The sequence below is a fragment of the Bacteroides sp. K03 genome (assembly GCF_019734355.1).
GTDB lineage: Bacteria > Bacteroidota > Bacteroidia > Bacteroidales > Bacteroidaceae > Bacteroides > Bacteroides nordii.
On sequence record NZ_JAASHC010000002.1, the window covers coordinates 115,344 to 173,014 of the forward strand.

Annotated in this window: 47 protein-coding genes and 1 tRNA gene (2 of these 48 cut by a window edge); 19 read left to right on the forward strand and 29 right to left on the reverse strand. The window is 40.1% G+C overall.

Annotated elements, in window-relative coordinates; genetic code table 11:
• The 5 genes from HCG69_RS01585 to HCG69_RS01605 form a co-directional block, all read right to left on the reverse strand.
• Positions 1-853 carry the start of a T9SS type A sorting domain-containing protein gene (locus tag HCG69_RS01585; RefSeq protein WP_221648580.1) on the reverse strand. 1,013 nt of this gene lie to the left of the window's left edge, so the window shows 853 of its 1,866 coding nt (coding positions 1-853); the start codon lies at positions 851-853; its stop codon lies beyond the left edge, outside the window.
• Positions 854-933: 80 nt separating this feature from the next.
• Positions 934-3,111 carry a GH92 family glycosyl hydrolase gene (locus HCG69_RS01590; protein ID WP_221648581.1) on the reverse strand — a complete coding sequence of 726 codons (2,178 nt, stop codon included), beginning with the start codon at positions 3,109-3,111 and terminating at the stop codon, positions 934-936.
• Between the two features lie 324 nt (positions 3,112-3,435).
• Positions 3,436-5,856 carry a hypothetical protein gene (locus tag HCG69_RS01595; protein WP_370634101.1) on the reverse strand — a complete coding sequence of 807 codons (2,421 nt, stop codon included), beginning with the start codon at positions 5,854-5,856 and terminating at the stop codon, positions 3,436-3,438.
• Between the two features lie 547 nt (positions 5,857-6,403).
• Positions 6,404-7,300 (reverse strand): LysR substrate-binding domain-containing protein, encoded by an 897-nt coding sequence (locus tag HCG69_RS01600; RefSeq protein ID WP_221648583.1) that lies wholly within the window; start codon positions 7,298-7,300, stop codon positions 6,404-6,406.
• A gap of 43 nt (positions 7,301-7,343) precedes the next feature.
• Positions 7,344-7,922 carry a DUF6621 family protein gene (locus tag HCG69_RS01605; RefSeq protein ID WP_221648584.1) on the reverse strand — a complete coding sequence of 193 codons (579 nt, stop codon included), beginning with the start codon at positions 7,920-7,922 and terminating at the stop codon, positions 7,344-7,346.
• Between the two features lie 423 nt (positions 7,923-8,345).
• On the opposite strand from HCG69_RS01605, the gene clpB reads away from it, so the two are divergent.
• On the forward strand, positions 8,346-10,934 hold the full coding sequence (clpB, locus tag HCG69_RS01610) for an ATP-dependent chaperone ClpB (RefSeq protein ID WP_221648585.1): 2,589 nt from the start codon (positions 8,346-8,348) through the stop codon (positions 10,932-10,934).
• Between the two features lie 71 nt (positions 10,935-11,005).
• Here the strand turns inward: clpB and HCG69_RS01615 are convergent, their stop codons facing one another.
• The 6 genes from HCG69_RS01615 to nusB all read right to left on the reverse strand — a co-directional run bounded on the left by HCG69_RS01615 (position 11,006) and on the right by nusB (position 15,202).
• Positions 11,006-11,245 carry a hypothetical protein gene (locus tag HCG69_RS01615; protein ID WP_221648586.1) on the reverse strand — a complete coding sequence of 80 codons (240 nt, stop codon included), beginning with the start codon at positions 11,243-11,245 and terminating at the stop codon, positions 11,006-11,008.
• Between the two features lie 491 nt (positions 11,246-11,736).
• On the reverse strand, positions 11,737-12,171 hold the full coding sequence (locus HCG69_RS01620; protein WP_221648587.1) for a DUF5606 domain-containing protein: 435 nt from the start codon (positions 12,169-12,171) through the stop codon (positions 11,737-11,739).
• 104 nt (positions 12,172-12,275) lie between these two features.
• Entirely contained in the window at positions 12,276-12,884 is a 609-nt protein-coding gene (gene coaE, locus HCG69_RS01625; RefSeq protein ID WP_221648588.1) for a dephospho-CoA kinase, read from the reverse strand.
• Positions 12,874-13,887, reverse strand: coding sequence for a CdaR family protein (locus HCG69_RS01630; protein WP_221648589.1), 1,014 nt, complete (start codon positions 13,885-13,887; stop codon positions 12,874-12,876). Before HCG69_RS01630 ends, coaE begins: the two co-directional genes overlap by 11 nt.
• Positions 13,888-13,909: 22 nt before the next feature.
• Positions 13,910-14,233, reverse strand: coding sequence for a preprotein translocase subunit YajC (yajC, locus tag HCG69_RS01635; protein ID WP_221648590.1), 324 nt, complete (start codon positions 14,231-14,233; stop codon positions 13,910-13,912).
• Between the two features lie 42 nt (positions 14,234-14,275).
• A complete protein-coding gene (nusB, locus tag HCG69_RS01640) occupies positions 14,276-15,202 on the reverse strand; it encodes a transcription antitermination factor NusB (RefSeq protein WP_221648591.1) in 927 nt (308 codons plus the stop codon).
• Between the two features lie 168 nt (positions 15,203-15,370).
• Here nusB and HCG69_RS01645 point away from each other — a divergent pair, with 168 nt between their 5' ends.
• The 4 genes from HCG69_RS01645 to HCG69_RS01660 all read left to right on the forward strand — a co-directional run bounded on the left by HCG69_RS01645 (position 15,371) and on the right by HCG69_RS01660 (position 17,648).
• Positions 15,371-15,733 (forward strand): DUF3276 family protein, encoded by a 363-nt coding sequence (locus HCG69_RS01645; RefSeq protein WP_221648592.1) that lies wholly within the window; start codon positions 15,371-15,373, stop codon positions 15,731-15,733.
• A gap of 135 nt (positions 15,734-15,868) precedes the next feature.
• Positions 15,869-16,459, forward strand: coding sequence for a 50S ribosomal protein L25/general stress protein Ctc (locus HCG69_RS01650; protein ID WP_221648593.1), 591 nt, complete (start codon positions 15,869-15,871; stop codon positions 16,457-16,459).
• A gap of 101 nt (positions 16,460-16,560) precedes the next feature.
• Positions 16,561-17,124, forward strand: a complete 564-nt coding sequence (gene pth / locus HCG69_RS01655; protein WP_221648594.1) for an aminoacyl-tRNA hydrolase — start codon at positions 16,561-16,563, stop codon at positions 17,122-17,124.
• 95 nt (positions 17,125-17,219) lie between these two features.
• A complete protein-coding gene (locus tag HCG69_RS01660; protein WP_221648595.1) occupies positions 17,220-17,648 on the forward strand; it encodes an RNA-binding S4 domain-containing protein in 429 nt (142 codons plus the stop codon).
• 82 nt (positions 17,649-17,730) lie between these two features.
• Here HCG69_RS01660 and HCG69_RS01665 read toward each other — a convergent pair whose 3' ends face one another.
• The 7 genes from HCG69_RS01665 to HCG69_RS01695 all read right to left on the reverse strand — a co-directional run bounded on the left by HCG69_RS01665 (position 17,731) and on the right by HCG69_RS01695 (position 28,681).
• The gene (locus HCG69_RS01665; RefSeq protein WP_221648596.1) at positions 17,731-18,156 is read right to left on the reverse strand and encodes an HIT family protein; all 426 of its coding nucleotides are present in this window, start codon (positions 18,154-18,156) and stop codon (positions 17,731-17,733) included.
• A 153-nt stretch (positions 18,157-18,309) separates the two neighbouring features.
• The gene (locus HCG69_RS01670; protein WP_221648597.1) at positions 18,310-20,562 is read right to left on the reverse strand and encodes a cation:proton antiporter; all 2,253 of its coding nucleotides are present in this window, start codon (positions 20,560-20,562) and stop codon (positions 18,310-18,312) included.
• 139 nt (positions 20,563-20,701) lie between these two features.
• Complete coding sequence (gene gcvT, locus HCG69_RS01675) at positions 20,702-21,787, reverse strand: glycine cleavage system aminomethyltransferase GcvT (protein WP_221648598.1); 1,086 nt, start codon at positions 21,785-21,787, stop codon at positions 20,702-20,704.
• A gap of 49 nt (positions 21,788-21,836) precedes the next feature.
• Positions 21,837-23,063, reverse strand: coding sequence for a peptidase T (pepT, locus tag HCG69_RS01680; RefSeq protein WP_221648599.1), 1,227 nt, complete (start codon positions 23,061-23,063; stop codon positions 21,837-21,839).
• A gap of 136 nt (positions 23,064-23,199) precedes the next feature.
• Positions 23,200-24,606 carry an amidophosphoribosyltransferase gene (locus HCG69_RS01685; RefSeq protein ID WP_002562019.1) on the reverse strand — a complete coding sequence of 469 codons (1,407 nt, stop codon included), beginning with the start codon at positions 24,604-24,606 and terminating at the stop codon, positions 23,200-23,202.
• 185 nt (positions 24,607-24,791) lie between these two features.
• Positions 24,792-26,948 carry a glycoside hydrolase family 97 protein gene (locus HCG69_RS01690; RefSeq protein WP_221648600.1) on the reverse strand — a complete coding sequence of 719 codons (2,157 nt, stop codon included), beginning with the start codon at positions 26,946-26,948 and terminating at the stop codon, positions 24,792-24,794.
• A gap of 167 nt (positions 26,949-27,115) precedes the next feature.
• Positions 27,116-28,681, reverse strand: a complete 1,566-nt coding sequence (locus HCG69_RS01695) for a DUF6377 domain-containing protein (RefSeq protein WP_221648601.1) — start codon at positions 28,679-28,681, stop codon at positions 27,116-27,118.
• A 156-nt stretch (positions 28,682-28,837) separates the two neighbouring features.
• On the opposite strand from HCG69_RS01695, the gene crcB reads away from it, so the two are divergent.
• The 3 genes from crcB (at position 28,838) to eno (ending at position 32,035) form a co-directional block, all read left to right on the forward strand.
• Complete coding sequence (gene crcB, locus HCG69_RS01700) at positions 28,838-29,221, forward strand: fluoride efflux transporter CrcB (RefSeq protein WP_221648602.1); 384 nt, start codon at positions 28,838-28,840, stop codon at positions 29,219-29,221.
• A gap of 52 nt (positions 29,222-29,273) precedes the next feature.
• Positions 29,274-29,942, forward strand: coding sequence for a pentapeptide repeat-containing protein (locus HCG69_RS01705; RefSeq protein ID WP_221648603.1), 669 nt, complete (start codon positions 29,274-29,276; stop codon positions 29,940-29,942).
• Between the two features lie 812 nt (positions 29,943-30,754).
• A complete protein-coding gene (gene eno / locus HCG69_RS01710; RefSeq protein ID WP_195449890.1) occupies positions 30,755-32,035 on the forward strand; it encodes a phosphopyruvate hydratase in 1,281 nt (426 codons plus the stop codon).
• An 83-nt stretch (positions 32,036-32,118) separates the two neighbouring features.
• On the opposite strand, the gene bglX is transcribed toward eno, so the two are convergent.
• The 7 genes from bglX to HCG69_RS01745 all read right to left on the reverse strand — a co-directional run bounded on the left by bglX (position 32,119) and on the right by HCG69_RS01745 (position 44,723).
• The gene (bglX, locus tag HCG69_RS01715) at positions 32,119-34,368 is read right to left on the reverse strand and encodes a beta-glucosidase BglX (protein ID WP_221648604.1); all 2,250 of its coding nucleotides are present in this window, start codon (positions 34,366-34,368) and stop codon (positions 32,119-32,121) included.
• Between the two features lie 2 nt (positions 34,369-34,370).
• Positions 34,371-35,657 (reverse strand): hypothetical protein, encoded by a 1,287-nt coding sequence (locus tag HCG69_RS01720; RefSeq protein ID WP_221648605.1) that lies wholly within the window; start codon positions 35,655-35,657, stop codon positions 34,371-34,373.
• A gap of 79 nt (positions 35,658-35,736) precedes the next feature.
• Entirely contained in the window at positions 35,737-36,579 is an 843-nt protein-coding gene (locus HCG69_RS01725) for a family 16 glycosylhydrolase (protein WP_221648606.1), read from the reverse strand.
• Between the two features lie 3 nt (positions 36,580-36,582).
• A complete protein-coding gene (locus HCG69_RS01730; protein ID WP_221648607.1) occupies positions 36,583-38,259 on the reverse strand; it encodes a RagB/SusD family nutrient uptake outer membrane protein in 1,677 nt (558 codons plus the stop codon).
• 20 nt (positions 38,260-38,279) lie between these two features.
• The gene (locus HCG69_RS01735) at positions 38,280-41,411 is read right to left on the reverse strand and encodes a TonB-dependent receptor (RefSeq protein ID WP_221648608.1); all 3,132 of its coding nucleotides are present in this window, start codon (positions 41,409-41,411) and stop codon (positions 38,280-38,282) included.
• A 217-nt stretch (positions 41,412-41,628) separates the two neighbouring features.
• Positions 41,629-44,520, reverse strand: coding sequence for a triple tyrosine motif-containing protein (locus HCG69_RS01740; protein WP_221648609.1), 2,892 nt, complete (start codon positions 44,518-44,520; stop codon positions 41,629-41,631).
• Between the two features lie 129 nt (positions 44,521-44,649).
• A tRNA-Thr gene (locus HCG69_RS01745) sits at positions 44,650-44,723 on the reverse strand.
• Positions 44,724-45,039: 316 nt separating this feature from the next.
• Here HCG69_RS01745 and HCG69_RS01750 point away from each other — a divergent pair.
• Genes HCG69_RS01750 through HCG69_RS01775 form a run of 6 tightly spaced genes read left to right on the forward strand, consistent with a single transcriptional unit; the run spans position 45,040 to position 49,430 of the window.
• On the forward strand, positions 45,040-45,567 hold the full coding sequence (locus HCG69_RS01750; protein ID WP_221648610.1) for a DUF4199 domain-containing protein: 528 nt from the start codon (positions 45,040-45,042) through the stop codon (positions 45,565-45,567).
• Positions 45,568-45,594: 27 nt separating this feature from the next.
• Positions 45,595-46,548 (forward strand): glycosyltransferase family 2 protein, encoded by a 954-nt coding sequence (locus HCG69_RS01755; protein WP_002562033.1) that lies wholly within the window; start codon positions 45,595-45,597, stop codon positions 46,546-46,548.
• Between the two features lie 32 nt (positions 46,549-46,580).
• Entirely contained in the window at positions 46,581-47,087 is a 507-nt protein-coding gene (locus HCG69_RS01760) for a DUF6452 family protein (protein WP_221648611.1), read from the forward strand.
• A complete protein-coding gene (locus tag HCG69_RS01765; protein WP_221648612.1) occupies positions 47,044-47,823 on the forward strand; it encodes a DUF6048 family protein in 780 nt (259 codons plus the stop codon). The genes HCG69_RS01760 and HCG69_RS01765 overlap by 44 nt, the downstream gene beginning before the upstream one ends.
• 5 nt (positions 47,824-47,828) lie before the next feature.
• Positions 47,829-48,410, forward strand: a complete 582-nt coding sequence (locus tag HCG69_RS01770; RefSeq protein WP_221648613.1) for a manganese efflux pump MntP family protein — start codon at positions 47,829-47,831, stop codon at positions 48,408-48,410.
• A gap of 12 nt (positions 48,411-48,422) precedes the next feature.
• On the forward strand, positions 48,423-49,430 hold the full coding sequence (locus HCG69_RS01775; protein WP_221648614.1) for an FAD:protein FMN transferase: 1,008 nt from the start codon (positions 48,423-48,425) through the stop codon (positions 49,428-49,430).
• 246 nt (positions 49,431-49,676) lie between these two features.
• Here HCG69_RS01775 and HCG69_RS01780 read toward each other — a convergent pair whose 3' ends face one another.
• Both HCG69_RS01780 and HCG69_RS01785 read right to left on the reverse strand, forming a co-directional pair.
• Complete coding sequence (locus tag HCG69_RS01780; RefSeq protein ID WP_002562057.1) at positions 49,677-50,048, reverse strand: DMT family protein; 372 nt, start codon at positions 50,046-50,048, stop codon at positions 49,677-49,679.
• 21 nt (positions 50,049-50,069) lie between these two features.
• Positions 50,070-50,816 (reverse strand): ATP-binding protein, encoded by a 747-nt coding sequence (locus tag HCG69_RS01785; RefSeq protein ID WP_221648615.1) that lies wholly within the window; start codon positions 50,814-50,816, stop codon positions 50,070-50,072.
• Positions 50,817-50,952: 136 nt separating this feature from the next.
• Here HCG69_RS01785 and HCG69_RS01790 point away from each other — a divergent pair, with 136 nt between their 5' ends.
• The 5 genes from HCG69_RS01790 (at position 50,953) to HCG69_RS01810 (ending at position 55,406) form a co-directional block, all read left to right on the forward strand.
• Positions 50,953-52,383, forward strand: coding sequence for a tetratricopeptide repeat protein (locus HCG69_RS01790; RefSeq protein WP_221648616.1), 1,431 nt, complete (start codon positions 50,953-50,955; stop codon positions 52,381-52,383).
• A gap of 7 nt (positions 52,384-52,390) precedes the next feature.
• A complete protein-coding gene (locus tag HCG69_RS01795; RefSeq protein WP_002562060.1) occupies positions 52,391-52,861 on the forward strand; it encodes an NfeD family protein in 471 nt (156 codons plus the stop codon).
• Between the two features lie 24 nt (positions 52,862-52,885).
• Entirely contained in the window at positions 52,886-53,887 is a 1,002-nt protein-coding gene (gene floA / locus HCG69_RS01800; protein WP_007484590.1) for a flotillin-like protein FloA, read from the forward strand.
• 113 nt (positions 53,888-54,000) lie between these two features.
• Entirely contained in the window at positions 54,001-54,879 is an 879-nt protein-coding gene (locus HCG69_RS01805) for a nucleoside phosphorylase (protein WP_221648617.1), read from the forward strand.
• Positions 54,879-55,406 (forward strand): 3'-5' exonuclease, encoded by a 528-nt coding sequence (locus tag HCG69_RS01810; RefSeq protein ID WP_221648618.1) that lies wholly within the window; start codon positions 54,879-54,881, stop codon positions 55,404-55,406. Before HCG69_RS01805 ends, HCG69_RS01810 begins: the two co-directional genes overlap by 1 nt.
• On the opposite strand, the gene HCG69_RS01815 is transcribed toward HCG69_RS01810, so the two are convergent.
• Both HCG69_RS01815 and HCG69_RS01820 read right to left on the reverse strand, forming a co-directional pair.
• Positions 55,390-56,040: an NAD(P)-dependent oxidoreductase gene (locus HCG69_RS01815; protein WP_221648619.1), complete on the reverse strand. Its 651-nt coding sequence runs from the start codon at positions 56,038-56,040 to the stop codon at positions 55,390-55,392. The genes HCG69_RS01810 and HCG69_RS01815 overlap by 17 nt on opposite strands.
• Before the next feature lie 86 nt (positions 56,041-56,126).
• On the reverse strand, positions 56,127-57,671 hold the 3' portion of the coding sequence (locus HCG69_RS01820) for an ATP-binding protein (protein ID WP_221648620.1). 339 nt of this gene lie beyond the right edge of the window; 1,545 of the gene's 1,884 nt are visible here — the last part of the coding sequence; its start codon lies off the right edge, out of view — the gene reads right to left on this strand; it ends in the stop codon at positions 56,127-56,129.

A 57,671-nucleotide genomic window follows, 5' to 3' on the forward strand; every position in this document is an offset into this window, starting at 1 on the left:
ATACCGTACAATTCATAAATGTTACATTTGCATTACATTCCTCATTAAGAAATAAACGTACGCCACCTGCTGTAGCATTTCTGGCTGTATTAGTAGCTACGTTAGAATCAAAAAAACACTTGTCAAAAGCAATATCCATCTCCATACCTTCTATGTATAAAGCCCCTCCGGAAGCTCCACTACCATTTTCAACCGTACCGTCTCCCGTTTCATTATTTCTGAATATACAATCTTCAAATCGGGCATAAATAGGATTCTCAGATTCTCTCAGACAAACGGCACCTCCTTGATAAGCTTTACATCCTTCAAAAATTGTATTTTTTACAATCAGTTTACCTTCACTGCAAATAGCGCCTCCACGACAGTTTACTCCAGTAGTAACCACTCCGTTTCTTACAACAACATTATTAAGGTTCAACTCCGAATACGGATCTACGTATATCATACCACCAGATCCGGTTCCCCCGTCCCGATGCAAATTCTTCAGCGTAATATCCTCCAAATTCAATTTCACTCTTTTCAAATCAAAGAAACTTGAAACATTCATTTCTCCATCATTAAACTCATCATCATTCACCCCCATTATTGCAGCTTCAGGAGTACCTCCTTTTATTGTAACTTCTTTGATAGTAGCCTCCTTACTTACGTCAATTACCGGGTCCAAATAGATTTCATCCAATACGACAATTGTACATCCATCTGTCCAATTATCAGCATTTAGTGAATACCAAGGTTGTTCTTTAGTTCCAGGATTGTCATCACTTCCACTCGAACTTACATAAAAAGTTTCTTGGGCTGATAAATTTGACTGCCAGCACAATGCCAATACCAGAGAGTAAAATAAGTTTTTCATAAATTTCAAATTTTAATGTTTAACATAAGCTCTATTACTACATTTATATCAAAGTACTTTAATGTTCAGATTATAACCTATCAGTGCTCGTTGCTCATTACAAACTCTAACGTTCCACCCCGCATAATATCATCATATGAGATTTTATGATCTCTGATTTGCCTTCCATTCAACTTAACCGATTCCACATATTTATTCTCCTTAGACAAATCATGCGCTATCATTGTGAATACTTTTCCATTCTTCAATTTTATTTGTGCCCGAGGAATCTGAGGGGCACCAATTACATATTCAAGACTGACCGGATTCACAGGATAAAATCCTAATGCACTGAATATATACCAGGCTGACATCTGACCACAATCATCATTCCCACATAGCCCATCAGGTTTTGGTAAATAGAAACGATCAAATACTTCACGGACTAATTCAGCTGTACGATCATTCTTCCCAAGTAAAGTATACATATATATTACATGATGACTCGGTTCGTTTCCATGAGCATATTGACCTATCAGGCCTGTTACATCTCCAACAAATCCAGTCTGATCAGCAGATTGTTCAATAACAAAAAGTGAATCCAGCTTCATTATCATCTTATCTGTTCCCCCCATTAACTCGGTCAATCCTGCTATATCTTGTTGTACATGCCATGTATATTGCCAAGCATTCCCTTCAGTATAATCACCACCGGCAGTCCCGGCATGAGATAAATGAAAAACATTGAATGGTGTACGCCATTTGCCGTTGGAATCTTTTCCACGCATCAACCTCGTTTCATTATCAAATAGATTTTTATAACTCGCCGAACGTTTCATAAAAAAATCATAATCATCACTTTTACCCAGTTTCTTGGCCAACTGTGCTGCACAATAATCATCATAAGCTCCCTCCAATGTACGAGAAACAGATTCTTCTTCTACAATGTCAAAAGGAAAATATCCATATCGGTCATAGGCCTCTACATCATATTTAAAATGAGAAACTGTCAAAGATTTCTTGATCAAATGATAAGCCTGTTCCACATCAATTCCTGGAAAGTTTTTCAAACAGGCTTCTACAATAACCGGGACTGCATGATTACCAATCATACAATGTGTCTCTTTTCCCCATAATGTCCAAATCGGTAGATACCCTTGGCATTCGGCATGCAGTAACATAGAATTTACCATATCGGGAAGTAACTCTGGAGTAAGAATGGTATATAGAGGATGAGCAGCCCGATAAGTATCCCATAAGGAAAAAGTAGAATAATATATTCCAAAAGGAGAAAGAGAAACTGAATCTTTCGCATTTTTATATTGTCCGTTTACATCAGCTACATTATTAGGTTGTATCAGTAAATGATACAAAGCCGTATAAAAATTTATTTTCTGTTCATCAGTACCTTCAATTTCAATTCGTGACAAGTAATTCTCCCATTTATTTTCAGCCTCTTTTCGAACCGTATCAAAATCCCAATGTTCCAATTCCAAATTCAGATTTTTTTTAGCTCCCTCAATACTAACCATTGAAAAAGCAACTTTTATCTGTACCTCTCTTTCATCAGCTAAACGAATTATCTTACGAGGAGCCTTATCTTCACGTCCATCTTCCGCATCTTCAAATGTTGCAATCGGTTTATCTAACTTTATTACATAAAAGAGATCGCGTTCAACCCAAGCCTTCACTCGCTGATAACCAGTTATAGTATACATATCCTCTTTCTGTATGTTGGCATCAAGTACTCTGTTATTGTAACTATTTTCACTTCCAACCATTCCATTCTGAAAGTTAATGTATATTGCAGGATTCTCTTTTTCAAACTGATACCGATGCATAGCAACATGCGAAGTAGCTGTTAGCTCTACTTTTACCGAATTATCAATCAGTTCTACAGAATAGTAACCAGGATTAGCCACTTCTGAATCCTTCCGATAAGTACTTTGAAAATCCTTTGTATCCTTCCCTGAAAATGGCATAATCAGTATATCACCCATATCCGGTACTCCTGTCCCATTCAACCGATTTTGAGAGAATCCTGATATCAAGGTATCTTCATAACGATATCCGGCACAGTAATCCCAACCAATACATCCGGTCTGAGGACCAGGTTGTACCATCCCCAAAGGATAAGTCGCCCCCGGAAAGGTATGCCCTGTATAAGTAGTACCTATAAAAGGGTCTACATATCGATTTAACTCAGAAGATATTTGTTTGTTACCAGAACATGAAACAAATAATAATGTAACATATAGAAAAGGAATACGGCTTTTCATGGGTTCAATACTTAAGATAATTCTTTGATTAATAATTTGCTTTCCTTTGTTTTCTACAGAGTACCAAAATCTATAGAACACAGATCAAGTACCAAAAACTTAAGCAAATGTATGTGTATGAACCTAATAAAAGATTAACCAGACCTTAATTGGAGTAATTTATTAAAAACAAAAACATAACCCACTGGAAACATGATTATTAAACCCGCAAAAAAATAAGATTCAATCAAGTTTACACACCTTAATTGAATCTTAATTTATCATTAATGGACTAAAACGCTTTAAAATACAGTCTTTAAAACAGAAGTACAATGGGAATATCTACTATGATATAACTTCGTCATAACTAATTTCAGGATAAGTATTAAGTAAACGCAAATACTCTTGTGCGAATTTATCAAAACACTGTTTGGAAGCACCTTTCTGTCCAAGCAAAAACAAAGCACGGCATTTTATTCTCACAGCTTCCTCATCTATATTATCATGAAGCAATATCACATTAGCAATTTTCACCTGTAAATTCAAATCTGATTCTACCTCCGGCAACAATACTGATTTTAAAAGAACTTCTATCAAAAGAGTCGAATACTCCGATTTGTATCCATCTGCCCATTCTGCATTCAAATTAGGAAGAAGAGTCCCATTCTGAGCAATATCTAAAATGGCATTTAATATATTCGCACTAACCCTCTGTTCTTCTTTAGTCTTTTTTAATAAAAGCATTATATTTTTATAATCACAGACCACTTCATTCCCCATCTCTACAAACCAATAAGACGTCTTATTGACAATACTAATATCACCAACTTTCTCTAATAATAATCTAAGCTTTCGCACATTGACGCTTCTGTTATTCGATGCACTGGCTTTATCCATTTCAAACCAGAATGTTTCATCCAATTTCTCCGAAGTAACCTTCTTTCCGTCTTTTACAGTACTTAATAAAAGATATAAGAGAATCTGTTTAACGATAGGAGTGAAATTATCAGTAATATCTACTCCTTCTTTATCAAAAACCTGAAATCCTCCCAAAAGCTTTACAGTAGAAACCGGAGTTTTTAATTCAACAGTAGGCGATTTTGTTACACTCCCGGAAAATGAAGAGATACTTTTTGCAGGAGGAGTTTCCCTTCGTTTTCTTCTTACGCAAAAGAAAACAACAAAAGATAAACAAATAAGGAATAAAAGGCATATTACAAAAATCAATTGATTACTTTTTTTCTCTGCCAATCCACTCTTCTGAATAACATCCGATACCTTTAATGGAGGATATGACAAAGAATAAATATCCACATTAAAATTATCCGATTGATTTTTCTGCATTAAGACTGCATATAAGATAGATTTCTCCTTGTCCAATATAAGATCACAGAACGATTCCATATCTAAAAAATTATATGGAATAGAATCGGCAATAATAGAAACAGAACCATCTGTAAGGCTCACTTCACATAGACTTAATAAAGTATGAAAACGATTATTATCATAAGCCAGTGCATATGCTTTATCTTTATCAATTATCATTGAGTTTGAAAAAGTTACCGGTACTCTCGGAACGGTCAAATCAAACAACTTTTTGCAAGTTTGATTTCGAGAATCCATTTCATACAAATCATAAAAATTCTTGGGAGATTCTTCCTGTTTTCCGGATATACTGCCATATCCTCCCAAAAGTAAAAATTTGCCCTTCCCCAAATAACCTAAAGCACTCAAATAACGCGGAGAGATATCCTTTGACATATTCTTTATATCCCAAACACCACTGTCTAATGGATGTGTAGACAACCACGCTTTATAAGACTGATAGCCATATCCTCCAAACGTAACCAACTGCCTTTTTTCCATATCAATAAAACGATTATGGTGGTGTGCCGGTGCAAACCTCTGATCTAACTTATCTCCTGACCACTCATTCTTTGCAAAATCATAAAGAATAAAGTCAGGATATAGCAAACTGTAAGAAACCAACCGATCGTTTATACAATCATAGATCATCTGGCTACTCCCCCCTGCACCAAAAGGAGAACCTTTTTGAGTTTTAATTCTTTTGATACGAAAATCATCCATATTAAAGAAAATCATAGAATCAGAAGTAGCAATAAAAAGTCGATTCTGAATAGAATCAAAAGCTATCTGAGCATATCTCTCCGACACAGGAATAGATGTTTCTTTTTGCCATTTTATATATTTATCAATATCCCAACTTCCATTCTCTACTATCGCTTCTTTACTACAGATATCATCATACACCTTTGTACCTGCATATTTATCTAATTTCCAGAAATAGAGTAAATCCCCTTTATCATTCCGAACGGCAACATCTTTTATTGAAATCGGAGGTACATCTGAACTGTAAAACACTTTAGTCCAATTTCTACCAAAATTAATTCTGATATCATCTAATTTATTAAAAGAATAAGGTATCGTCTGGATATTATCATTAATAGAACAAATAATTTTGTCTTGCTTGAAATTAATCTTCATTTTACTCCAGTCTTCCCTATTTTTAGGTAACGATATTTTAAAATCAACATTAGCTAAAGCTTTATCATCATTAATCAATACAAAATTAAGTTTAGAAGCATTTATATTCGATATTATATCAAAACTATTAGTACCAGAAGTAACCCTACATATATAACCATAAGTCTGTACCCCCGGATTAAATTTAATATCAAGCTCTAATGAAAAACCATCCTGAAACGAAAAAGGATCATCCGGAGTTAAATTCAAAGACGTTCTCACATCTTGATTTACAGTATGAGAATAAAAGGTCAAGCCATAATGAATGTTACTTCCATTCACTTTAAAAAACGAGAAACAAAAAAACAGTAATAGATATATTCTTCGCATAACAACAAGCCCTCATCAACGGAATAAAAATGTTAAAATAGTATTTTACAAAAGGTTTAATTATCAATTTTATCATAAAAGGTAAATTACTCATATGGTAATATCCTCTGCAAATATTCACTAAAATTCCAAGAATAAGCAAACAAATAGCCGTAAATCTTATATATAAAAACCAGGAACTATCAATCTTTTCAAGTTTTTATAGCATAAAAAGCGTGGAACTATATCCTGCATTTGTTGGAATGAGACATAACGCCTCTCTTTAATAAGACAGTGAGTTTATCGCTATAATCTCATTGCAAAAATATAAAAACTTGCCAATAAAATTAGGTTATATTGCCAGTTTTTACAGAATAAACCTTTTCTCAGATAGGATATTCAAAACAAACATTCAATATATGATTCGGATGATTTACTCTCATTACGACCAATCCTCTACTCACATTTTTTTACCATAATGCATCGCAAACTGCATAAACACCTGTGACAGCCCTCCCTCTTGTCCCTGCTGATGTACAAAACAGAATTCCCTCAACATCTGCATTCCTTTTATTTCAATTACCCGGAAAGCACCAAAAACTAATTCTTTGGTTATAGAACGAATAGACACAATACCCATGCAATCGGTATTCTCGAGAAAGAGCTTGATGCTTTCTGTACTACCGAGATACATCAGAACATTAAGTGCAGACAATTTTATATTATGTTGTAACAAAGCACGTTCAAAAACATCAAGCGTACCAGAACCGCGTTCACGAAGCACAAGAGGAATGCCTGGCAAGTCTTCGGGAGTTATTTCATCCGGTAGCGAAAGTTTACTTTGAGTATGTACCACAGCTACCAGCTCATCATCTAAAAAAGTCGTATATTTCAGATTTGGTAAACGAAAGATACCCTCAACTAAGCCTAAGTCAATCCGATGTTCTTGTAACGCAGCTTCTATTCCACGAGAATTCCCATTCAGCAAAGACAGATTTACCTGTGGAAATTTACGAATAAAATTTCCAAGTAGAGGTGGAAGTACATATTGGGCAATGGTAGTACTGGCTCCAAGTTTTAATTCACCTCTATAATCACCATGTAGAAGATGCATTTCATATTCCAACCGCTTATAGGCATCAAGAATGCGTTCGCTATGCTCCAGAAGCAATTTCCCAGCTTCTGTGAGAGAAATTTTATTCCCTTGCCGATCGAAAAGCCGTACCTGATAACAGGTTTCCAATTCCTGGATATGTTTTGTTATGGCAGGTTGACTTACAAAAAGCTCCTGAGAGGCTTTAGTAAAACTGAGATTCTTCGCTACACTCTGAAATACTTTCAAACGAAAATCGGACATATAAGTAGTGATTAACGATTAGTAACAGGTGAAAAAAAGACTCCTATAATTCGTCTCCTTTAATTCCCAATGCTTGCATCAATGGGTATGCCAGCATCTCCCACTGATACTCTATAGTCTCTTCCGATTCATTCACCCGGAACTGAATAATCTCTTTTTCTTTTACTTTATTCAAAACAGCAGTCACTTTATTACCATACTCTTCATTGAAAGAAAGCACAATCAGCTTTTTCACATCTGCCGAGTCAAGGACTATCTGCAATAAATCAAGAAACAGCTCTTCACGAGTCACCATCCCTTCGCAGGGTACTCCTGCGAAAGAAAACTCTCCAAACTGATCTGAAAAGGCAACCCCATCAAGCTCTTTTTTCAAATCTGACGGATTACAGAAAGCCAGATTAGAAGAGTCCTGATCGTACACAAATAACAGTTGTACTTTATTATCTCCTTCTTCAATACCGGCATCCAATGCCAGATAGGTAGTTAGCAAGGATAAATCAATTTCCTGTAGCGGACGATTTAACACATTCTCGAAATATCTCTTCAAATCTGACACTATGAAATTCAGAAATGCGGCATCAACGAGTATCACTATCTCAGGAAGTTTTATCTTTTCATCCATAAAAATCTTATTCTTATCTATTTATTTGCGGATAAAGATACAATAAAGCTTTTATACAGATAGCATTAATCTTCTAAAAGTTTTGGTACAAACAGGAATGGTGTAAGGAAAGAGTAGAAATTCAAAGTTGTTTCAAAGCTTTGAGAAAAAATTCTCAAAGCATATGAAACAACACTCTCAACGTATTGAGAAAAGACTCTCAATAGGTTGAAACACTTTTCTCAATACGTTGAAACAAAATGAAACATTAAAGAGGCTGAGAACTTCTCCGTAAACAACATTGCACATAAATATAAGAGCAGGACATTTTGTCAACCTATTATCTAAAATTACTGAAAAAATGGCATAATATGTGCATTGGCAAATCTTTTGCGCCCTTTCAGTGTTATTAGAAACGTGAAAATAAGAAAGGAGACATAAGATATGAACTTTAACAACTTTACCATTAAGTCACAAGAAGCGGTGCAGGAGGCCGTCAATTTGGTCAAAGCCCGAGGGCAACAGGCCATCGAGCCGGTCCATCTACTAACGGGAGTAATGAAGGTAGGTGAGAACGTTACCAACTTCATTTTTCAGAAATTGGGAGTAAACGGACAACAGATTGCACTGGTTGTTGATAAACAAATTGACTCATTGCCAAAAGTTTCCGGTGGAGAACCTTATCTGAGCAGAGAGTCAAATGAAGTACTTCAGAAAGCAACCCAGTATTCCAAAGAAATGGGTGACGAGTTTGTTTCACTGGAACATCTGTTATTGGCTTTATTGACTGTAAAAAGTACCGCCTCTACCATTCTCAAGGATGCAGGTATGGCGGAAAAAGAATTACGAAGCGCTATCAGCGAACTGCGCAAAGGAGAGAAAGTTACTTCACAATCAAGCGAAGATACTTATCAGTCACTCGAAAAATATGCTATCAACCTAAACGAAGCAGCACGTAGCGGTAAACTCGATCCGGTAATCGGACGGGATGAAGAGATACGGCGTGTACTACAGATATTGAGTCGCCGTACAAAAAACAATCCTATCCTGATCGGTGAGCCAGGTACCGGTAAAACGGCTATTGTAGAAGGTTTGGCACATCGTATATTAAGAGGTGACGTACCTGAAAACCTGAGAGACAAACAAGTATACTCTTTGGATATGGGTGCATTGGTAGCAGGAGCCAAATATAAAGGTGAATTTGAGGAACGATTGAAATCAGTGGTCAATGAAGTAATGAAATCCGAAGGAAACATCATTCTATTCATTGATGAAATACACACACTGGTAGGTGCCGGAAAAGGTGAAGGTGCCATGGACGCTGCCAACATTCTAAAACCGGCATTGGCTCGTGGAGAACTGCGTGCTATCGGTGCTACCACTCTTGATGAGTATCAAAAATACTTTGAAAAGGATAAAGCATTGGAACGCCGTTTCCAGATTGTACAAGTGGATGAACCAGATACTCTGAGTACTATTTCTATCCTCCGTGGATTGAAAGAGCGCTACGAAAATCACCATCACGTACGTATTAAAGATGATGCTATCATCGCTGCAGTAGAATTGAGTAGCCGTTATATCACCGATCGTTTTTTACCGGATAAGGCTATCGACCTCATGGATGAGGCAGCAGCCAAGTTACGTATGGAAGTAGATTCTGTTCCGGAAGACTTGGATGAGATTTCACGTAAAATCAAACAATTGGAGATTGAACGTGAAGCCATCAAGCGTGAAAAGGATCAACCCAAATTGGATACAATAGGCAAAGAGATAGCCGAATTGAAGGAACAGGAAAAATCATTCAAAGCGAAATGGCAAAGTGAGAAATCACTGATGGATAAGATTCAGCAAAACAAAGTGGAAATTGAAAATCTGAAGTTTGAAGCTGAAAAAGCTGAACGTGAGGGTGATTACGGAAAAGTAGCCGAGATACGTTATGGAAAGTTACAGGCTTTAGACCAGGAAATAAAAGAGACACAAGAAGAGCTGAAACAAATGCAGGGAGGTTCTGCAATGATTAAAGAGGAAGTAGATGCTGAGGACATTGCTGATGTGGTATCCCGCTGGACAGGAATCCCCGTCAGCAAAATGCTTCAAAGTGAGAAAGACAAACTACTCCATCTTGAGGATGAACTTCACGAGCGGGTTATCGGCCAAGACGAAGCAATTGCTGCCGTAGCCGATGCAGTACGCCGTAGCCGTGCCGGACTGCAAGACCCGAAACGGCCGATTGGCTCATTTATCTTCCTGGGAACTACTGGTGTAGGTAAAACTGAATTGGCTAAAGCACTTGCTGAATTTCTGTTCGATGACGAAACAATGATGACACGTATTGACATGAGTGAATACCAGGAGAAACACAGTGTTTCTCGTTTGGTTGGAGCTCCTCCGGGATACGTAGGATATGATGAAGGCGGACAATTGACAGAAGCCATCCGGCGTAAACCATATTCAGTAGTATTGTTTGATGAAATAGAAAAGGCGCATCCGGATGTATTCAATATCCTGCTGCAGGTATTGGATGACGGACGCTTGACGGACAATAAAGGACGTGTAGTCAATTTCAAAAACACAATCATCATCATGACTTCAAACATGGGAAGCTCCTATATACAGAGTCAAATGGAAAAACTCAATAGCTCCAACAAAGAAGAAGTAGTTGAAGAGACCAAAAAGGAAGTGATAAACATGCTGAAGAAAACAATTCGTCCGGAATTCCTGAACCGTATTGATGAAACAATCATGTTCTTACCATTAACGGAGAAAGAGATCAGGGAAATTGTTTTGCTACAGATTAAAGGTGTTCAAAAGATGCTTGCTGGCAATGGTGTAGAACTGAAACTGACAGATACTGCCATAAACTTTATAGCGCAAGCCGGTTATGATCCGGAGTTTGGTGCACGACCTGTAAAAAGAGCGATCCAACGTTATTTGCTCAATGACCTGTCGAAAAAGTTACTTGCACAAGAAGTAGATCGCAGTAAAGCAATCATCGTTGATGTTGCGGGGGATGGATTATCATTCCGCAACTAAAATAAAAACAGATCCTTATATACAATGCCAGTATGTTACACAATATACTGGCATTTTTTATAGCAAAAAACTTAATAAATAATTCTACGTACTACCACCTCACTGGCAGGATGCAGTATAACAAGTACGTAGGCTCCACGCTTCGGAAGTTCTAATGTCAATGAGGAGGAAATACATAATTCTTTTACCTGCAAATATCCGTTATCATTATACAAATAAACCATTGTATTTATAAGCAGATCACTCAGACACAATACTCCCTTTTCTGTGTCTAACTGAAACTCGAATGCTTTGTTTGACCTTTTATCCATACCCCATTTACATCTATCTTCCAGTCCCCCAAGAAGATATTTATATATAAAAGCGTGGGAACTGTTGCCATTATCGCACTTGAGGCTCTGGACTGCCACTATTCAAATAATGTACAACAACCCACGCCCAATACCATATATTTGCATATACAGCAGAGCATGAGCGCTTGTTTCCATTATTCCTGAATAGTGAAATTGTCCAGATTTCAAGTACAGAATAATATAATAAACGCCTTTGTTCTAAGTAATTACTAAACAGTCCTCCCTCCTGACTTTCCAGGAATCGGTGGATTGCAACAAAGATAAGTAAAAAAGCTCTGAATCTTATAAAGGAAAGCTCAAAAATATTCCTGTAAATATATAGTATAAGCAGAACAGAACGAGTTCCTTTTTGTTTAAAGCATTCCAATAAAAAAAGAAAAAGCGTGATAAACATCCTCAAAAGATATTTATCACGCTTCTTTTATAACTGAAAAAGATATCAGATCATCTTATTCCGCTGTTTCTACAGCCTCCTCTTGTTCTTCTGTGGCATCTTTAAACTCAGTAATTCCATTTGTAACAAGAATGTTATACCATGAAATTAATTTTTTAATATCGGTCACATATACCCTCTCACGATCAAAATCAGGCAACACTTCTGCCAGATAAGCTCGCAATTCCTCCACAGTAGCCTTCTTAGGATCAATAGAAGCAGTTCCCACATTTTCTTTTTCCTTGATTGACTCAAGAACATCACGCAAAGGAACTTCAGCATCATTTGTATACATTGCTATATCTGCCAGAGAAATAATTTTTTCATTTCCGTAAGCCGGGAAACGCTTTTTTTCTGCGCTAACAGATTCAACAATCAGCATATTCTTTCCCTGCGAAATAAGTTTATACAATCCCGGTTTTCCGGAGATAGACAAAATAGTCTTCAACATAGTATATTCTTTTTATTTATTAGTTATTTTTTCGGTGGGCAAAGATAGTGTAAGCCAAAGACAATACAAAATAAGCAAGCCTATTTTTATTGTTAAGACAATACCTATTTTCCCGAAAGAGAAGCAATATTTTCAAATAGCAAAGAAATTAGTTCCAGAACCTGTGGAATTAATGGCACTTCGCCGTCATTAACAATTACAAACTCGGCTTGTTTACGCTTTTCTTCATCACTCATCTGGCTTTGTATACGCTTCATTATAAGTTCACGCGAGGAACAATCACGTTTGATAGCACGCCGTACACGTAGTTCCAATGGGGCATACACCATCACCACCACATCTACTTCAGCAGCAAAACCCGATTCTATTAATATGGCAGATTCCATACCTACTATAGGAGAAAGCGATTGCCTCTCTACCCAGCAACGAAAATCGTCCTTTACCTGCGGATGAATAATTTCATTGATTCGCCTTGTATGATCCGGATGCCCAAAAAGATAAGAAGCCAGAAATGCTTTATTCAGCTCACCGCCTTCAAAAACTTTGTCGCCCAGCAAAGCACAGAGTTCCTTCCGAATGAAGGGATCTGTATTTGTCAATCTTTTAGATTCAATATCGGCTATGTACACAGGAATACCCATCACTTCCAGCAATCGTGAAACAACACTTTTGCCACTACCTATACCACCGGTTATGCCTACTTTAATCGCCATTAGAAGATACTTGTTCTATAAGAAAATCAACCTTTTTAGGTGTTATACGAATATGACTCACCCCATTAGGAATAGATTTGAGTTTTACCGTATACTTATCTGAACCCAACTTTAGTAGCTCTTCATAAGATATATTTATAATAAAGGAGTTTGCTTCAATCTTATAAAAGTTGTGATACCCTACCTGAAAAGTTATCTGTACCTTTGAAGGAAAAGTACGCAAAACCTTATCAGCAGGAAAATTAACTCCATGCAAAGGTACTTCAACTGTCTTTTCCGTATACATATCTACCGGAAAAGTTAAATCTACAGCATTGGGAATAAACTTAGCCCCTTTTACCTCTGCCAGAGCAACATGATGTGTCAATGTATCCGCAATATTGCTCAGGTCAACCTTACGCGTATAGGCAGTAGTTATTGTATCCAGAATAGCAACAGGAGCATAAACCAAAACAGAATCCGGTGAATAGATCGTATCGGATAGATAGTATTGCCGGGCGGCAGTCACTTTACCCTGCATTTTCACCGGAACACGTTTTGATCTACCGGTAGAGTATATGTATTCCAGTGTATCGGGCTTTACAGAAACCAACCGGGTAGATACATTCAGTTGACTCATAATTTTTTTCTCAAACTCTGACGAATAAATCCGCACATGATTATTTCGGGCACTATAGTCATTGAAATTGAGATTCACCGGAAAAAAGCTTTTCCCTAACATATAGTTTAACAAAACGGTTCCCCTGTCTTTTACCTTAATACGCAGTTCAGAAGGAGGCTCCGAGGTAATTACTACATCATTGGGAACTTCTTTCAAACGGACAGGAATAGAAAATTCCGCTTCATAATCATTGTTTAAAGTTTGAAGAAGCCAGAAGCCACTGGCTATAAGGAAAAAAAATAAAAAGATCAGGAATTCCCTACTCTTTTCACTGAGTAAAAAGTTCCTAATCTTTTTAGAAAATCTCAAATAAATATACTTTATATCCCTACGTTCAAACATAGGCTTTATTTATGTTTATAGCTTATTTAGCTGGCTGCTGACTAGCAGCAGAAGCATCAGCAAAAATAGAATTCTTATCTATCTTAATTTTTACATTTGTTGCAATTTCAAGTACAATGTGGTCATCATTAATCTCTTTAATAATGCCATGTATACCTCCGGCAGTGATAACCTTTTGATTCACCTGAAGAGATTTACGGAAATTAGCAATCTCTTTTTGTTTTTTGTTCTGAGGGCGAATCATAAAGAAATACATGATAACAAACATTGCTATCAGCATAATCCACATCAGACTTCCGTCGGGACCAGCAGCAGGAGCTTGCAGTAATACAGTCAATAAATTCATAAATAATCTGTTTTAGTTTTTTAATCTATAATAGCAAAGGTATCAGTTTTTCGCCAACTTACCTTCTTTTTTTAATTGATTAACAATTCCATCCAAAGTTCCATTGATAAAGCTACCACTCTTAGCAGTGCTATAAAGCTTGGCAATCTCTACATACTCATTTAACGAAACACTGACCGGAATGTTCGGAAAACTCAGAATTTCTGCCAAAGCAGTCTGCATAATAATTACATCCATAAATGCAACACGATCCAAATCCCAGTTCTTGGTATTTTCGCTAATGAGATGGCGGTAGTAATCTGCATTCAGAATAGTACGGCGGAAAAGACGACGTGCGAATTCCTGATCTTCATCATCTTTAAATTCCGGAAGTAAAGTCTGATTTGCACCGTTCTTTTCTTCAAAACGTTTAATGGTTTTCAAAACAAATGTATCTACAATCTCTTTGTCATCATTCCAATACAAACTCTGGTCTTCTAACACCTGATCCAAAGAGTCGTTATTAAAAACAAATGCTTTGTAGAGCTTTCTCCATAGTTCACGGTCGACTTCATAAGAACTATCAGCAGAAGCCATATATTCTTTATATATATCTGACTCCACTATTTTATCATAAAGTTCTTTGATAAAATCCTGATCGTTAGCCCATGTTCTTTTTTGATTGGCTATAAACTCTGTCAATTGTTTATTTACTTCAAGTTGCGCTACGAATTTGTTTTCAACAAATTTCATGTTAGGATACAACTCTTCTTTGGTAGGTTTCAGTTTGGCTTTTGCTGTGTCAATACGTTTTTGTGCGTAGTCCGTCAATGCAATCATAAGCATCAACAAATAGTTGTAGAGGTCATAAGCCTTCGAGAGGCTAAAAAACAACTCTTTCTCCGCTGAGTCTAAATTTTTGCTGCCGTTCTGATAGTAAGCATACACTATCTGTATGATTTTTAGACGAATAAGAACTCTGTTAATCATAATCTTTAATAATACTGTTATTAACGAATTGCAAAAGTAGATATTTTTAATGAGTTTCCACAAATAAATCACATTTTTTAATGTTGTATTTCATTCTCTGCCCTTTTTCTTTTGACAGTTGAAAAAAAAGTTCCAATTTTGAAGCCGATTATAAACAGACCTAATGATATGGAAGATTTAAAAAAGAAAATGAGTATAGATATGAATGATAAAGAGATTGTATTCTCAAAGTCCATTAAGGCTGGTAAGCGTATTTATTATCTTGACGTAAAGAAAAACCGTAAAGACGAAATGTTCCTTGCCATCACTGAGAGTAAGAAAGTGATTATGGGCGAAGGTGATGACTCGCAGGTAAGTTTTGAGAAACATAAGATTTTCTTATACAAAGAAGATTTCGATAAGTTCATGACCGGACTGACTCAAGCTATAGAGTACATCAACGACCAGCAGGGACACACTGTGAAAGAGGAAGAGCTTATAGAAGATGTACAGCCAACTGATGAAATAAAAATAGATATTGATTTTGAATAACAATTTCTTTGATATTTCAAAAAGAAAGCGTACTTTTGCACCGCTTTTTTGCAACATTGTGTGGGTATCACACCGTGTGATGGTGAATTAAGCACTCAAATCACTTAATTTAGAGTAACACAAAAAAATTAAAAAATGAAATCAATTGAAGTAAAAGGAACTGCAAGAACTATTGCAGAACGCTCTTCTGATCAAGCCAGAGCATTGAAAGCTATTCGTAAAGACAACGGTGTACCTTGTGTACTTTACGGAGGTGGTGAAAATATCCACTTTACTGTACCTGTAGAAGGTCTGCGTAATTTGGTTTATACTCCGCACATTCATGTAGTAGACCTGATTATTGATGGCAAAAAAGTAAATGCTATCCTGAAAGATATTCAGTTTCACCCAGTAAAAGACAACATTCTGCATGTTGACTTCTATCAGATTGATGAGGCTAAACCTATTGTAATGGAAGTTCCGGTACAGTTGGAAGGTCTTGCAGAAGGTGTTAAGGCCGGTGGTAAGCTGGTTTTGCAGATGCGTAAGCTGAGAGTAAAAGCTCTTTATAACATCATCCCGGAAAAATTGACAGTAAATGTTTCTCACTTAGGTCTTGGTAAGACTGTTAAAGTGGGTGAGCTGAACTATGAAGGTCTCGAATTGTTGAATGCTAAAGAAGCTGTTGTATGTGCAGTTAAATTGACTCGTGCAGCAAGAGGTGCAGCTGCTACTGCAGGAAAATAATCACAGAAATACTTCTATCAGAATATTTCGGAACGCAGATTATCACAGATTTTGGTCTGTGTTAGTCTGCGTTTCTTTTTCATTTCAATACATATTTATTTATGAAATATCTCATTGTAGGATTGGGTAATATTGGTCCCGAATATCATGAAACACGCCATAATATAGGTTTTATGGTAGTAGATGCTCTGGCAAAATTAAATAATACTCCATTCGTCAGTGGACGTTATGGTTCTACTGCTTCTTTCTCGATAAAAGGCCGGCAATTGTTGTTACTTAAACCTTCTACATTTATGAATTTAAGTGGGCTGGCTGTTCGTTACTGGATGCAGGAAGAGAAAATTCCACTGGAAAATGTACTGATTGTAGTAGATGATCTGGCATTACCATTCGGTACCCTTCGCCTGAAAGGAAAGGGAAGTGATGCCGGACACAACGGTCTGAAACATATCGCAGCTACTTTAGGAACACAAGACTATGCACGTCTGCGCTTTGGAATAGGAAATGAATTTCCGCGTGGAGGACAAGTTGATTTTGTACTCGGACATTTTACAAACGAAGATTGGAAGACAATGGATGAGCGTCTGGAAACCGCCGGAGAGATAATTAAAAGTTTTTGCCTGGCAGGAATCAACTTGACAATGAATCAGTTCAACAAAAAATAAGAACAAGTACAATTTACCATTTACAATGTACAAATTTGTAGTATGGTAAAAGGATAAGTTTAAAAATTGTAAATCGTAAAATTGTAAATATCTCTATGCCTGAAGCAAGAATAGATAAATGGATGTGGGCTGTACGTATTTTCAAGACACGTACGATTGCCGCAGAAGCCTGTAAAAAGGGACGAATCAGCATGAATGGTTCATTTGTAAAAGCAGCCCGAATGATTAAGCCTGGAGATGTTATTCAGGTGAAGAAACCTCCTATCACATATTCATTCAAGGTACTGCAAGCCATCGAAAAACGTATTGGTGCCAAATTGGTTCCCGAAGTGATGGAAAATGTAACAACGCCCGACCAATATGAATTATTAGAAATGAGCAAAATCAGTGGATTCATAGATCGTGCCCGCGGCACAGGTCGTCCTACGAAAAAAGACCGCAGAAGTATAGAAGAATTTACTACTCCGGAATTTATGGACGATTTTGACTTTGATTTCGATTTCGAAGAAGAGGGAGTTGAGTGATAAGTGGAATAGTGATAAGTGATTAGTACCATGCGGAATATGGCGCAGTAACTAATCACTTATCACTACTCACTCGCCACTATTACAAGTTTTCTTTCACCGCATCTATCAGTTCCTGATATTCGGCATCTGTCAGATAGACTTTCCCCGGATTCATCTGAAATGTAGCACCATAATCCGGTCCGTCTACATATTTAGGGGCTAAATGAAAATGCAGATGAGAGAGTTTATCAGAATAAGCACCATAATTTATTTTTTCCGGATGGAAAGCTTTATCCATCGCACGGGTCACACGAACCACATCTGCCATAAATGCATTGCGGTCTTCATCACTCAATTCATTCAAATCATTCACATGATCTTTGTATGCCACAAGGCAACGTCCACGATAGGTTTGCTCTTTAAAAAGAAACACGCGTGATACACTTAGCTGTGCAATCTCAATCATCAGATTGTGCAGCGTTTCATTGTTCTGACAGTACAGACATTCTTTAGGATCGCTTTTCATGATATAAAATTCTGTTTTAAATTTATACGAAAGCAAAGATAATGCAAACCGAGCTCAGAATAAAATGAGCTTGTTCGTTTTTTATGCCGAGACGCAGCTTATCTTCGCTTTTTGGCAAAGATAAACATATGATGTTTATCTAATGTCGATTTTTTAATTCTTTTGCCCGACTAATTGGTAAACATCCTCTTTTTCGCCAACTACCCACAACACATCCCCTTCCTCAAACGGAGCATTAACGTCCGGAGTCATCAGCATTTCTTCGCCACGTTCCACTCCAGCTATCAGACAATGATACTTATCACGAATACCCGATTCACGCAAAGTCTTGCCCAGAAAAGCACAATCAGAATCAATCATAAACTGCTTTAAAGTCATCTCACTCTTTTCAAAGACATCACTGTCTACATAAGAACCGCGCGACATATCTTCTCCAAATACATTCAATTGTTCATCCGTACCAATCACCTGAATCTTATCCATCGGAAACAACCGTACACTTCCTCCCGGAATATTAATACGCCGTTTCCCACGAAGAATTGAAACAACATGAACTCCGTATTTCTTCCCCAAATTTAGTTCAAGCAATGTTTTTCCCGACCAAAGAGATTCACCCGGAATTTCAAAATCGGCCAGATGCAAATCACGGGAAAGTAATCGTCCTGCATACTCAGGTTTTTTCTCTCCCATATATTCGGCCCGTACATCCCGGGAACGAAGATTTTGAAAAAACTTCCGCTCAATCAATATAGACCTTTTCTTTAGTTGGCGTGAGAGCACCATCAATACAACAAGCAATATAGCTACACCAATTATCAGCCCTATTGACGATTTAAAGAGCTGGGCAATGATAAACATAACGAATAATACCGCAATCACCATACGTAATACAATCGTTGAAACCAACGGAGCACGATTGGCACGATGAGCCTCCCAAAGAGTAGTAAACTCAGTCGAATGATTCTTCTTCACCATTATAGCACGCAGGAAAGGTGATATACATAAAATAGTAAAAGCAGCTCCCAGTAATGAGCCCCAAAATCCAGGCAGGTTTTCACGGAAGAACGGAACAACAAAACGAAACGACAGAGCTATCACAGAAATACTGACAATGGAATATACCACTACGATTCGAGCCATCGCAAAAAGAAGTTTACGCCATAGGTTTTCATGATTCAACGTTTGTGAACCAGAGGAATAACGAGTCAGGAAATTTCTCCAGGATTCGGGCAAATGCCTATCAACAAAACTGGATGCCGGTTCTGCCAAACGAATCATATAAGGAGTAAGAAAAGTAGTAATCACCGAAACTGCAACCACAATCGGATAAAGAAAATCACTCGTCACATGGAGTGCCACCCCTAATGAGGCAATAATAAAGGCAAACTCTCCAATCTGTGTCAGACTGAACCCACATTGCATGGCCGTCTTCAAAGGCTGACCTGCCAAAACAACTCCAAATGTGCCAAAGAGTGCTTGTCCTACTATGACAGCAAGAGTTATCACCAGGATAGGCAACGCATATTCCCCAATCATTGCAGGATCTACCATCATACCGACAGAAACAAAAAAGATTGCACCAAAAAGGTCTTTAACGGGTTTCACTAACCGATCTATGGACTCTGCTTCTATTGTTTCGGCAAGAATAGAGCCCATAATAAAAGCACCAAAAGCGGCAGAGAATCCGGTATTAGCAGCAATTACCACCATACCAAAACAAAGAGCCAAAGAAACAATCAGCAAAGTCTCTTCACTCATCAGCTTACGGCAACGCTTTAGAAACTCAGGAATAAGGTAAATACCGACTACGAACCAAAGAATCAGGAAGAAAAGAAGCTTACCGATACTTTCAAGCATTTCGGTACCCTCAAAGTTATTGCTCACGGCCATTGTAGAAAGCATCACCATAAGAACAATAGCAAGAATATCTTCCAATATCAGAATACTCAGTACTAATCCGGTGAATTGCTTCTTGCGTAACCCAAGATCATCAAACGCCTTATAGATAATAGTCGTTGAAGACATTGCAATCATACCTCCCAAAAAGATACAATCCATCCGTTGCCACCCAAAGCTCATCCCGACACCGGCTCCCAGCAAAATCATACAAAATATAATGGTACAAGCCGCAATAACGGCAGTCCCTCCTACTTTCACTATCTTCTTAAAACTGAATTCGAGTCCCAATGCGAACAGAAGAAATATTACACCGATATCGGCCCATGTCTTAATATTAGCAGTATCCATCACCGAAGGAGTATAAGGCATGTGAGGACTGGCAAGAAAACCGGCGACAACATACCCCAACACCAATGGCTGTTTTAGTTTTTTAAACAACAGGGTCATAATACCTGCACAAAGCAGTATCAGTGCCAGGTCGGCTATTAATGTGGGTAAGTTTGACATTTTCGTTTACTTCATTTACTTTTATTGCATACAAAAGTAAAGGAAAATCAAACTCAAATTCCGCCTAAGACAAAAAAAAATTATGCCTTAACCTAAAATTTATTAAGTTAAGGCATAAATCAGAAAGAAAAGCTCTTATTTATTTCCGGAACGGTGGTCTTACAACCGAGGCTTTCAATTTACGTCCACGCATATCAATGTAAATTTCTGTTCCCAATTTACTATATTCCGGTTTAACATATCCCATACCAATTCCTATTTTACGAACAGGCGACATCGTCCCCGAAGTAACCACTCCTATCTTTTCACCTTCCGCATTCACTAACTCATAGCCATGACGGGGAATGCCACGATCTATCATCTCGAATCCTACCAGTTTACGTATTGTACCTTCTACTTTCTGTTTTTCAAGCATGAAACGATTGATAAAATCCTTCCCGTCTATAAACTTAGTAATCCAACCTAATCCTGCCTCAATGGGCGAAGTGGTATCATCCAGATCATTACCATAAAGACAAAAGCCCATTTCAAGGCGAAGCGTATCACGTGCTCCCAGTCCAATCGGTTTAATACCAAATTCGGCTCCGGCTTCAAAAACAGCGTTCCATATCTTATCGGCAGCATCCGGATAAAAGTAAAGCTCAAAACCTCCTGCACCGGTATAGCCGGTATTGGATATTATCACATTCTTTTCACCGGCAAATTCTCCTTCCTTAAATGTATAATAAGGTATCTCAGAAAGATTAATATCCGTGAGTTTCTGCAAAGCAAGAATAGCCTTCGGCCCTTGTATGGCAAGCTGCGCCGTACGGTCTGAAGAATTTTCAAGCTCCGCTCCTTCGGTATTATGCGCCACACACCAGTTCCAGTCTTTCTCAATATTAGAAGCATTGACTACCAACAGATACTTCTGGGGATCATACTGATACACCAACAAATCGTCTACAATACCTCCTTCTTCATTAGGGAAGCAAGTATATTGCACCTTACCGGGAGCAAGCGCAGCTACATTATTGGAAGTCACTTTCTGAAGAAAAGCCAGTGCATCAGGACCTTTCACCCAGAATTCACCCATATGAGACACGTCAAACACACCAACAGCATTGCACACCGTAAGATGCTCGTCGATGATACCTGTATATTCAATAGGCATATTATATCCGGCAAACTCATGCATCTTAGCACCCAATGCGATGTGCTTGTCGGTAAATGGAGTGGTTTTCATGATTTATGATTTATGATTTATAATTTATGCGGTTTACTTCCTGACAAGATCAGGCTTCTTTGGCTACGAGTTCTGCTATCTTTACAATAACTTTCATGGCCTTTTCCATGTTCTGGATAGGTACAAACTCAAAACGTCCGTGGAAATTCAGTCCACCTGCAAAGATATTAGGGCAAGGCAATCCTTTGAACGAGAGTTGTGCACCATCCGTACCTCCACGAATCGGCTTCACATTCGGTTTCACACCCACAGCTTCCATAGCCGCAAAAGCAGTATCAATAATATGCATCACAGGTTCTATCTTTTCGCGCATGTTATAATACTGATCGCGGAGTTCAAGTACAGCAGTATCTTCACCGAATTCAGCATTTATTTTTCTCACCAGATGAGCCATTTCACGTTTACGACTTTCAAACCTTGAACGGTCGTGGTCACGGATAATGTAAGAAAGCGTAGTCTGCTCCACATCTCCCTGAATACCGATAAGATGATAAAAACCTTCATATCCTTCTGTATGTTCCGGTGTTTCATGACGTGGTAACATACTGATAAACTGATTGGCAATACGAATCGAGTTGATCATTTTATGTTTAGCATAGCCAGGATGTACATTACGTCCTTTAAACACAATCTTGGCGGCGGCAGCATTGAAATTCTCATATTCCAACTCTCCTACTTCACCACCATCCATCGTGTAAGCCCACTCACAGCCGAATTTCTCTACATCAAACTTGTGTGCACCTTCACCTATCTCTTCATCGGGATTAAAACCAATACGGATTTTTCCATGTTTAATTTCGGGATGTTCTTTAAGATAAGCCACTGCAGAAATAATCTCGGCAATACCTGCTTTATCATCAGCTCCCAACAAGGTTTTTCCATTGGTTACAATTAAGTCTTCTCCTTTATGAGCAAGCAACTCCGGAAATTGTGCCGGACTAAGTATTACTCTGTCTTCTGCATTGAGTACAATATCTGAGCCGTTATAATTTTCTACAATACGAGGTGTTACATCCTTTCCACTCATATCGGGACTTGTATCCATATGGGCTATAAACCCAATAGTGGGTACTTCCTTTTCCGTATTTGCCGGAAGAGTGGCGAAAAGATAGCCATATTCATCCAGTGTAATTTCTTCCAAGCCTAAAGACTCCAGTTCTGATTTCAGATATTTGGCAAAAACCATCTGTCCCGGAGTACTGGGAGTAAGCCGTGTCTCTTCATTTGATTGAGTATCAAAGCTTACATACTTCAAAAAACGTTCTACTAAAGTCATGATATTTACTATTTTATGATTTACTATTTACGATTGATAATACATTTGCCGTAAAGGTAAAAAAAGAGCCGTGAATTGCCAAGCAAATCACAGCTCTTTTTTTTGAATATACTTATTATCAGTTACTAATAGTTATTTAAAAATGGCTACTACCATCAAAACAATGGGTACATACCTGACATTTTGGTAGCCCAATAGCTTCTATTAAAGTTTCCAACGTATTAAACTTCAACGAAGAAAGGCCGAAGCGCTTAGCTATAATATCTACCATCTTTTCGTATTCCGGCGAACCCGTTGTAGCATATTTCTCCAGGTTCTTATTTTCGTCTCCTTCCAGTTCCTTAATAATACGGCGGGTTATCAGTTCCAACGCATTCTTTGAAGCGGTGAAACCCACAAACGGACAAGCATAAATCAGCGGCGGACAGGCAATACGCATGTGAACCTCTTTTGCACCACATTCATAAAGCACTTTTACATTGTCACGCAACTGTGTTCCACGCACAATAGAATCATCGCAAAATAACAAACGTTTACCATCAAGCATAGCACGGTTGGGAATCAATTTCATCTTCGCTACCAGCGATCGCATCTCCTGGTTGCTCGGAGTAAAGCTACGCGGCCATGTCGGAGTATATTTTGAAATAGCACGATGATAGGGAACTCCTTTTCCTTCAGCATAACCCAAAGCCATACCTACCCCCGAATCCGGAATACCACACGCACAATCGACTTCCGAAGTATCCTTCTGTCCCATCTTCATCCCACTGGTGAAACGTACTTCCTCTACATTACGCCCTTCATAGCAAGATGTAGGGAAACCATAGTACACCCACAGAAACGAGCAAATCTGCATACCTTCATCGGGTTTGCGCAACTGTGTCATGCTATCAGCACGCAAGTGTACAATCTCACCAGGACCAAGATATTTTTCTATTTCGTAATCAAGATTAGGAAAACTACTCGACTCACTCGTGGCAGCATATGCCCCCTCTTTCTTACCAATCACAATCGGTGTACGCCCCCATCGGTCACGGGCGGCAATAATACCATCTTCTGTCAATAAAAGCATAGAGCAGGACCCTTTAATGTGTTTGTACACATTCTCGATACCTTCAACAAAAGTTTTTCCCTGAATGATGAGTAGTGCGATAAGTTCAGTTTGATTGGTATTGCTGGAACTAAGTTCCGCGAAGTGCATGTGTTGGGAGAGTAGTTCTTCCTCGAGTTCTTTTAGGTTTACGATTTTTGCGACAGTAACAATGGCGAAGCGTCCGAGATGAGAATTAATAACGATAGGTTGTGCGTCTGTGTCGCTGATAATGCCTATTCCGGCATTTCCTTTAAATTTATCCAGATCGGATTCAAATTTGGTGCGGAAATATGAACTTTCCAGGTTATGAATGGAACGGATAAAACCTTGCTCTTCACTATAGGTTGCAAGACCGCCCCGTTTTGTCCCCAAATGTGAATTATAATCTGTGCCGTAGAATAAATCGGTCACACAGCCCACTCGTGAGACTGTTCCGAAAAAACCTCCCATATAAGATTCTTTTAATTAGTGTTAGTTTAAAAAAAGACAGTGCAAAAGTACAAAAAAGAATCTGACCGGAAAAGAAATAATGTGCCAATTAAACAATGTGCCAATATGCCAATTGGCTGCGCAACGTTGACACGCTGACACGCCGTATGGCAATTGGCACATTGGCATATTAGCAGATTGGCTAATTATTTAAACTTCTTCATCTTTTTATCTGCCGGAGTAGCTTCAATGATACTCATTGCAAAACCACCACTACGGGCCAATTTGGTAGAAATCTTTGTTTTGTTAGTTACCAAACCTTTTTTAATCTGATAAGATGTCGGATTTGATTCGTAATCTGCATCCTTGCCGTCTGCATAAAGAGTAGCTACATATTGTTTTCCCGGTTCCAGAAAATCAAGAGTGAAAGTAGAGGTACGGGCATTTTCATCAGTAATACCACCTACAAACCAGTTATTTGTACCTTTTGCCTTACGGGCTACGGTAATATAATCTCCCGGTTCAGCTTCCAGATATTTGCTGTCGTCCCAATCTACAGCCACATCTTTAATAAATTGGAAAGCATCCATATAGCGCTCATAATTTTCGGGAAGATCAGCTGCCATCTGAAGCGGACTGTACATCGTTAGGTAAAGAGCCAACTGTTTTGCCAGAGTAGTATGTACAAAGCTGTGTTCTCCTGTCAGAAAAGACAATTGAGTATCAAAGATACCCGGTGTGTAATCCATCGGACCACCAATCTGACGAGTAAAAGGAAGCAATGTAGTGTGGAACGGTTTGCTACCGCCAAAAGCTTCGTATTCAGTACCACGGGCAGACTCATTTCCGATAAGATTGGGATAAGTACGACATAGCCCGGTAGGACGAACAGCTTCGTGAGCATTTACACAAATCTTATAGTCGGCGGCTTTCTTCACGGCATAGAGATAGTGATTATTCATCCACTGACCATAATGATGTTCGCCCCGAGGAATGATATTACCTACATAACCACTCTTCACCGCATTATATCCGTTATCAACCATAAACTGATAGGCCTTATCCATATGACGTTCGTAGTTGCGTACAGAAGCAGATGTTTCATGATGCATCATCAGTTTCACGCCTTTACTCTTAGCATAGTCATTCAGCATTTTCACGTCAAAGTCAGGATATGCAGTAACAAAATCGAATACATAATCTTTGGAGTGACCGAACCAGTCTTCCCATCCTTCATTCCATCCTTCAACCAATACTTGGTCAAATCCATGTTCGGCAGCAAAATCAATGTAACGTTTTACATTCTCATTGTTAGCACCATGCTTGCCGTTTGGCTTCGTTTTTGAATAATCGGTTTCACCAAGTTTCACAGACAAAACATCATCCGTATAAGCCCAGCTACTCTTTCCGGTAATCATTTCCCACCACACACCTACATATTTCACCGGTTTAATCCAGGAAACATCTTCATAAGCACAAGGATCATTCAGATTAAGCGTCAATTTAGAAGCAAGAATATCGCGGGCATCATCACTTACTATCACTGTACGCCACGGAGACTTACAAGGAGTTTGCATATATCCCTTATCTCCCACTGCGTCCGGAGTAAGCCATGACTCAAAAACAAGATTCTTGTCATCCAGATTCAGATTCATACAAGAGTAATCCACCAAAGCAGCTTCATGCAGGTTGATGTATAGTCCGTCAGCTGTCTTCATCTGCAAAGAAGTTTGTACTCCGGTTGGTGAAAAAGAGGCCTGCGATGCATTGTCTGTAATAGCTCCATTCATTAAGCCACGGATTTCAGAAAGTTTAGACTCCGTATAATCATATTCCTGTGTGTCATAATCACCCGGAATCCAGAAAGCAGTATGATCACCAGTCATGGCAAACTGTGAATGTTCTTCCTTAATAACAAAGTAATTCAGATTCTTTTGCAATGGAAATTCATAGCGAAAGCCCAAACCATCGTCATACAAGCGAAAACGGATAACGATGTTACGATCCTGCGCTTTCTGATCCAGTGTTACTGCCAATTCATTGTAATGATTGCGAATAGACTTTACTTCACCCCAAACCGGTTCCCAGGTTTCGTCAAAAGTACTTGTCTTGGCATCAGTCAATGTAAACCCATTCATTAGTCCCGGGTCGTTTTTAAGTTCCAACCCCAACTTCGAAGGTTTGATTACTTCCTTATCTTTATAAGAAAGTTCATACACCGGTTCGCCTTGTGCGTTCACCGAAAAATTGAGTTTCAAAAGTCCGTTAGGAGAAGTAATACTTTCGGCCATAGCTGCTGTGCTTATTAATAAAGCGAGCAAGAAAAAAGCCATCTTGATGGTTAGTGTTTTCATGTTAATCATGATATGAATTAATAAATAAAAATCGTATGGCAAAGATAAACAGGAAATATTCAGATACACTCCCCATATAAATGGAATATAAAAGAAATATCTGAAAACGTTTGCATAAGTTTCTTATTATTAATGAGATAATCAGAAGATTAAAAACAGAAAATATAAATGGGTATTCACTCTACCGCTCCTATTTTGAGGATTTCTTCTTCAAATTTGTCCCGGTTAATGGCTTTATTCTTGACTTTATTCCGATAGGTATAGATGGTATTGATTGAATAGTGCAGAAAATTAGCAATCTTGGAACTGTCATCAATCCCCAAACGAATAATGGCAAAAATGCGTAACTCGGTATTCAGCAATTCGCCGGTTTTAAGAACGAAACGTTCTTCGGGCTGTAACAGTTCATTGAACTCTGCCACAAAGTTGGGATACAGATGCAGAAAAGCATTGTCAAAATTAGCATAAAACTCTTTCTGCTCTACTCCTGCAAACTGTGAAGACTTGGTTAGCTTTAATAATTCCTCTGATTGTCCTGCTGTGATCTTCCTGTTCACAGTACTCCGAAAACGATCCAGCTTTTCGATATAAATAGAGCAAAGATTAAGAAAATGGCCGATATATTCCTCTTTGATGTGATTTGCCTGTTTCAGGTTTCGTTGAGTAACGGACAATTTTTTCATTTGTTTATATATTAAGATTACAGAAACAATCAGAAAGGCAGAAAGTATACTGACTACAATCAGAAAAAAGATCAATTGATGGCGCTGCCGTTCTATCTGTTGCTTATAAGCCCCCTCAATCACAGGAAGAACACCTGATATCTCAATGGTACGCAAACGGGCATTACAGAAAATAGCATCCTCAAGCGAACGCTTTATATAACGATATGCGCGGGATACATCTCCCCGTTCATAAAGAACAAAAGCCAGATTGGACAAAGCAGCATTCTCTTTGACTGATGCTTTTATATCCGAAATAGCAGATAACGCCAGATATCTCTCATATGCATCTGTATGTTTTTCATCTTTATACAAATGAGCCAGTGAAAAAGCAGCACGGGCATAGATATTAGAAGTTTCGGGTTGATCATGCAGTAATCCCAACAGCACTTTTTTGGCATGACTAAACTGTTGATTAGCTATAAAACGTTCGGCTTCGTAAAGACGATATTCCGGTAAAGCCGGTGAAAGCACGGCGAGTAAGGAATCCCGGTATACATTTTGTCGCCTGATATAGTCCGTTGCATAGGGGCTGTTATGAGAGTAATTAACAAGAAAAGAATATAGCTGACGCCCACAATTATAAAAAGCAGGAAGTAAACTATCCGGCAACGTAGCACGATTGATACCATACAGCGTTTCCCATGCTTCCTTGTACATCCCGGAAATAGACAATACAGATGTCTGACAAAGACGAACGTCATCAGCCAACGCGATACTGCGTAAAGAATCGGCTATCAACAAGCTATTATCAAAATATTTCATGGCAGAGTCTGAAACAAAGAGTTCATATTCAGTTCCCAGTTCCTTATTGAGGATAAACTGTTGCCGCAACGTAAGAGAAGGATAATGTAAAAGTCGCTTCAAACTATCTATACGTTCTTCTTTCTGTTTCATATATATTTCCTGTTGCCCCATTATCTTACCCAAGCGGACAAGAACGGAATCCACTCCTTTGCCAGCCAATGCTACAAGGGCACAATAGAAGAACGATATCATTACTAAAAAAAATCTTTTCATTATCCGACATTTTTACTTTAGTGTTCAAAAGTACATAAAATCCACTAAAATCTACCACCTTCACTTCTCTAAAACAAGCTGTACCTCAACATTACACAAATAAATTTGTTTCTGCTTCTGATTAATACTATTTTTGCCCCGGTTAGCACAAAAAGAATGAAAGAGATCGTTTATATATTTATCGGAGGTGGCGTAGGAAGTGTGCTTCGCTATCTGGTACAAATCAGCATTAACGAACGGATGTCCGGTATAGGTTTTCCTTTCTCGTGGGGAACTTTTATCGTAAATATTGCCGGTAGTTTTCTGATCGGTTTATTCTACTCAGTATCCGAGCGCTGGAATCTGTCTATGGAAATGAGATTATTTCTCACCACAGGACTGTGCGGAGGATTTACCACTTTTTCCACCTTTTCCAACGACGGATTAAGTCTGCTGAGAGGAGAGTTTTACAGCACATTTCTGCTTTATGCCTTATTGAGTATTGGATTGGGATTAGTAGCGGTAATGGCCGGAGGAGCGGCAGGAAAGCTACTGGGATAAAATCAACAAAAACACATTATAACTAAAGCCACTACAAATACCGTAATATATAATGAAACAACCCCGGAATAATAAACCTCAAATAGTTCGTATCGCTGCTCCCATGATCGAAGAGCAGGAAGAGAGCTTGAAAACTTTAAAAGACTTATTAGAGCAAGAGGAGACGGTATCCAGCCTCTCGTTTAATAAAAATAACGAAGAATTCATTCATACTCCTTATCGGACTATTAAAGAGTGCACATTCAGTGGTCTCACTTTCAGAGATTGTCAACTAAAATCAGCCCAACTCACCGATGTACGTTTTGAGAATTGCGACTTATCCAATATCTCTTTTGCCGAAAGTTCTCTTTACCGGGTAGAATTTATTTCTTGTAAACTGGTAGGGACTAATCTCTCTGAAACCACCCTCAATCATGTCTCATTCCGCGAATGTAACGCAGCTTATATTAATGTTGCCATGAGCAAAATGAACCAAGTTCGCTTTTCCGGTTGTCATTTTAGAAACGGTAGTCTCAACGATTGCCGGTTATCATCTGTAGCTTTTGATAATTGCGATTTGGTGGAGGCAGATTTCTCTCACACTTCGTTACGAAGTATCGATCTTCGTACTTCACGCATCAGTGGAATCGTACTAAACATCAGCGATCTGCGAGGTGTTATCGTTAATTCATTGCAAGCGATGGATTTGCTTCCCATGTTAGGAGTTGTTATTGAAGATTAGGCGTAAGAGATTTATCCTACATCGTATGGAAATGAAGCAGTTCACCACGGAGGACACGGAGAGCACAGAGATATTATTTTCTCTGATGAAACGCGGATGATCGCAGATAAACGCAGATTAAAAGACTATAGCTCTTTATCATACATTTGTTTCTCTTTGCGAAAATCTGCGATCATCTGCGTTTCAATAAAGATTTAAACTCTGTGTCCTCTGCTACCTCTGTGGTGAAATACTGTATGGCTTTGAGCTTAATAGTCTCTGCCGTTGCTCTCTATTTCCTTCTCCGGTATTGATAAAGTTCTATCTTATAGAGGAACGTAAGAAGCCTCGGTGTACAACGTTGTTTTAGATGTACATGTAAAGCAGTACGACATGTGCATGTGGAGCAGTACGACATGTGCATCTCGTACCGTTTTAGATGTACATGTAAAACAAGACTATACACCGGGAAAAGAAACGTTCCTTTCTAAGAAAGGCAAAATACAACACCGGACAACAGCATGCTTCCCGCACAAGGAGACGCATCAGGCAATGGTAGATGAATGGAAATGCAGATGAACACAGCCTTAAATGAACTTGCGCCATGCTTTTATGATACAAGGTCCTTTCGATCAGTATTGATCTACATAAAATTAAACTTTTATTCACCTATCCGGATGAAACAAAACCAATTACTTCTTTGTTAATTAATAAAAGTAAAGTTACTGGCTGATTATGGGGAGCAGCTTTACATTAGAATACCTATTTATAGGGATTCTCTGTTCTCCATGAAGTGAGTATATTTGCAAGTATCTAAAAAATATAGAGAAACAATGAAAATAGAAAAAATTACAGGACGCGAAATCCTCGATTCCAGAGGCAATCCCACAGTAGAAGTAGACGTAGTATTAGAATCAGGTATCATGGGACGTGCATCCGTTCCATCGGGTGCATCAACCGGTGAGCACGAAGCATTGGAACTGCGTGACGGTGACAAAAAACGCTACGGAGGAAAAGGTGTGCTGAAAGCTGTAGAAAACGTGAACAATATTATTGCTCCGCATCTTATTGGCATGTCAGCTCTCGACCAAATGGGTATTGACCACGCAATGCTGGCTCTTGACGGTACGAAAACCAAAGCAAACCTGGGTGCTAACGCCATTCTGGGTGTATCACTTGCCGTAGCCAAAGCAGCAGCTGCATATCTCGACATTCCTCTTTACAGATATATCGGCGGAACTAACACTTATGTACTGCCTGTCCCGATGATGAATATCATCAACGGTGGTTCTCATAGTGATGCCCCGATTGCTTTCCAGGAATTTATGATTCGTCCGGTAGGTGCCAAATCTTTCAAAGAAGGTTTGCGTATGGGTGCCGAAGTATTCCATGCCCTGAAAAAAGTATTGAAAGATCGTGGTCTTAGCACGGCGGTCGGTGATGAAGGTGGCTTTGCTCCTAACCTTGAAGGCACTGAAGATGCTCTGAACTCTATTCTCGCAGCTATTAAAGCTGCCGGATACGAACCGGGTAAGGATGTAATGATCGGTATGGACTGCGCTTCTTCCGAATTCTATCGTGACGGCATTTACGACTATACCAAGTTTGAAGGTGCCAAAGGTAAGAAACGTACCGCTGACGAACAGATAGACTATCTGGAAAAACTAATCAACGAATATCCGATTGACTCTATCGAAGACGGTATGAGTGAAAACGACTGGGAAGGCTGGAAGAAGCTGACCGAACGTATCGGCGACCGTTGTCAGTTGGTAGGTGACGACTTGTTTGTGACCAACGTTGACTTCCTTGCCATGGGTATTGAAAAGGGTTGTGCCAACTCTATCCTGATTAAAGTAAACCAGATTGGTTCGTTGACAGAAACGCTGAATGCTATCGAAATGGCACATCGTCATGGTTATACAACAGTAACCTCTCACCGTTCCGGTGAAACAGAAGATGCTACCATCGCTGATATTGCAGTAGCTACCAACAGCGGACAAATCAAAACCGGTTCACTGAGCCGTTCAGACCGTATGGCAAAATACAACCAGCTTCTTCGTATTGAAGAAGAACTTGGCGATCGTGCCGTATATGGATATAAACTATTGAAATAATTAAAGCTGTTTATAATAGTTAAGAGGGGGATAAGCCGTGATGGCCTGTCCCCCTCTCCTATTTTAACCCTCTGATTGAATAATCAATCGGCTACCTTAAATGAAACTTCATTTCCACTTTGGCTATCCGTTGCTACCCAAAGTCCGAAATCTCCGGGTTCAACCACTTTTTCCATATTTATATTATAGAAAGCCAACTCGCTCACCGGCAGTTCAAATGTCACCGTCTTCTTTTCACCCGGCTTTAAAGTGACGCGGGTAAAGCGCTTCAACTCCTTCACCGGACGGGTTACAGAACCCACCTTATCCCGTACATACAGCTGAGCTACCTCCGTACCTTCGTAATCACCCGTATTTTCCAGATCGAAGGTAACAGTCAGTACATCATTCTTTTTCAGTTCATCAGCAGAAAGTTTCACATCACCATACTTAAATGTAGTATAAGACAGTCCATATCCAAACGGATAGAGCGGATCAAAACCGGCATCCATATAGAAAGAGGTACACCCTAATGAAGTCTGTCCGGCTTCTACCGGAATATCTTTCAACAGGGTTTCGTTGCGCGTAGCCGGCCGGCCGGAATTGTTATGTGAATAATAGGCCGGAATCTGTCCCACCATCTTCGGGAAAGTAACGGGAGTTTTGCCACTCGGCACTTCTTTGCCGAACAAAAGATCAGCAATCGCAGGGCCTCCCATTGTACCCGGATGAAACGAATAAAGTACTGCTGCAGAGAGATCCGCCTCTTTGCCAATCGTCAACGGACGGCCTGCCATTACTACTGTCACTACCGGTTTCCCGGTTTTAGCTAAAGCAGCAATCAATTCGGACTGAGCACCTTGCAGATTCAAATCGGCCAGACAGTGCGCTTCACCGGAAAGGATAGACTCCTCTCCTACAAATGCCAGAACTACATCAGCACGGACAGCCGCTGCAACAGCCTTACTAATACCAGATGTCTTGTTATCCCGGCTGTAAGCCAGTCCCGGTTCAAAAATCACCTGTACTTTATCGCCATACATCTCTTTGATAGCAGCCAACGGCGTTTTCGTATGTGCCTTATCTCCGTCAAAAACCCAAGTTCCCATCTGCTCGTAAGGAGCATCAGCCAAAGGTCCCACAACAGCCACAGTACGTACTGTTTCTTTCAAAGGAAGTACCCGTTTGTCGTTCTTCAACAGAATGGCCGACTCCACAGCAGCACGTTTGGCAGCCGCCAAATGAGCATCGGCATACATCACAGAAGGCTGTTTTTCGTCTACATACGGATGGTCAAATAATCCAAGACGATACTTGATACGCAAAATATTACGGACGGCTTCATTTATGGTTTCTTCTTTCACCTTACCTTCTTTGACCAGTTCGGGCAATTTATTAACAAATGTGTAACTGACCATTTCCATATCCACACCTGCATTCACCGCTTTTAGGGCAGCTTCTTTGTCATCGGCAGCAAAACCGTGAGGGATCATCTCCTTAGCAGAAGCCCAGTCCGTCACTACAATACCGTCAAATCCCCATTCTTTACGAAGTACATCTTTCAGAATAAAGCCATTCCCGGTAGCCGGAATCCCGTCATTATCATTGAACGAAGTCATGAAAGTGGCAGCACCGGCATTGGCAGCAGCTTCAAACGGAGGCAGATATACATTACGTAAACGACGTTCGGGAATAAACGTAGAGTTATAATCAAGTCCGCCTTCGGCAGCACCGTATCCCACAAAATGTTTCGGACAAGCAGCAATGGAGGAAGGGCTGCTCAATGAATCACCCTGAAATCCCTTAACCATAGCAGCACCCATAACAGAAGTCAGATAAGTATCTTCTCCACAACCCTCGGCAATGCGTCCCCAGCGCGGATCACGGGCAATGTCAATCATCGGGGCAAACGTCCAGCGAATCCCCACAGAGGATGCCTCAACAGCTGCCACACGCGCACCTTCTTCTGCCACAGAAGGATCAAAAGTGGCAGCCTGCCCCAAAGGGATAGGAAAAATAGTCTTAAACCCATGAATAACATCACGGGCTATCAACAGCGGAATTCCCAGGCGGGATTCTTCCACCGCCACGCGCTGCAAAGCATTGACACGGACCGGATCTATCTCATTCAAAATAGAGCCTATCTCACCTTTTTTAATCAACACACTCATTTCTTCAATGTTGCCGAAAGAGCTGATCTGGTTCATCTGACCGATCTTCTCCTCCAACGTCATCTTAGAAAGCAGTTTTTCTACCTTGTTCTCAACAGCTTTGTCTTTGGTGTCGGATACCTGTGTACACGACATAAAAGGAAGTAATAAGAGACAGGCAGAGAGAAATTTAGTTGTTTTCATACTTATTTATATACTTGAAATGGAACATTCACTGTAGATACGAATCCCGTATTATCCAGCACATATACATACAATCTATATTCACCAGGAGTTTCAACAATCGTTTCATAAGTTGCGGTATCCGAAGTATTCACCTCTCCCACTCTTTCCGGACGCGGTTCAAAAGAACCACCGAAGCCAAGTTCGGTGGCTTCTTTCAATATTTCCCATACATAAGTCAACTGATCGTTTTCTTTATCTGCGACGGCTACATGAGCTTTGAACGCAGTTCCGGCTTTGACGCGAACACTGTTGATGGCATGCATTCCGTTTATAGTCATAGCCTCAACCACAGGAGCCGTTTCCGTCAGTTCTTTTCCGGTCCAGACCCTCTGCATAGCCTCTACCATAGGAGTCTTTTCGCCACGCAGCGGCAATCCCTCTACATTGTCTTCTACAAACATACTGAACCAGGTGGGAGTACGTTCTTCCTTCTGCCCCCATAGAAAAACAAAAGAACCCAGACAACGCTCATTTGCAAGAATATAGCGGGTATAACGTTCTTCGTACACCTGTCTTTTTTCTTCGCTTGTTTGCTCGATAGGTGCCTTCCAGTCTGTAGAAGCAGTTTCCCACCATCCGGTTGGCCCCCATTCCGTCACCATAAAAGGACCTTTATAAGCAGATTGGTCTACCATCTCCTTTATTTCACCAATCGGACCATACGTATTGATACCTACATAATCAAGCGTAGGGGCAAATTTAGCAATAGAGTCAAGAGCAGCCGGATTGTGTGCAATAACCGTAGATACCAGATGGCGTTTATCAACTGATTTAATGATCAGCGCTAACTCTTCCACAAAACTCCACGCAGCACCTACATTAGCATTACCCAGATCGATTTCATTTCCAATTCCCCAGGCCAACAGACAAGTGTCATTTTTGAAAGTCTCTGCCAGGAGGCGCACTTCCTGACGCAGTTTATCTTTGTACGCATCATCATAATAGAGTGCCGAATCTTTCGTCATTGCTATCCCCTGCATTACATACATCTTATTTTCCGCAGCTAAAGCCAGATCTTTTCTAACTGTTTCTACATCTCCACCCCAGGTTCTGAAAGCATTGGCTCCATTCTGGTTAGCAACGTCCAGTCGATAGGTTCCGCCTACACCTTTAATAGATGTATCCACTCCGTTAATATAGAGTTTAAACCCTTCTCCGGATTTCTTTATCTCAATTCCGGACGGAGCAGAACAAGCACCCAGCAGAAAACTCCCTAAAACACAACCACAAATTAAAAGTTTTTTCATTATTATCTACCTATTACATTGAGAATTAGGGACATCTTTTGGCTTTACCAGTGTAAGCCTTCAAATGCCCCTAAATATATTAATTCTTTTGATAAACACGAACGTAATCAATTTGGAATATTGCCGGATAGCAAGTATTATCTACTCCTTTTGTTCCTCCCATTCCTCCACCGACAGCCTGGTTCAGTTTCACGTAAAACGGAACATCAAATGGCCAGGTCTCTTTATTTCCGGTTCCGTCATTCTGAAACCGGAAACGAAGTACACCGTCAATATAACCTTTGATCTCCTGTGGTGTCCACTCCAGTCCATATACGTGAAAATCATCTTGTGCCCTGTCAATAACCGTAATGGAAGTTTGCTGCGTACCGATACTGTGATTGTATCGCTCTGTATGAGCAGATATATGAATAGAATCGGGATGACTCCCCACATGTTCCATTATATCTATCTCACCATCCAGCGGCCAATTCTTAAAATCTTCGGGCAACATCCAGAAAGCAGGCCAGGTACCAACTCCTTCCGGCAACTTCATCCGGGCTTCAAAATAACCATACTTCCAGCTTTGAGCAGTATTCATCCGTGCAGATAAATAATTGTATCCCTCAACCGGTTTATCAGGTATTAACGCTTTAATATGCAATATACCTCCATCCAGGTAAGCCACCGTATCCGTTTCATAAACAGCAGGAACGTAATATTGCAGTTCGGCATTCCCCCAACCTCCACCACCAACTTCGTATTTCCACTTTAAAGTATCCGGCAAAGAACGATCTGCAGAATCGAACTCGTCATTCCAAATCAATTTATACTCTTTGGGTACAAATGCACTATCCACTACAGACTTCGCAACCGGACGTTCGGTACAAGCTGTACCGGCAGCCACTACTATAGTCAGCAATACCAATAATTTCACATTCATATATTAATCTTTCAATAACGGGTTCTTTTCCTGTTCTTTAAGCGGAATGGGCAAGTAATAGTGTGTACCATTGAAAATGCGGTCTTCCACCTTAGACACTTCATATCGCAATGTGACATTGTCATCATATATATTCATACCCATAATCGGTTCGGCCAGTACGTCGCCATCTTTCCAACGACGCAGATCATAGAAGCGGTGCTCCTCTAAAAGGAGTTCAATTCTGCGCTCATTCTTAATTCTTTCACGCATCTCTATTTTCGACAATCCCGAAGGCAAATCCGGTTGTCCGGAACGGGAACGAACTTCATTGATTGCCAGATAGACACTTGGATCGGGGGCAGCCAACTCTTCATTCTTTGCTTCGGCATAATTCAGCAAAACCTCTGCATAGCGTATATATGGCCAATTATTACTTTGAGCATATCCTCCGTACAGGTTGGTAGAAGGATCAAGTTCTTCTATAAACTTCTTAGGACCATAGCCGCAACGCGCCTTACCCAATTGAGGCTTGCATGAACCGTTCTTGGAAGGATCAACCGTATTGGTCACCATAGACATCCGGTGAGTTTCCCAGATGGAACCATTATAGATAATGCTCTGATAGAAACGTGCATCCCGGTTTGTATACGGATCCTGTGTATTATACATTGTATTGGTTGGGTCTGTTGTTAACTTTCCATTCACTGTTTCATAAGCATCTACCAGATTTTGGGTAGGATACAATCCGTTCCATGAGCCGGCATCCACAGCGTCCAGACTCCACATCATATGAATATTATGAGGAGCTTCGGGGAACGTGAAACGACGTTCAAAAATAGTCTCCTTATTGGCAGCTGTTTTATCAAATGCCATAGAACGATAAGGAGTATCCGTCAGTTTATACAGTTTGTATATATCCAGATCCATCACATCCTGAGCTGCCTGAGCTGCATCGGCCCACTTCCGGGAGTCATCGGCACTATTCAGAGGGCTTGCCAGATACAACAAAGCACGCGATTTAAGTGCCAGAAAAGCACCTTTTGTTGCATGTCCGGCCTCATCATCCGAATAACTGAGAGGTAAATTATCAGCATACAAATCACACTCCTCTTTCACAAACTTCACAATATCGGCAAACGAAGAGGGAGCCACTTGCAACTCATCCGTAAGGCTTTGTGCTTTCACAATCAAAGGTGCTTTACCAAAAGTACGTGCCAATTCAAAGTGACAGAAAGCTCTCAGAAAACGAGCTTCTGCTTCTACTCTCTTTTTCTCGGCAGCCGATAAGATTCGTTCATCAACACCGGGAGCACGCTCGATGATGATATTACACTTGCGTATCACCTTATACTCCTGATTCCAGATCTCCTCTACAAAAGGACAACTCTGGGCAGTGATTGCATCTTTATTAAGTTGCGTATAGATAGGACCATCGCTAACACTGGCAAAGTCGTCAGTAGCAGCATCCAGATTCCCAGCCCACGACATGGACCAGTCCTGCTCGTAACCAGCCGTACACCTGTTGAACCCGCACAACATAGAACCGTATGTATTTGCTACAAACTGATTAATCAGATTCTTGTCTTCCCAGATAGCTTCATCAGAGATAAAAGTAGTAGGTTTTATATCCAGCATATCCGAACATCCGGACGCAAGAACCACCAATATCGTTATTAATAAATTTCTATTCTTTTTCATAATCGTATCATTCTTTAAAGTTAAAACTGAAGAGTAAGTCCTACGTTAAACGCCTTCATTTGCGGATATGTCCATCCTTCCTGTTGAGTGTTTTCCGGGTCAATTTGCGGAACATCGGAAATGGTAAACAGGTTCTGCGCATTCACATAGACACGCAATCCGGTTATTGCCGCAGACCGCAACCATCTGGAAGGAAGCGTATATCCTATTTCAATATTCTTCAAACGAAGATAAGAAGCATCATAGAGGTAGGTCTGAACAGCGCTGATATCCGTAGTCGGGAAGTTATGAGTAGATTCTGCCAAACGAGGATATTTCGCATTTACATTCTGTTCGGTCCAACTCTCGTTTACCCAAAGCTGCGGAAGATTACCTTGATTGAAATAAGGTTGTATCACACCACCCTTCAGATAAACCTGTGTACGGGCAGCTCCCTGGAATAAGAAACTGAAATCAAGATTCTTCCAGTTCAACGAACCATTTATACCATAGATTATCTCAGGAATATTTCCATTTCCCAAATAAGTCATATCGTTAGAATCTACCACGCCATTGCCGTCAACATCCACATATTTAATATCTCCCGGCTTAGTCACATACCCTGTACCTGCCACTTCCTGCTTTGGATAAGCATCTATTTCTTCCTGAGACTTAAAGATACCATCTGTTTTATACCCATAGTAACCATTGATGGGTCTGCCCGTTTTACGCATATACTTGGATGTTCCGGCTGCTTCTGCCATTTCTACAATCTCATTCCGGGCAAAGGTAAAGTTACCGCCCAATGAGAAATCGACCTGCTGTATTCTCTGATGATAATTAAGTGATAAATCGACTCCTTTGTTTTTCACCTCTCCTAAATTCTCAAGCGGTAATATTCCACCGAATGAAGAAGGCACTTCGGCACCACGCTGGGCAAGAATATCTGTTCGTTTTTCCATAAAGAAATCAACTGTCAGATTAAGACGGTTAAACAAAGTAGCATCTACCGCCACATTCGTCTTGGTCGACTTTTCCCAGGTAGCCAGTGCGTTGGCAATAGGTCCGGGCAGCATTCCTTTGGTAAGCAGTGTTCCGAAAATATAGTCTCCTAAATTATTGGTAAACCCATTACTTGCATTGTTACCGGAATACAGATCAAAACGGCTGTAAAACGGGAAAGTTACACCTCCTGTATTATCATTACCCAGCGTACCGTAAGAAGCTCTTACCTTCAGGAAATTAACCGTATTCTTCAGATTCTGAAAGAATTTCTCTTCCGAAAGCACCCATCCCAAAGAAGCAGAAGCAAACGTACCCCATCTTTTGTTGGGAGCAAAGTTTTCGGATGCATCACGACGCAGGTTAAACTCTACCAAATACTTTTGGGCATAATTGTAGTTGATACGCCCCATATAGCTGGCACGGGCTGTTTTACTGTCGTAGGCATTCAATGACTGATTGGCTGTATTTCCGGCATTCATCTGATCCAGAATTTCCGAATCAAAAGAGATACGATTCATTTCCGATCTTTCAATGAACCCCTTTCTTGCCAAAGCCATAGCCATTGCAGTGATATTGTGATTGCCGAAAGAACGGTTGTAGTTCAACTGCAATTGGTATTCCTGGTATTCATCACCGTTTTGCGTCAATCCCAAGCTGGCACTTGAACGTGGTTTCAAAACATAGGCTCCATCTGCATCCTTAGAGTAAACATAAGGAGATACATTCCATGATTTGTTTTTATATACATTCTTGCTGAAAGAAGCAGTTCCTTTTACAGACAGACCGGAAGTTATGAAATCGAGTTTCTGGTCCAGTTCTACACGTGCATCTACTACAAATGTATTTCCTTTGCTATAACTTCCACCCGGCTGATTGGAAGCCACAATATTGGGATGAGTTGCATCGGGCACAGCAAATGTACCATCAGGATAGCGACACAACAGCACAGGAGTGTTACGCACCAATTGCTGGAAAATACCCTGGCTTGCACCTACATTCAAGGTGTTCTCTACACGACCGGAAATATCAACTCCCAAACGGGTCGTATTTGTAATAGTAGCATCAATATTGCTACGCAAATTGTAACGCTTATAATCCAGATCTTCCCAAAGTCCGCCCTGGCTAAGGAAACCGGCACTTACATAATAGCGTACTTTCTCCGTACCTCCGGATACGGATAAATTGTGCTGGTGCTGAATAGCACGTTGAGACAACATCTCTTTATACCAGTCTGTATTCGGATACTTTTCCGGGTCGGTACCATCTCTGAACTTCGCCAGTTCGTCACCATTATAGATCTCCTTTCCCGTATAGGTATTATATAAACGGGCATAGTCATAAGAGTTGGCAAACTCCGGCAGTTTGGTTGGTGACTGTATAGATACATTTCCGGAATATTTAATACTTGTCTTATCCTGTGTTCCGCGTTTAGTAGTGATTACCACTACACCATTGGCACCACGCATACCGAAGATGGCAGCAGAAGCAGCATCCTTCAACACATTGATAGATTCAATGTCATTGGGATCCATACGTGCAAAGTCGGCAGAAGAACGTTCCATACCATCGATAATAAAAGCAGGAGAAGTCTCTCCCTGAAAAGTAGCAATACCACGTACATACAATGAGGCATCATCTGCTCCCGGTTCACCGGTAGCCTGCTTGGATATAAGTCCCGGCATCTGTCCTACCAGAGCATTGGTAGAGTTGGCAGACTTTGCCTTCAATAGCTCATCGCTCTTTATAGAAGTAACGGCACCCGTCAGATTGGCTTTCTTTTGAACCCCATATCCCACAACCACTACTTCCTCCAATGCTGCTGCATCCTCTTCCAGCACCACGTGAAGTATCTTATTCCCTTTCACCGGAATATCCTGTGATTTATAGCCGATATAAGAAACAGAAAGAATTGAATTAGAAGGTACAGTGAGAATAAATTTACCGTCTAAATCGGTTATTGTACCATTGGCAGTAGCATCTTTCACCACTACATTCACTCCAGGCAAAGGCTCCCTATCCGACCCGCCTATAACTGTACCCGTGACCTGTATGTTCTGAGAAAATACAGTAAGGTAAGCTCCTAACAGAATTAAAACTGATAATAACTTTTTCATAAGTCTTTGTATAATTAAGATTAACTCGTTGTCCGTTTTGGACAATGCAAACATAGAGAATAAACAGATTAAGAAGTTAAAAAGGCAGACGTCTAAAATACGTCAATAGAAGAAACTGAATACGTTATGAATACGTCAACCAAATATAATACATTATATTTCAACAAGATAGCAATACGCACATACATTTCGTCAAGTATGTTACAGAACACAAAAAGAGTGATAACCCTGCTTTCTTCCATTCGGGTCATCACTCTTTACCAAACAGGAGTTAAATCTTCTGGCTCAGATAATCAATCAAACCTTCTTCTCTATCCAGCTCAAATTTCTTTCGAAGACGATAACGTATTGTTTCTACTCCCCGGACAGAAATACCCAGCAAAGGGGCTATTTCTTTTGAAGAGAGGTTCATTTTAAGATAGGCACACATCATACGTTCATTGAATGATAAATCGGGATGTTTTTCACCCAACCTTTTCATAAAATTATTATGCACCAGGTCAAACTGTTCCTCGATCCTCTTCAATACTTCATCGCTCTGAATATTCGAATCGATCTTATTACTAACTAAAAGCAGCATCTTTTTGTATTCTTTTGATCCCTCCCCCTTTAAAGCTGTAACAACTTTAAACAAGTCCGATTTTATCTCGGTCAGCATCTCATTCTTACGTACAAAATTGATCATCAGATTGGCCATTTCCTGGCTTTTATGTTTTAACTCATACTCCAGCTTCTCTTTTTCGAGTTCCACTATCTGACGCTCCTTGCGCGCACTTTCCTCTTCGTATTCTTTTTCCAGTTCCTGTAGTTCTTTATCTTTTTCTACCACAGCCTGTTGCTTTTTACGTTTCACGCGGAGATCATCCCACTTATATACATACCACATCAGCAACAAAAAGAGCATGAAATAACATAAATAGGCTATTCCCGTACGATACCAGGGAGGAAGAATTCGAAAAGAGAAAGAATCAGTAGCCGTAGTACCATTTCGGAACACCGCCTTTATTTCAAAGGTATAATCTCCTTCCGGAAGATTGCTATACTCCTTGGTCTGTACATTAGTATATTCAGACCACTTGCGGTCATTCAACCTATATTGATAGCTAAGCTCCTCTCCGTGTGTCAATGAAGATATTCCATATTCAAACCGGATGGCATTCTGATTATAAGCAATTTCCGGCGTACCTTTCACTGACAGGAAATTATCAGTATAAATCAGAGAATCCTTAGGATAAGAGAGGTACACATTGCGAATATGCATCAAGTCACTATAGTCTTTTTGCTGGTTATGAGAAGGGATCTTAAACAGAGCAAAACCATCATAATCCGGAATAATCATTAACGAATCAGAAACAGGGACGATTACTTCGGCACCTTGTACCAATTCAACCGAAGGGAGCTCAATAGGGACAATACAGGTTTCAGCCCCTTTCTTATAGTTTCTCAGACTGGCAATACAAATTTCCTGCTGACTAAGGCTGATCAGATGATTATTGTACTGCACCAGACGCGAATATTGATTCACCCCATTAAGAAGCAGGTTCATTTCCTGAAAAGGTTCCATACAATCGGCCGATTCATTATACCGGTATACCCCCTTCGGAGTAGCAAAACAAATCCGGCCATCCACCTTACTTACAAATATATCTTTGTCAGAAGGAAACCTGTTATTCGTATTATACGATTTAATTTCTACCACCCGAGACAGATCATCACTGAGTTTTACCCGTTTAACCTCGCCGGAAAGACATATCCACAACACAGAAGCAGACTGTTGTTCAAGAAAACGGCAAGAGTCGAACAACCCTTCTACTTTACAAACAACCCTCCATACGGCGTCTTTTTTTTCCATCAGGTAAAGGCCATCATAAACGCCAACGTATATCAGATTCTTTTTTCCCATCACCGGTTGACATCCCCAGGCACCGGCCACATCTGCTATTTTTTTCATACTGTTTCCTTCCACCAGAAAGACACCCCGGTCGTGCAAACAAAAAATATCATCATCTATACGGCATAAGTTCCAAACCTGTCCGCTGGATTGAGCCACAGGATGTATATCAGGCAGATTATCAGTTAACTGTACCGGATAATGAGTATAGTACAATCCACGGTTTGTCCCCAAATAGAGACGATCTTCCGACAATAAAGCCGCATAACCGGTTCCGTAAGAGTAGGGATAAGAATAAAGATTAGTCAGCGATGAATTCAAACAAACATAATCAATGCCACTATCCAACCCCGCCCACAGATTCCCCCAATGGTCAAAAGCAACAGAAAGTACCGTATTGTTCTGTAAGCTATTGTATTCATTAAAGAACTTTACCCGTTTTGTCTGAGTATCTATCAACAAAATCCCTTTATGTATAGTCCCCAATGCAATCTTACCACCCGAAACGGCAGCACAAAACACTTCATTCTGCCGCATGAAACTCTCTACACCCGTCAGAAACGGAACCGTAGTACGCCCGTCACAGTAAAACAAACCATCATAAGCCGTCACAACAAGCACTCCGTCTTTATAAGGAATAATGCTCCGGATTCTTTTGGACTTCAATGCCTCCGCTCCCTGCAATGGAAAGAAAGTATTCCCTACCAATACCCACACCCCATGATCAGTACCTATATATAAAACTCCGTTCACCATATCGGAGCAATCTATCTTACAATTCATTTCAATAGTAGTATACTGTCCATTGAGGTATTTCAATACCCTCCCGTCTCCCTGTAAGTAGAGGATGTTATCGTTTTCATGTATTCCCCAGACATTGCCGATAGCCCGTGAAGTCGCATCCAATGAATCAGACATACAAGTGTAAACCAACCTGCCATCATCTCCCGGTTCAAAATAACCGAATTCATTAATTCCGCCTGCATAGACCCTTTTCTGTGATACGGAAGGCAGAACGGAACGAACATCCGAACCATTTTTCAAAGGAAAGATATTCCAGGAGTTACCATCAAATTGCAGCATACCGTTTTTATTGGCAAAATAGATCCAATTACCACTGTAAGAACCTATTTGCCAGGTCTGAGAACCTTTACCATAAAGGGTTTTATTGTAGTTGATAATGAAATTATTCCAATCGGAGGCCGAAGCACATACTGATACCAGGAGAAACGAAACAATCAGAGGTAACAATCGTTTTTTCATATGCGTCATAGTATGGTTCTCTTTGCTATTAGTAGTACAAACTTACTATATTCCGGTGAAGTTCCCAAGAAAAAGAAAGAGAAAAGTTAAAAAAAGAAAAGCACCCCGGCAGATACCGAGATGCTTTCATTCATTTTGAGCCTCTTGTCGGATTCGAACCAACGACCCCGAGATTACAAATCACGTGCTCTGGCCAACTGAGCTAAAGAGGCGGGTGGGTAAGCTTACTATATCGCGCCGCTACAACCAACTACCTTTGCTGCGATCAAGCCCTGGAGGATTCGAAGGGAGCTGGCCGTATAGGACTTACCCGTTTTGCGGTTGCAAAGGTACATCTTTTTCTTTAACTTGCAATAGCTAACGCGCATTTTTTCTATCAAAAAGGAACAAACAGCTACTTTTCAGACAGTTATCAAACAAAAAAAAGTTTATCGTTCCCAACTTTCAAGGCTTTATTAACTTTAACAGCCTGATCTCCCCTATCAACCAATATTATTTGTACCTTTGTGCGCTATTTTAATTTAAAAAATGACAGAAAACAGAAATTACTTACAGAAATATGCCATGCATTTTGGCACATACATGGGAGCATATTGGATATTGAAATTCATTTTATTCCCATTGGGTTTTACAATTCCGTTTCTTTCACTCCTGTTTATGGGCCTTACTATCGGTGTGCCTTTCATAGGATATCACTATGTTAAGATGTATCGGAACAAAATATGCGGTGGTGCAATCAGCTTTGCCCATGCATGTCTTTTCACTTTATTTATGTACATGTTTGCTTCACTACTGGTTGCAGTAGCACATTATATCTATTTCCAGTTTATCGATCATGGATTTATCATCACGCAATGCATGAATGATATGGAACAGATGTTAGTTACCCTCCCCGGAATGGAGACAGAGAAAGAAGTATTCAAAACCGCAATGACCAATGCTCAGTCTTTATCTTCTATTGACATCACGATGCAACTTTTATCATGGAATGTCTTTGCCGGTAGCTTACTTGCTATTCCTACAGCATTGTTTGTAATGAAACGAAACAGAGAATAATTCATAAATCATAAATTCATAATAAAAATGGATATATCTGTAGTCATCCCTTTGTTCAACGAAGAAGAATCACTTCCCGAACTGTTTGCCTGGATTGAACGGGTAATGAAAGCCAACGGCTTCTCATACGAAGTTATTTTTGTCAATGATGGCAGTACAGATCGTTCATGGGAAATTATAGAGCAACTCAAAGCTCAGTCACCGATTGTAAAAGGAATTAAATTCCGTCGCAATTACGGTAAATCACCGGCTTTATACTGTGGATTCAAACAGGCAGAAGGCGATGTGGTCATTACTATGGATGCAGATTTGCAAGACAGTCCGGACGAAATACCGGAACTCTACCGTATGATTACGGAAGAGGGGTATGATCTTGTTTCGGGATGGAAGCAAAAGAGATATGATCCGCTTTCCAAAACACTCCCTACTAAATTATTCAATGCTACAGCACGTAAAGTATCGGGCATCAAAAACTTACACGATTTCAACTGTGGATTGAAAGCCTATCGCCAGGCTGTAGTGAAGAATATCGAAGTATACGGCGAAATGCACCGTTATATCCCTTATCTGGCTAAGAATGCCGGATTTAAGAAAATCGGCGAGAAGGTGGTACAACACCAGGCACGTAAATTCGGTAAAACGAAGTTTGGCGGTCTGAATCGTTTCTTTAACGGATACCTGGATTTGATTTCTCTCTGGTTTCTTTCTACTTTCGGAGTAAAACCAATGCATTTCTTCGGATTGCTGGGCTCGTTAATGTTTATCTTCGGATTTATATCCGTTGTAATAGTAGGAGCTACCAAACTGTATCACATGCATAACGGAATGGCCTATAGATTGGTAACGGACTCTCCGTATTTCTATCTATCCCTTACGGCTATGATTATAGGTACACAGTTATTCCTGGCAGGATTTCTGGGTGAGCTGATCTCCCGCAATGCTCCGGAACGTAATAACTATCAGGTAGAAAAAATGATTTGAGAATGACCCAAACCATATAAAAGAGTATATATATGAAGAATTTAATCCGACTGTTCCTGGTCCTCCTCATTGCAAGTGTTGGTATCGGACTACACACCTCATGCTCTGAAGACAGTGATTGCTCTATTGCCGGACGTGCTATGATCAATTGTACGCTCTATACCAAAAATATTAAAGATGAGATCGTAAACGATACACTCGACTCTCTGACGGTAACCGCACTCGGTACAGATTCTATCATTATCAACAATCAAAAAAAGGTACATACTCTAACGCTGCCGCTGCGATATGCCTCAGATTCCACCATATTCATTTTCTACTATGCGTATAGAGAAGATCGGACATTGTGTGATACCATCTATATCAAACAACATAATGTGCCCTACTTTGAGTCAATGGAGTGTGGATATAGCATGAAACAAAGTATCGTCGGATTAAAATACAGCCGTTTAGAATTAGATACGATCCAAATACCTAATAAACAAGCCAATACTGATGGGACAGAAAATCTTAAGTTACTCTACCGCAATCGCGATTAGTCTGTTTCTACTCTTTTCATTGGAGATTTCGGCGCAGAGCCAACAACGGCCCTACGTCAATCCCACTCCCAAAAGAGATCAGAAAAAGAATGTGAAAGAGGAACCCAAAGAAGAAGTTCCCCTTTACAACGGCACGTATATTGGCGTAGACTTATACGGTCTGGGTAGCAAACTTTTCGGAAATGATTTTCTGAGTTCTGAAGTGGATATAGTAGTGAATCTGAAAAACATGTTTCTCCCTACTGCTGAAATTGGTTTCAGCACCACTGATTCATGGAACGATACCGGTATTCACTATAAAAGTTCAGCCCCTTTCTTCCGCATCGGAGTAGATTATAACACGATGTCCAAGAAAAAGGAGAAGAATAGTTTTTTGTATGTCGGCCTTCGTTACGGGTTCAGTCATATGAAATATGATATCAACAGCATGCCGATGAAAGATCCGGCATTTGGCGGTGAATATGAGAATCCTAGTCTCGGAGATATCATCTGGGGAGGTAGTATTCCCTATGATCACCCCGGACAAAAAGCGACTATGCAGTGGATGGAATTTGTGGCAGGCGTAAAAGTACAGATATACAAGAATTTCTATATGGGCTGGGCGTTACGAATGAAGTATAAACTCTCCGCCTCGGTTAGCGAATATGGTAACCCGTGGATGGTGCCCGGATTCGGGAAATATGGTTCCAACAACATGGGAGTGACATACACTCTGATATATAAACTACCTTATTAAACACAATGACAGGATTAGAGATTTGGCTGCTTGCAATTGGTTTGGCGATGGACTGTTTCGCTGTTTCTATTGCAAGCGGTATTATTTTAAAACGGATTCAATGGCGTCCCATGCTGGTCATGGCTTTTTTCTTCGGATTCTTCCAGGCATTAATGCCATTTCTGGGCTGGATAGGCGCCAGTGCATTCAGCCACCTCATTGAGAGTGTAGACCATTGGATTGCTTTTGCAATCCTTTCATTTTTAGGTGGACGCATGATTCTAGAATCATTCAAAGATGAAGAATGCCGCAAAGAATTTAATCCTGCCAGCCTGAAAGTTGTGTTAACCATGGCAATAGCCACAAGCATCGATGCTTTAGCCATAGGTGTTTCTTTTGCCTTTCTGGGCATCCGGGATTTCTCCGAGATCCTCCCTCCTATCGGTATCGTTGGATTCGTTTCATTCGCAGTGTCATTAATAGGATTGTTATTCGGTATTAAATGCGGCTGTGGCATTGCACGAAAGCTACGTGCCGAGTTATGGGGAGGTGTAATACTGGTAATTATCGGAATCAAAATATTAATTGAACATTTATTTTTCAGCTAAATAAAAACAGATATGAAAGCGAAGAAAAGTTTTATCTGGTTAGGAATACTCCTGCTGGCTACCATCTGGATACTGGTACGTAAAAACAACGTACCCTACAACAGTATTAATGGTTTGGTCTTCGGTACAATTTATAATATTACCTATCAATATGAGGGTGATCTAAAGCCAGAAATAGAAGCTGAGTTAAAGCGTTTCGATGCTTCGTTGTCTCCATTCAATGACACATCAGTGATTTCCCGCGTGAACCGGAACGAAGACATTATAACGGATAGCTTTTTCCAAACCTGCTTCAACCGTTCTATGGAAATCTCCAAAGAGACCGGTGGTGCTTTCGACATCACCATAGCCCCACTGGCAAATGCCTGGGGATTTGGTTTCAAACAAGGAGCATTTCCCGATTCCATGATGGTGGACAGCTTGCTGCAAATCACTGACTACAGAAGAGTAAAACTGGTTGATGGCAAGGTAGTAAAAGAAGACCCTCGCATTATGCTCAGTTGCAGTGCAGTAGCCAAGGGATACTCCGTAGACGTGGTGGCCCATTTGCTCGATAGCAAAGGCATTCAAAACTATATGATAGATATAGGCGGCGAAATAGTTGCCAAAGGAAAAAACTCACGCAATGGCCTGTGGCGTATCGGCATTAATAAGCCCATAGATGATTCACTGTCCGTCAATCAGGAAATACAGACGATTCTCGAACTGACAGACGTAGGTCTTGCTACATCGGGCAATTATCGCAACTTCTACTATAAAGATGGAAAGAAATATGCACACACCATTGATCCGAGAACAGGATATCCGGTACAGCATAACATTTTATCTGCCACCGTCATTGCCAAAGATTGTATGACAGCCGACGCTCTTGCCACTGCTTTTATGGTTATGGGACTAAAAGAAGCAGAAGCTTTTGCCAATGCAAATCCGGAGATTGATGCTTGTTTTATATACAGCGGCGAGAACGGAGAGTTCAAAACATTCTTCACAGAAGGGATGAAGAAGTATATAAGCAGATAGTTATTAAAAAAGCAATTACAGATACTTCAGGAAATAGATTGCGGAATAAAGAAGTGTTATTTATCTACATATAACATACTGATTTTAAGCCAATAAAAGTACCCTACCTTAAGAGATGAAAGAGTGTACATTCTTAGTATATAAAGTTGTACACTCTTGTTATACTAAAGTGTACAGTCTTATACTACAAATATGTACAATCTTGCAGCAATGGTTTAAAATGTTAAAGTCATATGTTAAACTGAGCTATTTCATAAAAACAAAATACACTGCTAATATCAGACAAACAAAAGCTGCTAAATGATTCCAATGCAATGACTCACCTTTAAACAAGACTGTAGTAAAAACGGTAAAAATAACCAAAGTTATCACTTCCTGTATAATTTTCAATTGCATCAAACTAAAAGGCCCTCCGTTTCCACTGAATCCCAAACGATTGGCCGGAATTTGAAAAGTATATTCAAAAAAAGCGATTGCCCAGCTAAAAGCAATAACACCAATAAGCGGAAGCGTAGCAAACCAGGAATACTCCTGTTTCATCTTCAAATGGCCATACCAGGCAAATGTCATAAATATATTGGATACTATTAATAGTAACACAGTATATAATCCTTTCATATCTATTTCTGTTTTAATCAGTTATTCTATTTTGTCGGGCAACAAATCTTCCTGTACATTCGTCATACTCCCCCATAAGCTATACCGTGCTTCTGGATTCATAGCTTCAAGCTGATGCAGTATTCCTTTCATATCGCTACGGCTTGACTGAGATTCATAAGGGCAATTTTTCACTTGCTTCTGGTAGGCGTGTAAAGCAGCCAGTTCTATTAAATCAGCCTCATGTACCAGGCACATCGGGCGTATAATTGTCATATCAAACTTCTTCATCACCAATCGTGGAGGCATCGTACTAAAAGCTCCCTGATAAGTAAGGTTCATCAACAATGTTTCCAGAATATCATCCATGTGGTGCCCTAAAGCTATCTTATTGCATCCCTGCTCTTTGGCAACCGTAAAAAGGGCTTTTCGCCTGTTCCAGGAACAAAGGAAACAAGGAGATTTACGGGTATCGGTAGAAGGATCGAACGAAGTTTCATATACCACCAAAGGTACTCCAAATGTTTCGGCATGTGCCCGCAAATATTCCAGATTACTCTGGTAAGGAATATTCTTCATCACGACGTGCACCGCTACCACCGAAAAGCGGGGTTTGAAGATACGTGCCCGCCTTCCCAACAGTTCGATCAAGGCCAGCGAATCTTTTCCTCCCGACAGACCGATAAGAATTTTATCGCCCTCCTCTATCAGGTTATATTGCACTACACCTTTATTAAACCGGCGCTCAATGCGGCGCAAAATTTGCTCTTCTTCTGTAAACTTTGTCATATCTTCAAAAATTGGCTGCAAAAGTAAGTGAAAAGAATGATTTAAAGAAGAATTAACATAATAGAATAACTTAAAAAAGGAATATTCGCGATTAATTTGTATTTTTGAACTTCTGAATAACAAGCCAAGACCCTATATGAAGAAAAAGCATATTTTATTCTTTCTTTTCTGTCTGATTCTCACAGGTATATCTGCACAGACGCTGGAGCAGGCAAAGACAATGTTTAATAAAGGACAATACGATCAAGCCAAACCTGTCTTTGAAAAATACGTCAAATCTCAAGCTGCCAATGGTAATTATAACCTATGGTACGGTGTCTGTTGTCTGAAAACCGGAGAACCGGACAAGGCGTTGAAATATCTGGAACTGGCAGTAAAAAAACGCGTTCCTACCGGCCAGCTTTATTTGGCCGAGAATTACAATGACCTGTATCGCTTTGATGAAGCTATTAAAAACTATGAAGCTTACATAGAAGATCTTACTAAGAAAAAAAGACCGACTGAAGAAGCTGAAAAATTATTGGAAAAAGCAAAATCCAACCTTCGCATGCTGAAAGGTGTGGAAGAAGTATGCGTGATTGACAGCTTTGTTGTAGATAAAGCGAACTTTCTTGATGCATATAAAATCAGCGAAGAATCGGGTAAACTGTTTTCATACAACAGCTTTTTCAAAACAGAGGGAGAACATCCGGGGACTGTTTACGAAACAGAACTCGCAAATAAAATATACTACGGCGAAAAAGATAAAAAAGGACTGCTCAATATTCTATCAAAGAATAAATTACTGAACGAATGGAGTAAAGGTATGGAGTTGCCGGGAAGTATTAATGCTTCAGGCAATACAAACTATCCATACGTACTGACAGACGGAGTAACGATCTACTATGCTTCGGACGGAGAAGGATCTATGGGTGGATATGACATTTTCGTGACGCGCTATAACACAAATACGGATACCTATCTTAGCCCCGAAAATGTAGGCATGCCTTTCAATTCGCCTTATAATGACTATATGTACGTCATCGACGAATACAACAACCTGGGATGGTTTGCCTCAGACCGTTATCAGCCGGATGGTAAGGTGTGTGTGTATGTATTCATCCCGAACGAATCAAAACAAGTGTACAATTATGAAGCAATGGACCCGAAACAAATCATAGCTCTGGCCCAACTTAAATCATTAAAAACAACCTGGAAAGACAAACAAGAGGTAAGCAATGCCAGAAAAAGACTGGAAGCTGCCATTAATCATAAGCCACAAGAACAATTTGTGGCCGACTTTGAATTCATCATTGATGATAACACAACGTATTATCACCTGGACGATTTCAAATCTCCACAGGCAAAAGAACAGTTTAAGAAATACCAGCAGAAGGAAAAAGACTATCGCCAGCAGGAAAGCAAACTGGACAGTCAGCGTCAGTGGTATGCACGTGCCAATAAAGAAGAAAAAACAAAAATGGCTCCATCTATCCTTGATCTTGAAAAACGGGTAGAACAAATGATCCGCGAACTGGACAAGGAGGCTATCGACATACGCAATACAGAAAAACAAAATCTAAAATAACAAAACTATGGATGTACTGATAATCGTTGTACTCATTATTGCCGCAGTAATACTTTTTCTGGTAGAACTGTTTGTTATCCCGGGAATTAGCGTGGCAGGCTTCGGAGCATTAGGTTGCATCATTTATGCCAATTATTATGCTTTCGCCTATATGGGTACGGGTGCAGGATTTATCACTTTGGTGGTATCAGGAATCGCATGCATCGGTTCTCTCGTATGGTTTATGCGATCAAAAACGCTGGACAAACTGGCTTTAAAAAAAGACATTACATCCAAAGTAGACCGAAGTGCCGCCAATAAAGTAAAAGTAGGTGACACAGGAATTACCACTACCCGACTGGCACAAATTGGTTATGCAGATATCGACGGTAACATCATAGAAGTAAAATCGATGGACGGGCTACTGGATGAAAAGACACCGATAGTAGTTAACCGAATCACAGACGGAACTATTTTTGTAGAAAAACAGAAATCATAATATTCACTTAATTCAAAACTCATTATGAACGTCGAACCAATGTATCTGACTATCTTACTGATAGCGGGAGGTATTATTCTCCTGGTTCTTTTCTTTCATTACGTACCATTCTTCCTTTGGCTGTCAGCCAAGGTTTCGGGAGTAAATATCTCGCTGGTACAACTTTTCTTGATGCGCATCCGTAATGTTCCGCCGTATATTATTGTACCGGGCATGATTGAAGCCCACAAAGCCGGCCTGAGTAATATTACCCGTGACGAACTTGAAGCCCATTATCTGGCCGGAGGACATGTAGAGAGAGTAGTTCATGCGTTGGTTTCCGCTTCTAAAGCAAACATCGAACTCACCTTCCAGATGGCCACGGCTATCGACCTTGCCGGACGTGATGTGTTTGAGGCTGTTCAAATGTCTGTTAATCCGAAAGTAATCGATACACCTCCTGTTACGGCTGTAGCAAAAGACGGTATCCAGCTCATAGCCAAAGCACGTGTAACCGTACGTGCCAGTATTAAGCAACTTGTGGGTGGTGCAGGTGAAGATACAATCCTGGCCCGCGTAGGTGAAGGTATCGTTTCGTCTATCGGTTCTTCGGAAAACCACAAGTCGGTACTCGAAAATCCGGATTCTATCTCCAAATTAGTACTTCGTAAAGGTCTGGATGCAGGAACAGCTTTTGAAATCCTGTCAATTGATATTGCCGATATTGATATAGGTAAAAACATCGGTGCAGCTCTACAGATAGATCAGGCAAATGCAGATAAAAACATTGCGCAGGCAAAAGCAGAAGAACGCCGTGCGATGGCCGTAGCTACCGAACAGGAAATGAAAGCAAAAGCAGAAGAGGCACGTGCCAATGTGATTCAGGCCGAAGCGGAAGTTCCGAAGGCAATGGCAGAGGCTTTCCGTAGCGGAAATCTCGGTATTATGGATTACTATAAAATGAAAAATATCCAGGCTGATACATCCATGCGGGACAACATAGCAAAACCAATGGGTGGAAACAGTAATAAACCACTGAGCGATTAGCCTGCTCACAATAATGTACACGGAGTTCCATAGAGTTTCACTTTTAATAAACACTTTGTGGAACTCTGTGTTATTTTATTAAGAACTTGTTTATAACTAAATCTTTGAACAGCATGAAAAAGTATTTTCCTTCCTCAGAGTTGATAATCAACGAAGACGGTTCAGTATTCCATCTTCATGTAAAACCCGAACAACTGGCAGACAAAGTAATACTTGTTGGAGATCCCGGGCGAGTAGCACTCGTAGCTTCTCACTTCGACAAGAAAGAATTTGAAGTGGAAAGCCGCGAGTTTAAAACCATCACCGGAACTTATAAAGGTAAACGTATTACCGTTGTTTCCACCGGTATTGGTTGCGACAATATTGATATTGTAATGAATGAACTGGACGCATTGGCAAACATCGACTTTCAGACCCGTGAAGAAAAAGAACATCTCCGCTCACTGGAACTGGTACGTATCGGTACTTGTGGGGGCTTGCAACCCAATACTCCGGTTGGCACCTTTGTTTGTTCACAAAAATCAATTGGTTTTGATGGCCTGCTCAACTTCTACGACGGAAGAAATGCAGTCTGTGATCTCGCTTTTGAACGCGCCTTCCTGAACCATATGGGATGGTCGGGCAATATGTGTGCACCTGCCCCTTATGTGATTGATGCAAATGCGGAACTGATTGACCGTATTGCTAAAGAAGACATGGTACGTGGTGTTACAATCGCTGCCGGTGGCTTCTTCGGCCCTCAGGGACGTGAACTGCGGGTTCCTTTGGCTGATCCTAATCAAAATGATAAAATTGAAAAGTTTGAATACAATGGTTTCAAAATAACCAATTTCGAAATGGAAAGCTCTGCGCTTGCCGGATTATCCAGATTAATGGGACACAGAGCGATGACCGTTTGCATGGTAATTGCCAACCGCCTTATTAAAGAAGCGAATACGGGATATAAAAACACCATTGATACACTGATAAAAACCGTTCTTGACAGAATCTAATGAATTTATCATTTGCCGCCATCGACTTTGAGACAGCTACAGGCTATATGGAAAGCGCCTGTTCGGTAGGCATTGTCACCGTTACAGACGGAGTGATTACAGATGAGTATTATAGTCTGATCCAACCGCCCGAAAACGTATATTGGCGATCAAATATCCTTGTACATGGCATCACTCCGGATATGACCGAATCATTACCGGGGTTTCATGCCATTTATCCTGAAGTACGGAAACGGTTACAAGGTAAAACAGTTGTTGCTCACAATGAACAATTTGACCGCAATGTGTTGAAACGTACCATGCGTATGTACCAGCTTGATTATGATGAGTTATTACTGCCCGAACGTTGGGAATGTACTCTGCGTATCTATCGCTCTTTAGGCTATAAACCTGCCAATCTGAGTGCTTGCTGTCAACGGCAAAACATTGATCTCACCCATCACGAAGCCCTCTCTGATGCCCGGGCATGTGCCAGACTCTATCTAAACTTTCTGGAAAGCCATCGTCCGGTCAATACCCTATGGTAAAACGTTCCTGATGATGTGCCGGTTTCTCTAACTCGTCAATCATAGCTGCTGCATAATCCTGCACCGAAATATGACTATTACCCACTACATCTACAACCATATCATCTTTGCCTAAACGATATCTGCCTGTACGTACGCCTGGCGCCATATCAGCAGCCGGTGAGAAGAATACCCAATCTATTTCTTTTTCTTTTTTCAGGAAATTAAGATAAAAATCGCTCAAAGCTTTGACTCCCGGCAATAACTTCTCAGGAACTTCACCAGAATCGACCAGACGGAGACCCGGAGCAATAAACAACGAACCAGCACCACCTACCATCAGAAAACGGTTCACGCCTGATTTTTTTACTCCATCAATTATTGTCAGATAAACTTTAATTGTTTCATCATATATATTGGGATTATCCCATCCGGGATTAAAGGCACTGATCACAGCATCGGCTCCCTTACAGACTTCATAAACCTCATCGAGAGAAGAAACATCCGCTTTCTTGACTACTAAATGTTCATTCTCGATTTTTATCTTGTCCGGATTACGAACTACGGCCGTCACATGAAAATCACGATTCAAAGCTTCATTAAGGATAGCCGAACCTACAAAACCACTGGCCCCTATCAATACTATCTTCTTCATATTACAAATTATTTGAGTGTTCAATTTATTATTTTATCAATAGTATAACACGTTACATTTCAAATTGTTGTAATATAAAAAAGTAATCAGAGGTACTTTTCGATCGTACTTTTCAGCTGTTCTATTGAATAAGGTTTGGAGACAACCTCATTGCACCCCGCAGCAAGCGCCTGCTTCTGTTCTATATAGAAAGCATTTGCCGTCACGGCTATGATCGGAATATCAGCAGATACCGCACGGATTTTCTCTGTGGCTTTAATACCATTCATCACCGGCATACGAATATCCATCAGTATCAGATCTGGTTTCTCATGCAAGAAACGGTTCACAGCTTCTTCACCATTTGTCACCCACGAAAGAGTATAATCTTTCTTTAGCAAAGCATTGATCTGCATAAAATTGGTTTCTACATCTTCTGCTACCAATATCCGTTTCCGTCCCTCCTGATAATCAGATTCAGTAATGGCTAAGTCTACCTGCTGGTAAGGTAAATACATAGCAAAGGTACTCCCCTCGCCTACTTCGGATTCTACATTTATTTTCCCACCAAGACGCTCTACAAGACTCTGACAGATGGATAACCCCAACCCAGTACCTTGTACAAAATCATTCAGTTTCTCAAAACGGGTAAATATCAGGGGAAGTTTCTCTTTGGGAATTCCACATCCGGTATCACTGACAAACAGTTTCAGCCAATCTTTCTCCACACACATTCCAATTGTAATACATCCCTGCCTGGTATTCTTAATGGCATTCGACAGAAAATTAAATAATATCTGAGTAACCCGGTTACGATCGGTTGTAATCCATATTTTCTCTTGCGGACGTGTAACTCTTAACTCAATTTCATCGCTGATTTTTAACCGGTGTACTTTCTCAACTTCATCAATCAGTGAAGTCATCTCCACCAGTTGAAAATGTATCTCTGATTTGCCGGACTCAATACGTGATAAATCGAGGATATCATTGATCAATTGGAGCAACACATTGCTATTTTTCCGAATGATGCCAATGTATTCTTCTTTTTCCTCCTGAGCTTCTGTCAAAGCTATAATTTCGGCAAAGCCAACAATAGCATTCAAGGGAGTACGGATCTCATGACTCATATTAGCCAAGAAAACAGATTTCATACGATCTGCCTCTTCCGCTTTTCTTTTGGCTTCAATCAGTTCCTGGGCATGTTGCACCCGCTCTCCGATATCATGAATTAAAGCCAAGACTTTATTATCTTCAAATGGGGCGATACGAGCTTGGAAATAATGCCTGCCATCTTCAGCATCCAGCGGATACTCAATCTCTTTTAACCGCCCTTCTTTCAGGCACTCGTGTATATTACGAATAAATAAGTCACTTACTTCCGGATTGTAAATAGAACGTCCGTCAGCTCCTTTCAACACCTCTACCGGATGAAGTAACACAGTATCGGATGCCATCAGCACATCAGTGATGAAAAAGTTATCATCAAAAATAAATATAAACTCCGGCAAAGCTTCAATCACTTTCCGATTTCTTGCTTCCAGACGTCTTATGTGCTGCTCTTTTTCACATTGCGAAGTAACATTGATAGTATAGGCTATTATCTTTTCCGGATATCCATCTTTATCTTTCTGATAAGAAAGGAAGTGGTCTTC

Bases quoted from the DNA above. Each gene is read 5' to 3' on its own strand.
- HCG69_RS01590 (WP_221648581.1), bottom strand. From the start codon at position 3,111: ATGAAAAGCCGTATTCCTTTTCTATATGTTACATTATTATTTGTTTCA.
- HCG69_RS01725 (WP_221648606.1), bottom strand. From the start codon at position 36,579: ATGAATGTGAAATTATTGGTATTGCTGACTATAGTAGTGGCTGCCGGT.
- HCG69_RS01760 (WP_221648611.1), top strand. From the start codon at position 46,581: ATGAAGAATTTAATCCGACTGTTCCTGGTCCTCCTCATTGCAAGTGTT.
- floA (WP_007484590.1), top strand. From the start codon at position 52,886: ATGAACGTCGAACCAATGTATCTGACTATCTTACTGATAGCGGGAGGT.
- HCG69_RS01805 (WP_221648617.1), top strand. From the start codon at position 54,001: ATGAAAAAGTATTTTCCTTCCTCAGAGTTGATAATCAACGAAGACGGT.
- yajC (WP_221648590.1), bottom strand. From the start codon at position 14,233: ATGAATTTATTGACTGTATTACTGCAAGCTCCTGCTGCTGGTCCCGAC.
- HCG69_RS01650 (WP_221648593.1), top strand. From the start codon at position 15,869: ATGAAATCAATTGAAGTAAAAGGAACTGCAAGAACTATTGCAGAACGC.
- HCG69_RS01740 (WP_221648609.1), bottom strand. From the start codon at position 44,520: ATGACGCATATGAAAAAACGATTGTTACCTCTGATTGTTTCGTTTCTC.
- pth (WP_221648594.1), top strand. From the start codon at position 16,561: ATGAAATATCTCATTGTAGGATTGGGTAATATTGGTCCCGAATATCAT.
- HCG69_RS01600 (WP_221648583.1), bottom strand. From the start codon at position 7,300: ATGTCCGATTTTCGTTTGAAAGTATTTCAGAGTGTAGCGAAGAATCTC.
- HCG69_RS01775 (WP_221648614.1), top strand. From the start codon at position 48,423: ATGAAAGCGAAGAAAAGTTTTATCTGGTTAGGAATACTCCTGCTGGCT.
- HCG69_RS01645 (WP_221648592.1), top strand. From the start codon at position 15,371: ATGGAAGATTTAAAAAAGAAAATGAGTATAGATATGAATGATAAAGAG.
- HCG69_RS01755 (WP_002562033.1), top strand. From the start codon at position 45,595: ATGGATATATCTGTAGTCATCCCTTTGTTCAACGAAGAAGAATCACTT.
- crcB (WP_221648602.1), top strand. From the start codon at position 28,838: ATGAAAGAGATCGTTTATATATTTATCGGAGGTGGCGTAGGAAGTGTG.
- HCG69_RS01815 (WP_221648619.1), bottom strand. From the start codon at position 56,040: ATGAAGAAGATAGTATTGATAGGGGCCAGTGGTTTTGTAGGTTCGGCT.
- HCG69_RS01615 (WP_221648586.1), bottom strand. From the start codon at position 11,245: ATGGATAAAAGGTCAAACAAAGCATTCGAGTTTCAGTTAGACACAGAA.
- HCG69_RS01630 (WP_221648589.1), bottom strand. From the start codon at position 13,887: ATGTTTGAACGTAGGGATATAAAGTATATTTATTTGAGATTTTCTAAA.
- bglX (WP_221648604.1), bottom strand. From the start codon at position 34,368: ATGAAAACAACTAAATTTCTCTCTGCCTGTCTCTTATTACTTCCTTTT.
- eno (WP_195449890.1), top strand. From the start codon at position 30,755: ATGAAAATAGAAAAAATTACAGGACGCGAAATCCTCGATTCCAGAGGC.
- HCG69_RS01785 (WP_221648615.1), bottom strand. From the start codon at position 50,816: ATGACAAAGTTTACAGAAGAAGAGCAAATTTTGCGCCGCATTGAGCGC.
- HCG69_RS01620 (WP_221648587.1), bottom strand. From the start codon at position 12,171: ATGTTGAAGACTATTTTGTCTATCTCCGGAAAACCGGGATTGTATAAA.
- HCG69_RS01720 (WP_221648605.1), bottom strand. From the start codon at position 35,657: ATGAAAAAACTTTTAATTTGTGGTTGTGTTTTAGGGAGTTTTCTGCTG.
- coaE (WP_221648588.1), bottom strand. From the start codon at position 12,884: ATGGCGATTAAAGTAGGCATAACCGGTGGTATAGGTAGTGGCAAAAGT.
- HCG69_RS01605 (WP_221648584.1), bottom strand. From the start codon at position 7,922: ATGGATGAAAAGATAAAACTTCCTGAGATAGTGATACTCGTTGATGCC.
- HCG69_RS01670 (WP_221648597.1), bottom strand. From the start codon at position 20,562: ATGTCAAACTTACCCACATTAATAGCCGACCTGGCACTGATACTGCTT.
- HCG69_RS01660 (WP_221648595.1), top strand. From the start codon at position 17,220: ATGCCTGAAGCAAGAATAGATAAATGGATGTGGGCTGTACGTATTTTC.
- HCG69_RS01770 (WP_221648613.1), top strand. From the start codon at position 47,829: ATGACAGGATTAGAGATTTGGCTGCTTGCAATTGGTTTGGCGATGGAC.
- HCG69_RS01780 (WP_002562057.1), bottom strand. From the start codon at position 50,048: ATGAAAGGATTATATACTGTGTTACTATTAATAGTATCCAATATATTT.
- HCG69_RS01705 (WP_221648603.1), top strand. From the start codon at position 29,274: ATGAAACAACCCCGGAATAATAAACCTCAAATAGTTCGTATCGCTGCT.
- HCG69_RS01685 (WP_002562019.1), bottom strand. From the start codon at position 24,606: ATGGGAGGTTTTTTCGGAACAGTCTCACGAGTGGGCTGTGTGACCGAT.
- HCG69_RS01765 (WP_221648612.1), top strand. From the start codon at position 47,044: ATGGGACAGAAAATCTTAAGTTACTCTACCGCAATCGCGATTAGTCTG.
- clpB (WP_221648585.1), top strand. From the start codon at position 8,346: ATGAACTTTAACAACTTTACCATTAAGTCACAAGAAGCGGTGCAGGAG.
- HCG69_RS01790 (WP_221648616.1), top strand. From the start codon at position 50,953: ATGAAGAAAAAGCATATTTTATTCTTTCTTTTCTGTCTGATTCTCACA.
- gcvT (WP_221648598.1), bottom strand. From the start codon at position 21,787: ATGAAAACCACTCCATTTACCGACAAGCACATCGCATTGGGTGCTAAG.
- HCG69_RS01690 (WP_221648600.1), bottom strand. From the start codon at position 26,948: ATGATTAACATGAAAACACTAACCATCAAGATGGCTTTTTTCTTGCTC.
- HCG69_RS01665 (WP_221648596.1), bottom strand. From the start codon at position 18,156: ATGAAAAGCGATCCTAAAGAATGTCTGTACTGTCAGAACAATGAAACG.
- HCG69_RS01795 (WP_002562060.1), top strand. From the start codon at position 52,391: ATGGATGTACTGATAATCGTTGTACTCATTATTGCCGCAGTAATACTT.
- HCG69_RS01810 (WP_221648618.1), top strand. From the start codon at position 54,879: ATGAATTTATCATTTGCCGCCATCGACTTTGAGACAGCTACAGGCTAT.
- HCG69_RS01735 (WP_221648608.1), bottom strand. From the start codon at position 41,411: ATGTTTGCATTGTCCAAAACGGACAACGAGTTAATCTTAATTATACAA.
- HCG69_RS01750 (WP_221648610.1), top strand. From the start codon at position 45,040: ATGACAGAAAACAGAAATTACTTACAGAAATATGCCATGCATTTTGGC.
- nusB (WP_221648591.1), bottom strand. From the start codon at position 15,202: ATGATTAACAGAGTTCTTATTCGTCTAAAAATCATACAGATAGTGTAT.
- HCG69_RS01695 (WP_221648601.1), bottom strand. From the start codon at position 28,681: ATGAAAAGATTTTTTTTAGTAATGATATCGTTCTTCTATTGTGCCCTT.
- HCG69_RS01730 (WP_221648607.1), bottom strand. From the start codon at position 38,259: ATGAAAAAGAATAGAAATTTATTAATAACGATATTGGTGGTTCTTGCG.
- pepT (WP_221648599.1), bottom strand. From the start codon at position 23,063: ATGACTTTAGTAGAACGTTTTTTGAAGTATGTAAGCTTTGATACTCAA.